This is a genomic window from Rathayibacter sp. AY1B8 (assembly GCF_002932775.1).
Classification (GTDB): Bacteria; Actinomycetota; Actinomycetes; order Actinomycetales; family Microbacteriaceae; genus Rathayibacter.
This window is the reverse complement of sequence record NZ_PSWJ01000029.1, coordinates 1-40657: the sequence shown is the minus strand read 5'-3', so window position 1 is coordinate 40657 and position 40657 is coordinate 1. Positions and strand designations below refer to the sequence as shown.

The window sequence follows — 40657 nt, the reverse complement described above, 5'->3', positions numbered from 1 at the left end:
CGGCGAGCTTCCGCGAGGCGGTCGCCGACGTCCTGCTCACGAAGGCGCTCGCCGCCTGCCGCGACCGGGGCGTGCCGCGCCTCCTGCTCGGGGGCGGCGGCGTACCCCTCGGCGCCCGCCTACTCCTCCGCGCCCGGCCACCCCGCCGCCTACGCGGCCGCACCGGCGCCCGTCGTCCCGCGCACGCTGAGCCTCGTCGGGATGATCCTCGGCATCGTCGGCCTGGTCATCACGCTCTTCGCCGCCGGCTTCGGCTTCCTGCTGTCGGCTCCGGCCGTCGTGCTCGGATTCCTCGGACGCCGGCGCGAGCCGGCCGCACGCGGCTTCGCGCTGACCGCGATCATCACCGGGTTCGCCGGCATCGCCGTCTCGCTGATCTACCTGGCGGTCTTCCTCGTCTTCGTCGTGGTCGCCCTCGCCGCCGGCACCTCCGGCTACTGAGCCGGCGCGGGCCGCTCGACGCGCTCCGCGAGCAGCGCGCGGTGGCGCCCGGCGATCCGCGTCAGGATCAGCACCGCGCTGCCGGTGCCGGAGAGGCCCAGCCGCTTGCGGAAGCGGGCGGGGTCGACGTCCACCCCGCGCTTCTTGATCTCGAGCACGCCGATGCCGCGGGTGCGCAGCTCCTTCGCCAGCGTGCGCTCGTCCAGCGGCAGCTCGGCGAGGACCCGGAAGCTGCGGAGGAAGGGCGAGGCAGCCGCATCGTCGCCCGTCAGATAGGCGATGCCGGGCGAGAGCATCCGCGAGCCGCTGGAGCGCGCGAGCTCGCCCAGGAGGCGCGCGCGGATCGCGGAGCCGTCCGGCTCGTGCACGAACGCGCCGAGGGGGCCGACCTCCTCGTCCTCGCTGTCGCCCGCCGCGGTGAGCTCGGAGGAGCCGGTCGCGCCGAGCAGCAGAGCGGAGCGGCGCACGCCCGTGCGCGCCAGAGAACCGAACCAGAGCCCGGTCTCGACCAGCTCCCCGTCGACCGAGACCCACTGCGCCTCGGCGTCCCGCGGCAGGCGCTCGCGGTCGAAGCCGGGACCCACCTTCACGCCCACGGGACGATGCTCGGCCAGGCCGAACGCGAAGTCGAGCGAGGGGGAGTAGTCGTCCGGATCGTCGAGCCGGCGGGTCTCGCGGTGGCCCGCCGTGCGGCGTGCCGGGTCCAGGTAGACGGCGTCGAAGCCGTCGAGGTCGAAGGCCTCGGCCGTCGAGTGCACGGCGCTCGCCGCGGGGAACGGGGCGAGGTTGAAGCTGGCCAGGGTCGCGGTGACCTCGTCGGCCTCGACGGCGGTGACCGCCAGGTCGATCGCGGCCATCGCGAGGGCGTCGCCGCCGATCCCGCTGCCGAGGTCGGCGACGCGCGCCGCTCCCGCCGCGGCGAACCGGCCGGCGTGCAGGGCGGCGACGCGCAGCCGCGTCGCCTGCTCGAGTCCCGCGTCCGTGAAGAGCATCGAGCGGGCGAACTCTCCGAACTTCGCCTCCGCCTTCTGCCGGAGCCTCGCCTGGGTGAGCACCGCGGCGACGAGGACGGGGGAGTGGCCGGCGGCCCGGAGGCGTGCCACGGCCCGCACCAGGTCGTCGGACCGGTAGCCGTCGAGGGAGTCGAGGAGCCGGAGGCCCTCGGGGGAGAGGAGCTCGACCAGCTCGTCGCGTCGCATCCGGCCATGGTAGGCCACGGCTTCCCGGCGGGTCCGCCGCCCCGCTTGGCACTCTGATTGCACGAGTGCCAGCGGAGCCCCTACGATGGATCTAGCACTCTCGGAGCGTGTGTGCCAGAACCGCGTTCCGCCCACATCGTCGTCAAGAAAGAGGTCAACCGTGTCGGTGTCCATCAAGCCGCTCGAAGATCGCATCGTCATCAAGCAGGTCGAGGCGGAGCAGGTGACCGCTTCCGGTCTCGTCATCCCCGATACCGCCAAGGAGAAGCCGCAGGAGGGCGAGGTCGTCGCCGTCGGACCCGGTCGCATCGACGACAACGGCAACCGCGTGCCGCTCGACGTCGCCGTCGGCGACAAGGTGATCTACTCCAAGTACGGCGGAACCGAGGTCAAGTTCGGTGGCGAGGACCTGCTGGTCCTCTCCGCTCGCGACGTCCTCGCGGTCGTCGTCCGCTAGGCAGCATCCCTCGGAAGGGCCCGTCGACCTCGGTCGGCGGGCCCTTCCGTCGTTCCCGGTCCTCCTCGCGGCCAGTGGCCTGATCCGCCCGCTACGGGGCCGTCTCCCCACCCCGCGGCTGCGTAGCATCGGGGGAGTGACCAGCTCCCGCACCCCTGCCGAGTCCGTCTCGCCGTCCCCTTCGGACGTGCCCGTCGGCGAAGGAGTGGAGGCGCTCGGAGCGGCGGGACGCCCGGGCGGGATGTCCGGCACGGGGCTGCTGTTCGCGTTCTCGGCCTACCTGCTCTGGGGTGCGATGCCCCTCTACTTCATCGCGATGGCGCCGGCCTCGCCGTTCGAGATCGTCGCGTTCCGAGTGCTCTTCTCGCTCGTCTTCTGCGTGATCCTGCTCACGGTCCTCCGCGGCTGGCGCTCCTTCGGCGCGCTGCTGCGCCGCCCCCGCCTGCTCGGCGTGATGGCGATCGCGGGCGTGCTCATCTACGTCAACTGGCAGGTCTACGTGATCGCCACGACCACGGGCCACGTCATCGAGGCGGCCCTGGGCTACTTCATGAACCCGCTGGTCACGGTGCTGCTGGGCGTCCTGGTGCTGCGCGAGCGCCTCCGGCCACTGCAGTGGGCCGCGATGGGCGTCAGCGCGGTCGCGGTGCTGGTCATCGCGGTGGGCTACGGATCCTTCCCGTGGATCTCGCTCGCCCTCGCCTTCTCGTTCGGCCTCTACGGCCTGGTGAAGAGCCGCGTCGGCGGCACGGTGGACGCGGTCGGCGGACTGACGCTCGAGACGCTCTGGCTGACGCCGCTCGCCGTCGTGCAGCTGGCGGTCGTCGGCTCCACGGTGGGGCTGACCCTGACGACGGAGGGGACGGGGCACGCCCTCATCCTCGCCTCGGCCGGCATCGTCACGGCCGTCCCGCTGCTCCTGTTCGCGGGCGCCGCGCGCCGGCTCCCGCTGTCGATCGTCGGCTTCGTGCAGTACCTGACGCCGTTCCTGCAGTTCCTCGTCGGGGCCTTCGTCCTGCACGAGGAGATGCCGCTCGAGCGCTGGATCGGCTTCGCGCTGGTGTGGGCCGCCCTGGCGATCTTCTCAGGCGACCTCGTCGCCGCGGAGCGCAGACGGCGCCGATCCTCCGTCTGATCTGCGGAACGCGTCGTCCTGGCGCGGCGCGACAGCGGAATGGTAACGATCCGGTCGCGAAACGTATTGGTAACACCCCTGTATTGTTCACGGCTGCTTCGGAGGTTAGGTTGGCCGAGCGGTTGCCACCGGCGCCGCTCCCACTGACACACACCTCTCAAGGAGCAACATGGGCGTTTACGCGAAGGCCGGCTCGGCCCGCGCGCGGTCCCTCCGGGCAACCCTCGGCGGCGTCGCCATTCTGGGCGCCAGCGCTCTCGTCCTCGCCGGCTGCGCCGGCGGCGGCGACAGCGGATCGAGCGGCGACAGCGGCTCGGGCGACCTGTCCCTCAAGATCGGCACGATCCTCCCGCAGACCGGCACCCTCGCCGTCCTCGGCCCGCCCGAGATCGCGGGCGTCGACCAGGCGGTCGTCGACATCAACGACGCCAAGGCCGGCATCACGATCGACGTGGAGCAGAAGGACTCGGGCGACACCACGACCGACATCGCGACGCAGTCGGCCACGTCCCTCATCGCCGACAACGTCTCCGCCATCATCGGCGCGGCGTCCTCGGGCGTCTCGAAGACCTTCATCGACCAGGTGACCCAGGCGGGCGTCGTCCAGATCTCGCCGGCCAACACCTCGCCGGACTTCACGACCTACGACGACGACGGCTACTACTGGCGCACCGCTCCCTCGGACGTGCTCCAGGGCCGCATCCTCGGCAACAAGATCCTCGGCGACGGCAAGACCAACGTCTCGATCCTGTACATGAACGACGCGTACGGCACCGGCCTCGAGAAGAACATCAAGGAGACCCTCGAGGCGGGCGGAGCATCCGTCGCGGCCGAGGAGATCTTCGAGCCGGCCTCGACCGACTTCAACTCGGCGCTGACCTCGGTCCTCGCCCCGAACCCCGACGCGCTGGTCGTCATCTCGTTCGACGAGATCAAGACCATCGCGGAGCAGCTCTCGGCCAAGGGCTTCGACTTCTCGAAGCTCTACGGCACGGACGGCAACTACGGCGTCATCGGCGAGTCCGACACCAACGTCGACATCGCCGGCGCGCAGTTCACCAACCCGGGCGTCCAGGCGTCCGAGGACTTCCAGGGCAAGCTGCAGTCGCTCGTCGAGTCGCAGGGCAACGACGCGCTGACCGTGTTCAGCTATGCGCCGGAGTCGTACGACGCCACGGTCCTGACCGCTCTCGCCGCGCTCCAGGGCAAGGCGACGGACGGTGCGACCATCCGCGACAACCTCATGTCGGTCTCGGAGGGCGGCACCAAGTGCACGACCTTCGCCGACTGCGCGAAGCTCATCGCCGACGGCGAGGACGTCGACTACGACGGCCTCTCCGGCCCGATCTCGTTCGACGAGAACGGCGACACCAGCGAGGCCTCGGTCTCGATCTACAAGTACGGCACGGGCAACACCACCTCCTTCGAGGAGACCGTCGAGGGTTCGCTGAACTGACGACGCGGTGACGCGGCTCCTGCCGCATCCCTGAGGGGCTCGGTCTTCGGACCGGGCCCCTTCGCCGTTCCCGGAGGGCAGAGGCGGAGACGCGCCGGTCGCGCGGACGCAGCGAGGCGCGGCGGTCGTCCGCGCGGGCGTCCGCTGTCGGGTGCGGGCGGACGGCTGCGCGGCGTCCAGGGCCTGGCGTCGCGTCGAGGAGACACCCGGGAGGAGGAGCGGCTCGGACGGCCTGTGAACGCCTCCGAGCGCCTCTCCCGGCCTCGAGGGGCGCCCTGCCGGACCGCGGGCGGGAGCGACGACGTCGAGCGGGAACGCAGAAGCGCGCGCCCTCCCGAGGGAGGACGCGCGCTCGTGGAGTGCGGAGGACCTAGGAGGCGCGGAGCAGCTCCGCCTCCTGCGCCAGGCGGTACGTGACGAAGGAACGGCTGTAGTTGCGGCGCTTGCCGCCGGTGGTCTCGGCGATGACGACCTGGGCGTAGACGCCGACGACGCGCCAGCGCTCGTAGTCGCCGATCGCACCGGTGCCGAAGCCGGCTCCGAGTTCCACAGGGGCGGGGGTGTAGCTCTTCATGGTCGGCTCCTTCGAGGCGGACGACGCGGCGCTCGAGGCGCTGCGGGGAGGGGAGGAGATCGGCGACCGATCGCGGTCCCTACCGGGGGAGAGGGGAGCGGGACGTCCCCCTGCAGGGCTGTCCCGTGTCCCCAAAACTACGGCAGGCAGGGCGATATCCTGTCCCCCTCGTGGGGGTCGCTGGTGCGGAGAGACTCTCGCTGTCCTGCCCTCGTCCCGCGGACAGGAGACCGAGTGTCCAGACCGTCGTTCCGCCGACTTGCCGGGGGTTCGGCGGGCATCGCGGAGAGACCGGTGAAGGCCTGTCCGCGCCGGGAGAGCGGCCCCCCCCGCCTCCCTTCTGCGGCACCCCGTGCCGGCGCGTCTCCGGGCACCGAGCCGCCTGCCTTCCCGACCTGCTCCGAGTGGTCTCCGAGCGGCACGGCGCCCTGGGCGAGCGGCCCCGCCTCCGCCCCGGAGCCGCACCGGCCCCTCGGCCCGCTCGCGCCCGCTCCGCGCCCCGGCAACGACGAAGGGCCCGCCGTCCGGAGACGACGGGCCCTTCGCAGCGGGGGTCAGCCGCCGACGGTCGGGGTGCTCGTGGTGACCTCGTTGGTCGTGGCGAGCGTGCCCAGGTAGAGCTCGATGACCTTCGGATCGTTCATCAGCTCCCGGCCCGCGCCCTCGTAGGCGTCGCGGCCCTGGTCGAGGACGTAGCCGCGGTCGCAGATCTGCAGCGCCCGCCGCGCGTTCTGCTCGACGATCATGATCGAGACGCCCGCGCGGTTGATCCGCTGCACGTTGACGAACGTCTCGTCCTGCCGCATCGGGGACAGGCCGGCGCTGGGCTCGTCGAGCAGCAGCATCGACGGGTCCATCATCAGAGCCCGCGACATCGCCACCATCTGGCGCTCACCGCCCGAGAGCGACCCCGAGCGCTGCTTGAGCCGCTTGCTGAGCTCCGGGAAGAGCTCGGTGACGAACTCGAGCCGCTCCTTGTACAGCTTCGGCTTCTGGTACATGCCCATCTCGAGGTTCTCCTCGATGGTGAGCGACGGGAAGACGTTGTTGTTCTGCGGCACGAAGCCCACGCCCTTGGACACCAGCTTGTCGGCCTTGAGGCCGGTGATGTCCTCGCCGTTCAGCAGGACGGTCCCCTGGCGGATGTTGACCAGGCCGAACATCGCCTTCAGCAGCGTCGACTTGCCTGCACCGTTCGGGCCGATGATCCCGACGAGCTCGCCGCGCTTCACGTAGACGTTCGAGCCGTTGAGGATGTTGACCCCCGGCACGTAGCCCGCGTGCAGATCGTGCGTCTCGAGGGTGTTCGGAGTCGTCGTGTCGGCGGTCATCTCTCGTCCTTCTCGAATTCGACGGCCGGGGCGTCGGTCGTCGGGGCGACGCTCGTCGGCGCGGAGGCCGACGGGGACGCCGTTCCGGCCGCCGGAGCGTCGTGGCCGGGCGTCGGGATGCCGGCCTTATCCGCCTGCCGCTCCACGTCCTCGCGGACGAGGTCGGAGTCCATCTCCTCGGCGATCTCGAGCTGGCCCTCGATCGTGCCCAGGTCGGTGTCGTGGTGCGCGCCGAGGTACGCGTCGATGACGGCCGGGTCGTTCATCACGGTCGAGGGCGGGCCCTCGGCGACGACCTTGCCCTCGGCCATCACGATCACCCAGTCGGCGATCGTGTTGACCATGTGCATGTCGTGCTCGACGAAGAGCACGGTCATGCCCTCGTCCTTCAGGTTCACGATGTGACCGAGGAGCGACTGCGTCAGCGCCGGGTTCACGCCGGCCATCGGCTCGTCGAGCATGACGAGCTCGGGCTCCGACATCAGCGCCCGCGCCATCTCGAGCAGCTTCTTCTGGCCGCCCGACAGGCTCGACGCGTAGTCGTCCCGCTTGGTGTCCAGCTTGAACTTCTCGAGCAGGCGGATCGCGCGCTGCTCGATCGAGTCCTCCTCCTTCGACCACAGCGGGCGGATGAGCGAGGTGAAGATGTTCTCGCCCTTCTGCCCCTTCGCGCCGAGCAGCATGTTCTCGAGCACTGTCATGCCGCCGAGCGCCTTGGTGAGCTGGAACGTGCGCACCATGCCCATCCGCGACACCCGGTAGGCCGGGACGTTGGCGAGGTTCTTGCCCTTGAAGTTCCACTTGCCGGTGTTGGGCTTGTCGAAGCCCGTCAGCAGGTTGAAGAACGTGGTCTTGCCGGCCCCGTTCGGGCCGATCAGGGCGGTGATGGATCCGCGGGGGATCTCGAGGTGCTCGACGTCGACCGCGGTCAGGCCGCCGAAGCGGCGGCTGACGTTGTCGGCGACGACGATGGGGTCCTTCTTCCTGACCCCGGGGACGATTGCTTCCTCGGTGATGTCCGAGACCGGCGTCTTAGGCAAAGTGCAGATCCTTCTTCTTGCCGAAGATCCCCTGGGGTCTGAAGATCACCAGGAGCATGAGGGCTACCCCCACCACGATGAACCGGATGGGTCCGGTCTGCACGGTGGTGAGGCGGATGAGGTCGTTGTTGAGGACCCCGGTGTCGATCCCGAGCGTGAGCAGTCCGTCGGTCAGACCGAGGACGACCCAGAAGATGATCGAGCCGACGACGGGTCCGAAGACCGTCGCGGCGCCGCCCAGCAGCATGATCGTGTAGAGGAAGAACGTGAGCTGGGTGCCGTAGTTGTCGGGCTGGAGCGAGCGGGGGAGGATGAACAGCGCTCCTGCGAGGCCTCCGAGCACGCCGCCCAGGATGAGCGCCTGGATCTTGTACGAGAAGACGTTCTTGCCGAGCGAGCGCACGGCGTCCTCGTCCTCGCGGATGCCCTTGATGACGCGGCCCCAGGGGCTGCGCATCAGGAGGAACACCAGGAGGCAGGCCAGGAGCACGAGGCCCCAGCCGACGATCCGCACCCACCACTGGTCCTGGCTGTAGGTGAGCACGCCGATGCCCCAGCGGCCCTCGGGCAGCGGGTTGAGGTCGTTGAACGCCTTCGCCGCGCCGTTGATGCCCTCCGAGCCGCCGGTGATCGCCGAGAACTCGGGGGTCTTGACCGAGAGCCGGATGATCTCCGCCGCCGCGATCGTGACGATCGAGAGGTAGTCGGCCCGCAGCCGCAGCGTCGGGATGCCCAGGATGAGCGCGAAGACGGTCGCCGCGACGATCGTCGCGAGGAAGGAGCCCCAGACGGGCCATTCGAACTTGACCGAGGTGATGGCGAAGGCGTAGCCGCCCACTGCCATGAAGCCGGCCTGTCCGAAGTTGAGCAGCCCCGTGAATCCGAAGTGGATGACCAGGCCGATGGTCGCCAGCGCGTACGCGGCGACAGTGGGATCGACGATCTGCCCGATCGCCAGCCAGATGAAGTTGAGGTTCATGGTGTCCTAGCCGATCCGTTCCTTGCGGCCCAGGATTCCCTGCGGCCTGACCAGGAGGATGATGATCATGAGAACGAGCGGAGCCACGTACTTGAGGTTCTCCGGGATCCAGATCGTCGAGATGTTCATCATCAGTCCGATGATGAGCGAGCCGACCAGCGCGCCGTAGGCGGAGCCGAGTCCGCCGAGCGTGATCGCCGCGAAGATCAGCAGCAGGATCGACGCTCCCGTGTCCCAGCGCAGCGACTGGTAGTAGCCGATGTAGACGCCCGCCAGCGCGGCGAGAGCGCCCGACATCACCCAGACGACGCGGATGACGCGCTCGACGTTGATGCCCGAGGCGGAGGCGAGGGCCCGGTTGTCCGAGACCGCCCGCATCGCCTTGCCGATCTTCGTCTTCGTGAGGACGTAGGCCACGGCGACGATGCAGACGACGCCGACGACGGCGCCGACGATGTCGGTGAACTTCAGGCTGATCCCGAGCTCCGGCACCGTGAAGAACGGAGCGGTGCTGTTGGGGAGCGAGAGCCGGTCGGCTCCGAAGAAGAAGACGAACACGTAGCGCAGGGCCAGCGAGAGGCCGATCGTCACGATCATCAGCGGGATGAGCTGGATGCCCTTCTTCCGCAGCGGCTTCCAGAGCAGTCCGTCCTGGACGAAGCCGAAGGCCCCGCCGAGGATCACCGCGATCGGGATGGCCAGCAGCGCCGGGAGTCCGAAGACCCCGGAGAAGAGGTACGCCATCAGCGCGCCGAAGGTGACCAGCTCGCCGTGGGCGAAGTTGTTCAGGCCGGTCACGCCGTAGATCAGCGAGGCGCCGATCGCCGCGAGGGCGATCAGGAGCCCGAAGATCAGGCCGGTGACGACCTTCGGCCAGAAGATGATCCAGAACGTGTCGGCCGACACCGGCTGGTTCACCGCATTGGACGTGCCGTCGGGGTTCGTCGCGTCGTTGCCGGTCGTGCCCTCGGTCGCGGGGCTCGTCGGAGCCGCGGAGTCCGTCGGGACCGGGACGGTCGCTCCGGAGCCCTTCGGGTTGGCCGTCGAGACGATGAAGTTCACGATCTGGTTCTGCGAGGCGACGATCTTCACCTGCTTCGGGTTCTGACCCGCGGCGGGGTAGCCCTTGTCGGCGGGCAGGGACTCCTCGTCGACGGTCACCGTGTAGGTGCCCGCGGCGTCGAGGGGGAACGTGGCCCGGCCGTCCTCGCCGGTGGTCACGGTCGCGGAGGCGTCGCCGCCGATCTCGACGGTCACCCCCGTCAGGTTCTCGTTCGTCCCCTGCACGCGGACCCAGGCGATGATCGACTGGTCGGCGGTGGTGGCGGCGAGTGCGGCAGGGGCCGCCGCGGCGATCCCGGTGAGGGTCGCGGCGAGCAGACCCAGGGCCAGGAGCCGGTCTCGGAGCCTCGGGCGTCTCCTATCCACGGGGCGCCTCCCGGTCCGTCGGATGCAGGGTCGTCGAGCGCTGGCGGCGCATCGAACGGCTGGCTGTGAGCAAGACGTCTACCTCTCGTCAGGGTGCACAGACGGATGGGGTCTCCGGGCACGCCCGAATCGCCGTCGTCAAACAACGTTGGTTGACCATACGTTCCGCATGTGTCGGCGGTGTTTCACCGTCCGCACTTACGCGTGACGACATTATGAGGGAGAGGAGAGCGCTCCAGCGCCCATCCGCGGCCCGGCGGCCGCGCCGTCGAGGAATACCGCGGGCCCTGCGGCGCTTAAGATCGAACAACCGTGGCGCTCGTGAGCGGACTCCTCCCGTCCTCTCCGGGCTCCCGCACTCGACCTGCTAAGGGGCATTGATGGACCAGCCGGATCCCTTCGGATTCCTCGGACTCACCTACGACGACGTCATGCTCCTTCCGGGGCACACCGACGTCATCCCGAGCGAGGCCGACACGGCCTCCCGTCTCACCAAGCGCATCAGCGTGGCGACCCCGCTGCTCTCCGCGGCGATGGACACCGTCACCGAGGCGCGCATGGCGATCGCGATGGCCCGCCAGGGCGGCTTCGGCGTCCTGCACCGCAACCTCTCCATCGCCGACCAGGCCGACCAGGTCGACCGGGTGAAGCGGAGCGAGTCGGGCATGGTCTCGAACCCCGTCACCACCACCCCGGACGCCACCGTCGCCCAGGTGGACGACCTCTGCGGCCAGTACCGGATCAGCGGCCTCCCCGTCGTCGACTCCACCGGCGTGCTCGTGGGCATCATCACCAACCGCGACATGCGCTTCGTCTCGCCGTTCGAGAAGGCGACCACGCTCGTCCGCGACGTGATGACCAGCACCGGCCTGATCACGGGCCGCGTCGGCATCCCCGACAGCGAGGTCATCGCCCTCTTCGCGCAGCACAAGATCGAGAAGCTGCCGCTCGTCGACGCGCAGGGCAAGCTCGCCGGCCTCATCACGGTCAAGGACTTCGACAAGTCGGAGCAGTACCCCAACGCCACGAAGGACGACGAGGGCCGCCTCCGGGTCGGCGCCGCGATCGGCTTCTTCGGCGACGCCTGGCAGCGCGCCACCGCCCTGCTCGACGCGGGAGTCGACGTGATCGTCGTCGACACCGCCAACGGCGACTCCGCCGGCGTGCTCGACATCATCCGCCGCCTGAAGTCCGACTCCGCGTTCGCCGGCGTCGACGTCATCGGCGGCAACGTCGCGACCCGCTCCGGGGCGCAGGCCCTCGTCGACGCGGGCGCCGACGCCATCAAGGTCGGCGTCGGCCCCGGCTCGATCTGCACCACCCGCGTCGTCGCCGGCGTCGGAGTCCCGCAGGTCACCGCGGTCTACGAGGCGTCCCTCGCCGCGCGCGAGTCCGGCGTGCCGGTGATCGCCGACGGCGGCCTCCAGTACTCCGGCGACATCGCCAAGGCGCTCGTCGCCGGCGCCGACACCGTGATGCTCGGCTCGCTCCTCGCGGGCTGCGAGGAGAGCCCCGGCGACCTCGTGTTCCAGAACGGCAAGCAGTTCAAGACCTACCGCGGCATGGGCTCCCTCGGCGCCCTGCAGACCCGCGGCGAGCGGACCTCCTACTCGAAGGACCGCTACTTCCAGTCCGACGTGCCCACCGACGACAAGCTGATCGCCGAGGGCATCGAGGGCCAGGTGCCCTACCGCGGCCCGCTCGCGAACGTGGCGTACCAGCTCGCCGGCGGGCTCCGCCAGTCGATGTTCTACGTCGGAGCGCGCACCATCCCCGAGCTGAAGGAGCGCGGGAAGTTCGTGCGCATCACGGCGGCCGGGCTGAAGGAGTCGCACCCGCACGATGTGCAGATGGTGGTGGAGGCGCCGAACTACCGGCGCTGAGGGGTCTGGTGGGGGCCGGCGGCGGATCGGGATCGCGGCCCCTCTGCCCGATGGGCCTGCGGCCCATACGCCCACCACGCCGGAGGGGCCGGGATCCCGATCCGCCGCCTCCATCCGGGAGACGAGCACCGATTCTCGGCTGAGGGGCGGGGGACGCAGCGCGAGCGGCGCGGGGCGCCGCCGCGACTGCGGGGGGAGGGCCTCCGCCTTTCCGCATGCGGGGGAGTGGTCGTGCCTCACCGCGTGAGCGCGACGGAGTGGGGACTGGCGTCCCGTGTCCCAGCAAGTCGTCGTCGCGGCCGCGCAGGCTTCACCTGCTGGTGGTGTGCGCCCGCTCGCGTCGATCGCGGCCTGGTGTGGAGCCCGGTGGGAGCGGAAGCAAGCGATCCGCTTTCCAGCGGATCGGCGTAGCGCGGACGCGTGACGCTCTGCGGAACGCGACCGCCCGCTCGGGCCGACCGCGGGCGAGCGGCGAGCGGAGCGAGGAGCGAGCCACGGCTGATACCGCTCAGCGGTGACCGGCGATCCGCGTGCGAGCGGATCGTCGTAGCGCGGACGCGGGACGCTCTTGGGAACGCGACCGCCCGCTCGGGCCGACCGCGGGCGAGCGACGAGCGGAGCGAGGAGCGAGCCACAGTAAACTCTGCGTCATGGAGATCGAGATCGGGCGCGCCAAGCGCGCCCGCCGCGCGTACGCCTTCGACGACATCGCCGTCGTCCCGAGCCGCCGGACGCGCGACCCCGAGGTCGTGTCGGTGAAGTGGTCGATCGACGCGTACCAGTTCGCGACGCCGATCCTCGCCGCGCCGATGGACTCGGTGGTGTCGCCGGCGACGGCGATCCGGCTCGGGCATCTGGGGGCGCTGGGCGTCCTCGACCTCGAGGGTCTGTGGACGCGGTACGAGGACCCGGAGCCGCTGCTCGAGGAGATCCGTCGGCTTCCGGCCGAGACCGCGACGCAGCGGATGCAGGAGATCTACTCCGCTCCGATCCGCCCCGAGCTGGTGACCGCGCGCCTGGCCGAGATCCGCGCCGCGGGCGTGACCGTCGCCGGGGCCCTGTCGCCCCAGCGGATCGCGGAGCTGTACCAGACCGTCGTCGACGCCGGGGTCGACGTGTTCGTCATCCGCGGCACGACCGTCTCGGCCGAGCACGTCTCGCGCGACACCGAGCCGCTGAACCTCAAGAAGTTCATCTACGAGCTCGACGTGCCCGTCATCGTCGGCGGCGCCTCCACCTACACCGCGGCCCTGCACCTCATGCGCACGGGCGCCGCGGGCGTCCTCGTCGGGTTCGGCGGCGGTGCCGCCTCCACCACCCGCACGACGCTCGGCATCCAGGCTCCGATGGCGACCGCGGTCGCCGATGTCGCCGGCGCTCGCCGCGACTACCTCGACGAGTCGGGCGGACGCTACGTGCACGTCATCGCGGACGGCGGCCTCGGCACCTCCGGCGACATCGTGAAGGCCGTCGCGGTGGGCGCGGACGCCGTGATGCTCGGCTCGGCGCTGGCCCGCGCGACCGACGCTCCCGGCGGGGGCTGGCACTGGGGCGCGGAGGCGCACCACCCGCAGCTGCCGCGCGGCCGCCGCGTCGAGGTCGGCACCGTCGGCACCCTCGAGCAGGTCCTCTACGGCCCGGCAACCGGCGCCGACGGCACGGCGAATCTCATCGGCGCCCTGCGCCGCTCGATGGCGACGACCGGCTACTCCGACCTCAAGGAGTTCCAGCGGGTCGAGGTCGTCGTCGCGCCGTACCAGCCCAGCTGACGCTCACCGACCGAGGCGATCCTGACCGTCGAGGCCGCCGCGAACAGCGGGCTCCCTCGACGGCCCGGGGGTCCCTGGACGCGGCGGACGCCGGCGCGGGTCGGCCGGACGGGCTGGCGTCGTAGGCCTCGCGCCAGCCCGGCGGACGACGCTGCGGACCCGCGCGCGCGGATCCGGTCTTCCCGGCGCTTCTCGGCGAGAAGCACGAGCTCGGGCGAGCGGCCCCCGAGGAACGCCGGGTCGGTTCGGATCGACGGTGGTCTGCGCGAGATCCGAGACGGCGAGTCCGTCGATCAGTGCGGGTGAGGGCGGACGCGCGCTCCGCGACGCCGTTCCACGTCCGGCTGCCCGGGTCCGTCGCCCCTCGACATGCACGGTCTCCGCAAGAGGCTCGACCAAGGGGCGTCCCGGACCGCCGCCGCCGCCGCCGACTCGCGGAGGACGAAGGGCGCGCTCCAGGTCGCGGCCACGGCGTCGATCCGCGCCCGCTGCCGCTCGTCCGCGGAGGCCCCCGCCCACTCGCCGGTCCGCGCGTACCGCGGCGCAGCCGCACGGACTCGTCCGACCGGCCTCACGCCCCGCCTCGATAGATCCCCACTGCACGCTTCCGCCCCCCTTTCCCTCCCTCCGCTCCTCCTGTGGAGACTCCCCCCACCCCCTGTGGACAGCGAGGGACGCAGGACCGCCGAGGCCGCCGGGAAACTGCGGGATCCCTCGACGGGTCGGGGTTCCCTCGGCAGGAGGGCTCCGCACGCGCCTAAGCTGGAAGTCCCGAGTGGGAGCGCCGCACGGCGCGGAGGGAGCACGCATGGTCGAGGTCCGCAGGGTCAAACTGCCCGGTGTCGGCGTTCTGCACACGTTCCTGACGGCCGACGGCGGCAAGGTCGGGGTCATCGCCCACCGCTCCGGCCACAGCGACCTGATCACGTTCGCCGAGGGCGACCAGGACGGCGCCAAGGTGTCGCTCCGCCTGAGCGACGACGAGGCGCACACCCTCGCCGAGCTGCTCGGCGGCACGCAGATCACGGAGTCGCTGACCGCGCTCGACCAGATCCCGGGCCTCTCGATCGACTGGTTCACCGTGGACTACGACGACCACATCGCCGGACAGCAGCTCGGCAAGCCCGCCGACCGCGGGATCGTCGGGCTGACCGTCGTCGCCGTGGTCCGGGGCGACGCCGCCAATCCGGCGCCGGCCCCCGACTTCCGCGTCTTCCCCGGCGACACCCTCGTGGTCGCCGGCAGCCCCGAGAAGGTCGCCAAGGCGTTCGCGTTCTTCCGCACCGGCAGCTTCGCCAAGACGGTCGACGCCCCGCCCGGAGCCTGAGGATGCACCACGGCGAAGACCTCATCGTCCTCGGCGTCCTGTTCGTCGTCGCCTACGTCCTCGGCCGGCTGGGGAGGACGATCGGGCTCCCGGCCATCCCGATCTACATGGTCGTCGGGCTCCTCGCGAGCCCGAACTTCCACCTCTTCCCGCTCGACTTCGAGTCGAGCTACATCGAGCTGACCGCGGTCTTCGGGCTGATACTCCTGCTGTTCAACCTCGGCCTGGAGTTCGACCAGGACGAGTTCTTCGGGAACGCCGGCCGCCTGATCCTCTCCGGCGGCTCCTACATCGCGGTCAACATGGCCGTCGGCCTCGGCTTCGGCTTCGCGCTGGGCTGGGGGAGCCGCGAGGCGCTGATCATCGCCGGCATCACGGCGACGAGCTCGAGCGCGATCGTCACCAAGCTGCTGATCGAGCTCAAGCGCCTGGCGAACCCCGAGACGCCGATGATCCTGGGCGTCACGGTCGTCGAGGACATCTTCATCGCGGTCTACCTGGCGATCGTGTCCGTCGTGCTCTCGGGCGAGACGGAGCCGTGGCCGGTGGTGCTCAAGCTCGTCATCGCGTTCGCGTTCCTCGTGGTGATGTTCGCGATCGCCCGCTGGGGCGGGAAGGTCGTCTCCCGCTTCTTCCGCACTCGCGACGACGAGCTGTTCACGATCCTGTTCTTCGGTCTCGCCATCCTGTTCGGCGGCATCGGCGAGGTCCTCGGAGTGACGGACGCCATCGGCGCGTTCCTGATCGGACTGGTCATCGGAGCGACGCGGTTCCGGTCGAGGGTCGAGCACATCGCGATCCCGCTGCGCGACGTGTTCGGCGCGTTCTTCTTCGTCAACTTCGGTCTCGGGCTGGATCCCGGCGCGTTCCCGAGCGTCGTGGTCCCGGTGCTGATCGCCGCGGTGATGACCATCGTCCTCAACCTCGGCGCGGGGCAGTTCGTCGCGTGGCTCAACAAGCTCGGACCGCGCGCGGGCCTGAACGCGGCGTTCATCCTGCACAACCGCGGCGAGTTCGCGCTCATCCTGGCGACGCTCTCGCTCTCGGCGGGGCTCGACGAGCGGATCCAGCCCTTCGCCGGCCTCTACGTGCTGATCATGGCGATCGTCGGGCCGATCCTCGCCTCGCGCTCCGAGAGCATCGGCGCGTTCCTCTCGCGGCGGCGGCACCGCCCGGCACCCGCAGCGGCCACGGCCATGGACGAGGAGGACTTCGCGCTCGTGGAGGCGGCGATGGCCGCGCCCGCCGTCTCCGCGGAGGAGGCCCCCGCTCCTCCGAGGCGCCCCGCGGAGCCGGACGAGCTCGACGACGAGTTCCCCGATCCGATGCGCCAGGCGCTCATCGACCAGGCGATGCAGCAGTCCGACGGCGCCGACGACGCCCGGCCCCGCCGCCCGAGGGAGCCCGACTACTGATCCCACGGAGCTCCCACACTCACGGGTTAGGCTCGATCCGGCCCGCGGGACACCGCACGGATCGAGGGCGGACGAGGGACGAATGACGCAGAGCACGGTCGGGCAGGTGGCCCGGCGCCCGCGCTGGATCGCCGCGCTGGCGCTCGCACTCCTGATCGCCGGGCTCTTCGCCGCGCTCGGGCAGTGGCAGGTCGGCCGCGCGGTCGAAGCCGCCGCGCCCGACTCCGGAGTGTCGGAGACGACGCTCCCGCTCGCCGAGGTCGCGACCCCCTCCCGCTCGATCACGGCGACCGCCGACGGACAGCGCGTGGAGGGCTCGTCCGTCTTCGTGCCGGGCGGTGCCGAGATCCTCGGCGGCCGCCTGAACGGCGAGCAGCCGGGCTGGTGGGTCATCGCCCGTACCCGCACCGCCGACGCCGATCTGGTGCTCGCCTACGGCTGGACGCAGGACGAAGCGCAGGCGCAGTCCGTCGCGGACGCGCTCAACAGCGGGAGCGAGCAGGCGCCCTCCTCCTTCATCGGCCGCCTCGTGGCCAACGAGGCCGCGGAGGCGCCGGCGGAGGGCCTGGACCCCGCCACCCTCACCGCGCTCTCCGTCCCCGCGCTGATCAACCGCTGGCCGGACCCGCCGCAGGACGTCTACCAGGGCTACGTCGTCGTCGACGAGCCGGTCGCCGGCCTCGAGGCCATCGACTCCCCGGCGCGCGTGAGCGACGTCTCGCTGAACTGGCTCAACGTCTTCTACGCGATCGAGTGGGTCGTCTTCGCCGGCTTCGCCCTCTACCTCTGGTTCCGCCTCGTCAAGGACGCGTGGGAGCGCGAGGCCGAGGAGGCGCTCGACGCCGAGGAGCGCGCCCGCGCCGACCTGGGCGACCGGGCCGAGGCCCCCGCCCCCGCACCGTAAACTGGTCGTCATGCCCCTCGAGCCCAAGCCCGCGCAGTTCCCTGCGATCCGGAGCGCGCTGCGCTTCTACCGGGTGACCTCGATCATCACCGGCGTGATGCTGCTCCTGCTCTGCGCGGAGATGCTGCTCAAGTACGTCTTCCACCTCGAGCTGTTCGCCTTCGGCCAGCAGGGCGTCCTGCACTTCGCCCCGATGTACGAGGTGCCCGGAGGCGAGTTCACGTCGAGCGGCACCGGCGCGAACCTGTCCACCGGCATCCTGATCGCGCACGGCTGGTTCTACGTCGTCTACCTCTTCGCCGACTTCCGCCTGTGGAGCCTCATGCGCTGGCCGTTCACGCGATTCGTGCTCATCGCGCTCGGCGGCGTGGTGCCCACCCTCTCCTTCTTCGTCGAGACCCGCATCGCCCGCGAGGTCGAGCAGTACCTCGAGCGCCGGACCGCCGGCACCGACCCGAAGACCCCGACCGACTCCGTGGAGGCCCCCCATTAGCGAGCAGCCCACCGCTCCCCAGCCGCACCTGGCCGCGCAGCCCGTCCTCGTCGTCGACTTCGGCGCGCAGTACGCGCAGCTGATCGCCCGCCGGGTCCGCGAGGCGAACGTCTACTCCGAGATCGTGCCCTCCAACGCCACGGCCGCCGAGATCGCCGCGAAGTCGCCCGTCGGCATCATCCTCTCGGGCGGCCCCTCCAGCGTGTACGAGGAGGGTGCCCCGCAGCTCGACCCCGCGATCTTCGACCTCGGGGTCCCGGTCCTGGGCATCTGCTACGGCTTCCAGGTGATGGCGAAGACGCTCGGCGGCGAGGTCGCCAACACGGGGCTGCGCGAGTACGGAGCGACGGACGCCGCCCTCTCGACCGACGGTGGCGTGCTCCTCGGCGAGCAGCCCGCCGACCAGACGGTGTGGATGAGCCACGGCGACTCGGTCGCACAGGCGCCCGAGGGCTTCGAGGTCCTCGCCTCCACGAGCTCCACCCCGGTCGCCGCCTTCGGCAACGACGAGCGCCGTCTCTACGGCGTGCAGTGGCACCCCGAGGTCAAGCACTCCGCCTACGGCCAGGCCGTCATCGAGAACTTCCTCCACCGCGCCGCGGGCATCCCGGCCGACTGGAACTCCTCCAACGTGATCGACGACCAGGTCGCCGTGATCCGCGAGCAGGTCGGCACCGGACGCGTCATCTGCGGCCTGTCCGGCGGAGTCGACTCCGCCGTCGCCGCTGCGATCGTGCACCGTGCCATCGGCGACCAGCTCACCTGCGTCTTCGTCGACCACGGACTCCTCCGCAAGGACGAGCGCCGCCAGGTCGAGGAGGACTACGTCGCCGCGACCGGCGTCCGCCTGGTCACCGTCGACGCGCGCGAGCAGTTCCTCGACGCGCTCGCCGGCGTCAGCGACCCGGAGCAGAAGCGCAAGATCATCGGCCGCGAGTTCATCCGCACCTTCGAGGCCGCCGCCGAAGCGCTCGTGCTCGAAGCGCAGGGCGAGGGCGAGACGATCGACTTCCTCGTCCAGGGCACGCTCTACCCCGACGTCGTCGAATCCGGCGGCGGGACCGGCACCGCCAACATCAAGTCCCACCACAACGTCGGCGGACTCCCCGAGGACCTGCAGTTCGCCCTCGTCGAGCCGCTCCGCACCCTCTTCAAGGACGAGGTCCGCGCGATCGGCCGCGAGCTCGGCCTCCCCGAGGTCATCGTCGGCCGCCAGCCCTTCCCCGGACCCGGCCTCGGCATCCGCATCGTCGGCGAGGTCACCCAGGAGCGGCTCGACCTCCTCCAGGACGCCGACGCCATCGTCCGCGCCGAGCTCACCGCCGCCGGCCTCGACACCGAGATCTGGCAGTGCCCCGTCGTCCTCCTCGCCGACGTCCGCTCCGTCGGAGTCCAGGGCGACGGCCGCACCTACGGCCACCCCATCGTCCTGCGCCCCGTCTCCTCGGAAGACGCGATGACCGCCGACTGGACCCGCCTGCCCTACGACCTCCTCGCCAGAATCTCCAACCGCATCACCAACGAGGTGAGCGGCGTGAACCGGGTGGTGCTGGATGTGACGTCCAAGCCCCCCGGCACCATCGAGTGGGAGTGATTCCGCGGGTCTCCGCACGGTCATCTGCGGCGTTGTCGGCGGTTGCGATACCTCCGGTATCGCGCCCTTCTCCGCCTTGCAGCTGACCGCGCGGAGACCCGCGGAACGTCAGGAACGGCTCCCTTCGAAGGGGGCCGTTTCTTGTTGAGGGGAGCGGGTGGGGGAACGAGCCCCTGCGGGGCCGTTCCCGGGTGCAGGTAGAGGGGAACGAGCCCCTGCGGGGCCGTTCCCGGGATGCAGGTCGGGGAACGAGCTCAGGTGGCTGTTCAGGGAACGGGTGGCCGCGGTTCGGCCGGGGGATCGGTCGGGGTTGACCGGTGCCTGGCGAGGCGTTCCGAGTGGCGGTCAGCGGGACGAGGCCCTGCGGGGACGTTCCTGGGGTGCCGGCGGAGAAGCGAGCTCCTGCCGAGCGGTCGGGGAACGCGGGTCGGCGCTGGTCCGGGGGCCGAGGTGCAGGCGGCAGGCTCGCGAGCGCGGGTCAGGCGGGGGTGTCGAGCACGCCGATGAAGCGGGTGCCGATGCCGTCGTACTCGTCGCGGCGGTGGCCCTCGGGGTGGTGCGGCCAGGAGGCGGGGGAGTGGTCCTCGCAGACGAGGAACGTGAACTCGGGCCACCACTTCTTCGGGCGGGCGGCCTCGGAGCGGCCGCAGACGGCGCAGTCGAGGGTCACCCACACGGGACGCCTGCCGGTGCGGTTCGCGCGCGACTGGACGAGCCAGGCGGGCGGATCCTGCTCGAGGGCGGCGAGCTCCTCCTCCGACAGACGGGTGGGGATGCCGTGCCGCGTCGCCATCTCGAGGGGGATGTCGAGGCGCTGAGCGGCCTCGCGACGCGTGATCATCCGGCCACCCTAACCCAGCGCCGCGCGCGGACCCCGAGGCCGCAGCGACGCGCGCGCGAGCAGCCACTCCAGCGGGCCCTGCCCCACGAGCCGCCTCCAGAGGAGAGCGGCGACGATCGAGCCGACCACGAAGACGCCGAGCAGCGTCCAGCTGCGCCACGCCTCGAAGTCGAACGGCTCGTACGGGACCAGGTACACCGCCAGCGCCACGAGCTGCAGCGAGTAGATCGTCAGCGGCATCGCACCGACGGCCGCGATCGGAGTCGCCGCCCGTGCCAGGAGCGGCAGCCGCTGCAGCAGAGCCGTCAGCGCGCCGAGGACCACGCAGGCGACCCCGCCCGCCCCGAGGAGCTCGGCGGTGGTGCTGGCGTGCGCCTCCACCGCCTCCGGACCCCCGAGCAGCAGCCCGCCGCCGTAGCCGAGCACGGCCGAGACGGCGCCGCCGACGACGACCCAGCGCTGGGTGGTCGCGGACCGGACGTCGCAGCGCGCGATCAGGAGGCCGAGTACCACGTACGCCAGCCACGACGGCACCGGGTAGTACTGGGTGAGCCAGATGAGGGGCTGCGCGGCCAGGAGCGCCTCGTCGGGCGACAGGGTCGAGAGCCAGGAGCCGCCGGCGCTCGTCAGCGCGTCGACCGCGAGGGGCCCGGCGATCGCCGCGACCGCGACCAGCAGGGCGAGGACCGCCCGCGGCAGGAAGAGCAGCAGCGCCGCGACGAGGAACATCACCCCGTAGTGCGGCAGGATCACCGCGATCGGCGTCCCGAGCAGGGTGAGGGCGACGCCGATGACGAGCAGGTACAGCCCGCGGAGCAGGATCGATCCCGTGTCCTGCCAGGGCCGCGAGGAGCGCTGTGCGCCGCCCGTCATCAGCCCGATCGACACTCCCGCCAGCACGGCGAAGAGGACGGAGCTGCGGCCGTTCCAGAGCATCTCGCTCTCGACGGGGGCGAGGTGGGCGGCGAACATGCCGAGGACGGCCAGGCCGCGTGCGACGTCGAGGCCGACGATCCGGAAGTCTGCGGCGCTCATCCCTCCATCGTGCCAGGCGCTCCCGGCAGTGCACCGGGAACGACGCTGAGGCCGGGAACGACGACGGGCGCCCGACCCGGAGGTCGAGCGCCCGTCGGACGTGGTGCGCCGTGCTACTCGCGGAAGATCGCGACGAGGCGCAGGATCTCCAGGTACATCCAGACGACGGTGACCAGGATGCCGTAGGCGCCGGTCCAGCCGTAGATGCGGGGGAGGCGGTTGCGCACGCCCTGCTGGATGAACTCGAAGTCCATCACGAGCGAGTACGTGGCGAGCGCGACGGCGATGAGGCCGATCACGATGCCGATGAAGCCGGTGCGGAGACCGAAGCCGCCGCCGACGCCGAAGAGGCCGAGGCCCAGGTTCACCAGCGAGAACACCGCGTAGCTGATCATGCCGATGAAGAAGATCTTGTTGAGCTTCGGCGAGGTGCGGATCTTGCCGTTCATGAACAGCGCCAGGGTGACGCCGATCACGATGACGGTCGCCATGAGGGCCTGGACGACCGCTCCGGCGTACGCGCTCTCGAAGAACTTCGAGATCGCGCCGACAGCGATGCCCTGGGTCGCGGCGTAGCCGAGGATCAGGGCGGGCGACGGCTGCTTCTTGAAGGCGTTGACGATGCCCAGCACCAGCGCGACGAGCACGGCGGGGAGCATCAGGCCCGGGACGAACCAGCCGACGGCCGCACCCGCGAGGAGCACGACGAAGGCGAGGGCGGTCTTGGCGAGGGTGTCCTCGACGGTCATCCGGTCGGTCTCGACGGAGCCGGCGGCCGGACGGGAGTACATCTGGTCGAGCGTGCCGGGGGAGACGTCCGGGAGGTCCTGCACGCGGCCGGCGTAGCCGCGGTTGCTGAACTCCGGGCGTCCGAAGGCCGGATTGTTGCTTGCCATGGTTCCTCTTCTCTCAGGTGCGCTGGTCTCCGAGGGAACTCGCGGATCTGAGTCGCTGTGTGTGCGGGGTGCGCCGCGGATCCGAGAGGACTGCGACGATGGATACCACCTTATCTGAGAGCACCTCTCAGAGTCTGGCTGTTCTCTTCGAGCGGACCTCGACTCCGCTGCGAGCCGTGCAGAGCCGCCCGTAGGATCGCGGCATGCCCGCGCGCCAGTCACCGCTCGTCATCGGCCACCGCGGAGCGAGCGGCTACCGACCGGAGCACACCCGCTCCGCCTACGAGCTGGCGATCGCGCTGGGCGCCGATGCGCTCGAGCCCGATCTGGTGGCGACCCGCGACGGCGTGCTCGTCCTCCGCCACGAGAACGAGATCTCCGGCACGACGGACGTCGAGAAGCGCCCGGAGTTCGCTGCGCGCCGCACCACCAAGCGGATCGACGGCCGCGAGATCACCGGCTGGTTCACCGAGGACTTCACCTGGGACGAGCTGTCGGAGCTGCGGGCCCGCGAGCGGCTGCCGGCGGTGCGCGGCTCCAGCGCCACGTTCGACGGGCAGTTCCCGCTGCTGCGCTTCAGCGAGCTGCTGGCGCTGCTGGACCGGGCGGCGGAGGACGATCCGCTCGCTCCGCCGGGGCTCGTCGCCGAGATCAAGCACGCGACGTACTTCGCCGGGATCGGGCTGCCGCTGGACGTGCTGCTGTGCGAGGAGCTCGCCGCCGCGGGCTGGGGTCCGCGCGACCCGCGGCTCACGATCGAGAGCTTCGAGAAGACCGTTCTGGAGCGACTCGCGGTGAGCGGAGTCGGCACCCGCCGGATCTACCTGCTCGAGTCGCGCGGCGCCCCGCCCGACCTCGTGGCCGCCCACGGCGCCGACGCGGCCCCCTACTCCGCCTTCACCACGCCGGCGGGACTGCGGAACCTCGCCGGAGCCGTCGACGGGATCAGCGTCGACAAGAGCATGCTCTTCTCGCGGGACGCGGCCGGCCGGGCGACGGGGACCGGTCCGCTCGTCGAGGACGCTCACGCGGCCGGGCTCGAGGTCTACTGCTGGACGCTGCGCGCCGAGAACCGGTTCCTCGAGAAGGTGCACCGCCGCGGGAAAGACCCGGCGGAGTACGGCGGCTGGCAGGAGGAGTTCGCGATGATCCTCCGCTCGGGAGTGGACGGCGTCTTCGCCGACCAGCCCGATCTGGCGATCGAGGCGCGGGCGGCCGAGCAGGAGCGCCTGCTCCGCGGCTGATCGGTCCGCCGATCGGGTTCTCGTCCGGCGCGTGCCGAGCGGACGCGGAGGCTGCGCTGGCATCATCGGCTCACCACCGCCCGCCCGACCCTCGAGAGGAGGCCCCGTGTCCACCCGAGAGCGCATCACCCGCCGCTGGATCACCACCGCCGTCCTCGCCGTGATCGGCGTCGCCGTCGTCTACTGGCTCGCCGTGCTCACCCCTCAGGGCCAGGGCGTCGAGAACTCGGGGCTCCGGGGCGCCGACCTCGTCTTCGGCCGCGCCACCGGCGCCGCCGCGGGGGCGCTCGCGGACGTCACCCCGCTCTCCATGGTCGTCGGCGCCCTGCTCGTCGCGGCGATCGCGCTGATCCGGAGGCGCCCGGCGCTGGCCGTCGCCTCCGTCGGCTCGATCGTCGTCACGGCCGGGCTCACCCAGCTGCTCAAGAACGTGGTCCTCGAGCGGCCCGAGCTGGTCGACACCGACTCCTGGTACACCGGCGGCAGCTTCCCGAGCGGGCACACCGCGGCGGCCGTCTCGGTGGTCTTCGCCCTGGCGATGGTCGTCCCCGGGCGCGCGCGGACCGTCGTGCTCGCGCTGGGCGGCGCGGTCGTGGTGCTGGTCGGCAACCTGACGATGGCCGCCTCCTGGCACCGGGCGAGCGACGTCCTCGGGGCCGACCTCGTCGCGCTCGCCTCCGCCTCCGCCGCCTGCGCGTGGCTGACCACCAGGGCCCAGGTGGGCCGAGCGCCGAAGAGGCCCGCGCGGCGCGGGGTGAACCGGCTGCTCCTGGTGTGCTCGGTGATCGTGGTGGTGCTGCTCGCGGCGCTCGCCGTCCAGGGCATCCAGTACTACCCCGACGACACGAAGGACCTCACCGCCTTCGCGCTCCTGCAGCTCCTGGCGGTGTCGACGTCGGCGCTCGCCGTGCTCGGCTTCTCCCTCGCGTGGCGCGGACTGGACGTCGGCGGGGCGCTCACCTCGCCCGCGCCGCGTCAGCGGACCGCCTGACCGCTCCCGGTGTCGGAGGGGCGATCTACACTCGGAGGGACATGAGCTTCCTCTTCGATCCGAGCGACTCCCGCGCCACCCCGGTCATCGTCGGTCCCCCCGGCGGCCCCGGGGACGCGCCCCGCACCGACCCGGCGCACGAGCAGCTCGTCGCGGGGCTGAACCCACAGCAGCGCGAGGCGGTCGAGTACCGCGGAGACGCGCTGCTCATCGTCGCGGGTGCGGGCTCGGGCAAGACCAGCGTCCTCACCCGGCGCATCGCGAGCCTCCTGGGCAACGGCGAGGCCTGGCCGAGCCAGATCCTCGCGATCACGTTCACCAACAAGGCCGCGGCCGAGATGCGCGAGCGCGTCGAGAAGCTGGTGGGGCAGAGCGCCGAGGGGATGTGGATCTCGACGTTCCACTCCGCGTGCGTGCGGATCCTGCGCCGCGAGGCCGAGAACTTCGGCATGACCAAGTCGTTCACGATCTACGACTCGGGCGATCAGCGCGCCCTGCTCAAGCGCATCGTGAAGGACCTCGAGGCCGACTCGCTCGGGATCACCGTCGCGAGCGCCTCCGCGAAGATCTCCAAGCTCAAGAACGAGCTCGCCGACGTCGACTCCTACGCCCGCACCGCGAACCTCAGCGACCCGAACGAGGAGATGTTCCTCCAGGTCTTCCGGGCCTACTCGCGGGCGCTCGAGGGGGCGAACGCGTTCGACTTCGACGACCTGATCGCGCAGACCGTCTACCTCTTCCGCGCCTTCCCGCACGTCGCCGCGAAGTACCAGCGGCGCTTCCGCCACGTGCTGGTCGACGAGTACCAGGACACGAACCACGCCCAGTACTCGCTGATCCACGAGCTGACCCGGCCCGTGCCGCCGGCGACGATGGCGGCGGCGCAGTTCGACCGCCCCTACCGCGGACCGGTCACGGCCGACGGCTCCATCCCGGGGGCCTCGCTCACCGTCGTCGGCGATTCGGACCAGTCCATCTACGCGTTCCGCGGCGCCGACATCCGCAACATCGTCGAGTTCGAGCGCGACTTCCCGGGCTGCCGCGTGATCCTGCTCGAGCAGAACTACCGCTCGACGCAGAACATCCTCTCGGCGGCCAACGCCGTCATCTCGAACAACTTCGACCGTCGCGCGAAGAACCTCTGGTCCTCCAGCGGCGACGGGGAGAAGATCGTCGGCTACACCGGTTACTCGGGTCACGACGAGGCGCAGTTCGTGGTCGACGAGATCGCCCGCCTGCACGCGGCGGGCACCGGCTACGACGAGATCGCGGTCTTCTACCGCACCAACGCGCAGACCCGCGCGCTGGAGGAGATCTTCATCCGCTCCGCGCTGCCCTACCGGATCCTGGGCGGCACGAAGTTCTACGAGCGCGCCGAGATCAAGGACGCCCTGGCGTACCTGATCACGGTGGCGAATCCGGCCGACGTGCTGGCGCTGCGGCGCATCATGAACACTCCGAAGCGGGGCATCGGCCCCGCGACCGAGGCGCAGCTGCAGTCGTTCGCCGACACCAACGCGGTGACCCTGCGGGAGGCGATGCGCAACGCCGGCTCGCTCGGGATGGGCCCGAAGGTGACGAAGGCGATCGTCGACCTCGCGACCCTCCTCGACGAGTGCGCGCTGATGCTCGACCCCGCACGGGAGGGCGGCGAGGCGAAGGTGCACGAGGTGCTGACGGCGCTCCTCACCCGCAGCGGCTACCTCGACATGCTCCGCGCCAGCCGCGACCCGCAGGACGAGGCCCGCGCCGAGAACGTCGACGAGCTCATCGCCGTCACCAAGGAGTTCGCGCGCAACAACCCGGACGGCGGGCTCGTGGACTTCCTCACCGAGGTCTCGCTGGTCGCCGCGGCCGACGACCTCGACGACGACTCCGGCACCGTCTCGCTGATGACGCTGCACACGGCGAAGGGCCTCGAGTACGACGCCGTGTTCCTCACCGGCATCGAGGAGGACCTGCTCCCGCACCGCATCTCGGCGAACGAGCCCGGCGGCCCGGCCGAGGAGCGGCGGCTGTTCTACGTGGGGATCACCCGGGCCCGCAAGCGCCTCTACCTCTCGCTCGCGATGACCCGCGCGCAGTACGGCGAGACGTCGGTCGCGATGCCGAGCCGGTTCCTGCAGGAGATCCCGGGAGAGCTGATCCAGTGGCGCCAGTCGCCCGGCGCGGCGACCTCGCGCGGCGGCACGCAGCCCCGGGCCCTGAACGCTCAGCGGCCCGGCTTCGGCAAGTCGCGATCGAACACCGAGTTCCGGGAGGCGCTCGCCGCGGCGCCGAAGGCCAAGGGCGAGTTCCCGAACCGGATCACCGGCATGGTGCGCGACAACGGCGACCTCGAGCTGATCGCAGGCGACCGCATCCGGCACACCGACTTCGGTGAGGGGCGCGTGAACGCGGTGACGGGCGAGGGCTCGAAGCGCGTCGCGCACGTGCTCTTCGACCAGGTGGGCGCGAAGAAGCTGCTGATCAAGGTCGCGCCGATCGAGAAGATCTAGTCCGGTGGCGGCCGGATCGGCGGCCGCGCGGCTCGCGACGGAGGTGTTCTCCCCGGCGGTCCTCGCGGTGCTCGTGCCGGTCGTGGTCGGCGCGCGCGTCGCGGATCCGCCCCTGCTCGGCGTCGCCTGGGGAGCGCTCGCGGCGCTCTTCGTCGGCGTGGTGCCCTACCTCGTCATCCGCCTGCTGATGCGCACCGGCCGGATCCACGGCGACCATCACGTGCCCGACCGGCGCGAGCGGGCGCTGCCGATCGCGCTGGCGCTTGGGTCGATCGCGGCCGGCCTGGTACTGCTCGCCGTGCTCGGCGCTCCTGCCGCGGTGACCACGTTCGGCGTGGTGACGGTGGCCGTGGTGCTCGCCGTCGGCGTGGTCAACCTGGTCTGGAAGCTGTCCGGGCACGCGGCGGTGGTCGCCACCTGCGCCGTCGTCGTGCTGATCGCCTACGGACCGCTCTCCCTGCTGATCAGCGTGCCCATCGTCCTCTGGGTGCTCTGGTCGAGGGTGCGCCTCGGTGCGCACACCCCCGCTCAGGTCCTCGCGGGCGCCGCGGTCGGCACCGTCCTCGCCGGGACCGTCTGGTCCCTGCTCGGCTGACGTCCGTCCCTTCCCGTGTGCCCTCTGGTCGCCGTCCGCGAGATGCCGCTCCGGTGCGCGGTACGCCGTGGTGGGCTCACCCGAGCGGCATCTCGCGGAAGTGGTCAGCCGGCGTAGCGCGCGACGAGCTCCCGCTTGAGGATCTTGCCGCTGGGCCCGAGCGGAAGGGCGTCGACGAACTCGACGCGGCGGGGGAACTTGAAGGCGGCGAGATGCTCGTTCGCGTAGGCGATCAGCTCCTCCGCGGTGGCGGTCGCCGACGGGGCGAGGATCACCGCGGCCATCACCTCCTGGCCGTGGCGCTCGTCCGGAATCCCGAAGACCGCCGCGTTCTGTACGGCCGGGTGCCCGATCAGCACCTCCTCGACCTCGCGCGGGTACACGTTGTAGCCGTTGCGGATGATCATGTCCTTCGTGCGGTCGAGGATGCGGATGTAGTCCTCCTCGTCCTTCGTGCCCAGGTCGCCGGTGCGGAACCAGCCGTCGATCACCGCCTCCGCGGTCGCCGCCGGGTTGCCGAGGTACCCCTTCATCAGGTTGTGCCCGCGCACCACGATCTCGCCGAGCTCGCCCCGGGGGAGCAGCTCGACGCGGTCGGTCACGTCGGGGCGGGCGACCTCGACCTCGACGCCCCAGATCGGCGTGCCGACCGTGCCCGGCCGCGGCGGGACTCCGACGTGGTTGAAGGTGGCGACCGGGGAGGTCTCGGTGAGCCCGTAGCCCTCGTAGATCTCGACGCCGAACACCTCGCGGAAGCGCTCGATCACGGCGACGGGCAGGGCGGCGCCTCCCGAGACCGCGTAGCGCAGCGGCGGCCGGTCCTCGCGCCGGGTCGCGGCGTCGAGCAGGGCGACGTACATCGTGGGCACGCCCTCGAAGACCGTGCAGCCGTGGGCGATCATCGCCTCGAGCGCGGCGTCGCCGTCGAACTTCGGCACCAGGACGACCGTCGCGGCGGTGCGGAAGGCCGTGTTCATCGCGCAGACCTGCCCGAAGGTGTGGAAGAGCGGCAGCGCCCCGAGCACCACGTCGCCGCGGTGCAGGTCGAACGTGTTCATCAGCAGCACGTCCGACTGCGAGACGATCGCGAAGTGCGTCCCCTCCGCCCCCTTCGGGCGGCCGGTGGTGCCGCTGGTGTAGAGGATCGTCGCCGTGTCGGAGGGGGAGCGGGGCACGTAGCCGTCGATCGGGGTCGCCTCCGCGGCGAGGTCCTCCAGGCGCGGGAGGGGCGAGGCGGTGCCGTCGGGCACCATCACGCTCAGCACGGGAACGTCGGCGAGGTCCGCTCCGGCGGCCCCCTCGGCGAGCAGCGGAGCGGCGCACACGAGCGCGACGGCTCCGGAGTCGCGCAGGACGTAGGCGATCTCGTCGTGCTTGAGCAGGGCGTGCACGGGGACCACCACGGCGCCGAGCGCGAGGACGGCGAAGTAGCCGCGGGGGAAGTCGGGGACGTTCGGGACGAGCAGGGCCACGCGGTCGCCCGGTCCGATCCCCTGGGCGCGCAGGGCTCCGGCGTAGGCACGGGTCTGCCGCCAGAGGGTCGCGTAGTCGACGGCCTGCTCGCCGACGCGGATGGCGATCGTGTCAGGGGTGCGCCGCGCCGCCTCCGCCAGGATGGCCGCGACGGAGAGGGTGCCGAAGCCGGCGGCGGGCGGGGGAGCGGCGGGGGCCTCGGCCGTGCGGGGTTCGGTGATGCTCATCAAGGCTCCAGTCGTCGTTGACCGCCGCGGCGGATGCCGGGTGCTTCACCGTAGATCCGCCGGGCGGCCGCGTCGAGCGATCCGCACCGGATGTTCAGCACGGACGGGCGGGGAGTGCGCATCCCGGCGCCGAGCGGAAGGGGGTGCGGGAGGCGCGGGCGGCTGCCTACAGTCGGACTGCTGCGGCCCGGTTCCGCGGGTCGGACGACGGGAGGCGCGATGCGCGGCGAGGCGACGCTCTACACGGATGCGGTGGTGACGGCTCCGTTCGCCCTCGCGGTGATCGCAGAGGCGACCGGCTCGCGAGTGGTCGGCGCGCGGACCGCGGACGCGCACGTCCCGCTCTACAGCGGTCCGACGAGCGCGCGGGTCGAGATCGCGGGGTTCGGCGACAGCGTGCCGGTCACCGTCGACGTGCGCGACGAGCGCGGGATCGACGAGGCGCGTGCGGCCGCGCAGGCGCTCGGGCTGGAGCTCGCCGCCTACGCGGGCTGGGAGGTCGTGGCCGGCTTCTGAGCGTCGCGTCGGACCCGGGCGAGGTAGTAGCGGCTGGGCGCCGTCCTCACGATCGCGGGAAGCAGGCGGTAGACGGCGAAGGTGCGCGAGAGCGCCCGCTCGAACCGCGCCTCCTGCCGTGCGGTCCAGTGGAAGCCGAAGGGCTCGCGGAGCGCCGCCGGGAGCAGACCGGCGGTGATCAGGCGGAGGTAGGGGCCGAGCGGGCGCAGGTACCAGGCGGCGATGCTCGGGCCCAGCAGGTCGTGGGCGACCCGGCGGGCCGCGGGCGTGACCTCGAGGCGCTCCAGCTCCCGCTCCCAGTAGGCGTCGAACGCGGTGCGGGAGTCGGGCCAGAGGTCCGCGGGCATCTGCAGCGCCGCGCCGACGACGACGGAGCGGCGCACGATGTCGTCCGCCTCCTCCTCGCTCAGCGCACCGAAGGCGCCCTCGTAGAGCTGCAGCATCGACTGGGTGAGCGTCGCCGCGACCCAGCGCTGCAGCTCCGGGTCGAAGGCCGTGTAGCCGGGGCCGCGCACGGGCACGTGCGCCCTGTTCACGCGGCGGCGGACGGCGCGCACGTCCTCGGGAGTGCCGTAGTGCAGGACGTAGAGGTAGGAGAGCGTCCCGTGCAGGCGGTTCACGGCCCGGTGCACGAAGTCGGAGTGGTCGGCGACGCCCTGCCCGACCGCCGGGTGCGCGATCTGGAGGAGGATCGCGCGCGCGCCCGCCAGTAGGAACACGCCCTCGCGGAAGACGTCCGGGGTGCGGGAGGCCGACGACATGGCTCCACGCTACGCGGGAGCGGCGGGCGGAGGAGGAGCCGGCGCCCCCGGCGGGCGTCCGGCGGGCGCGGAGCGACCGCACGGGAAGCCCCCGGCGGGTGCGGAGTAGACTCGGCGCGGCCCAGGGACAGTGCCGAGACTCCGGCGTCGTCCGGGCCACCTCGAACTCGAAACGCAAGCGCGCTCGGCGCGGAATGGGAATGCAGCGTGGATCTCTTCGAATACCAGGCCCGTGATCTGTTCGAGAAGTACGGCGTCCCCGTGCTCCCGGGCATCGTCGCCGACACGCCGGAGGAGGTGCGCGCCGCGGCGGAGAAGCTGGGCGGCGTCACCGTCGTCAAGGCGCAGGTCAAGATCGGCGGCCGCGGCAAGGCGGGCGGCGTGAAGGTCGCGAAGACCCCCGAGGACGCGTTCGCCGCGGCGCGGTCGATCCTCGGCCTCGACATCAAGGGCCACGTCGTCAAGCGCGTCATGGTCGCCGGCGGTGCGCGCATCGACCGCGAGTTCTACTTCTCGGTGCTGCTGGACCGGGCCAACCGCTCCTACCTCTCGCTCACCTCCTACGAGGGCGGCATGGAGATCGAGCAGCTCGCCGTCGAGCGCCCCGACGCCCTCGCGCGCGTCGAGGTCGTCCCCGGCCAGGGCATCGACCAGGCCAAGGCCGAGGAGATCGCCCGCGCGGCGAAGTTCCCGGAGGAGCTGATCGCCAAGGTCGCGCCCGTCCTGGTGAAGCTCTACGACGTCTACACCGGCGAGGACGCCACGCTCGTCGAGGTGAACCCGCTCGTGCTCACCGAGGAGGGCGACATCGTCGCGCTCGACGGCAAGGTCTCGCTCGACGAGAACGCCGGCTTCCGCCACGCGGACCACGCCGCGCTCGAGGACAAGGACGCCGCCGACCCGCTCGAGGCGAAGGCCAAGGAGAACGACCTCAACTACGTGAAGCTCGACGGCGAGGTCGGCATCATCGGCAACGGCGCGGGCCTGGTCATGTCGACCCTCGACGTCGTCGCCTACGCCGGAGAGAGGCACAACGGCGTGAAGCCGGCCAACTTCCTCGACATCGGCGGCGGAGCCTCCGCCCAGGTGATGGCGAACGGCCTCGACGTGATCCTCGGCGACGAGCAGGTCAAGAGCGTCTTCGTCAACGTCTTCGGCGGCATCACCGCGTGCGACGCGGTCGCCAACGGCATCCTCCAGGCGCTCGAGATCCTCGGCGACTCGGCCACGAAGCCGCTCGTCGTCCGCCTCGACGGCAACAAGGTCGAGGAGGGCCGCGCGATCCTCCAGGCCGCCGCCAACCCGCTCATCACGCTCGCCGCGACCATGGACGAGGGCGCCGACAAGGCCGCCGAACTCGCCGCCGCGTAACGGACCCGACGACTCAAGGAATCAGAGAACAAGCATGTCGATCTTCCTCACCAAGGACTCCAAGGTCATCGTCCAGGGCATCACCGGCGGCGAGGGCACCAAGCACACCGCGCTGATGCTCAAGGCCGGCACGAACGTCGTCGGCGGCGTCAACGCCCGCAAGGCCGGCACGACCGTCACCCACGGCGACGTCGAGCTCCCCGTCTTCGGCACCGTGAAGGAGGCGATGGAGGCCACCGGCGCCGACGTCTCCATCGCGTTCGTGCCGCCCGCCTTCTCGAAGGACGCCGTCATCGAGGCGATCGACGCCGAGATCGGCCTCCTCGTCGTCATCACCGAGGGCATCCCGGTGCAGGACTCCGCGGAGTTCTGGGCGTACGCGCAGGAGAAGGGGAACAAGACCCGGATCATCGGCCCGAACTGCCCCGGCATCATCACGCCGGGCGAGTCGCTCGTGGGCATCACCCCCGCGACGATCACCGGCAAGGGCCCGATCGGCCTCGTCTCGAAGTCGGGCACCCTGACCTACCAGATGATGTATGAGCTGCGCGACCTCGGCTTCTCGACCGCCATCGGCATCGGCGGCGACCCGATCATCGGCACGACGCACATCGACGCGCTCGCCGCGTTCGAGGCCGACCCCGAGACGAAGGCGATCGTGATGATCGGCGAGATCGGCGGCGACGCCGAGGAGCGCGCCGCGGACTTCATCAAGGCGAACGTCACGAAGCCCGTCGTCGGCTACGTCGCGGGCTTCACCGCCCCCGAGGGCAAGACGATGGGCCACGCCGGCGCCATCGTCTCCGGCTCGGCCGGCACCGCGCAGGCCAAGAAGGAGGCCCTCGAGGCCGCGGGCGTGAAGGTCGGCAAGACGCCGTCCGAGACGGCCGCCCTGCTCCGCGAGGTCTACGCGGCGCTCTAGCGCCCGTCCTCCCCGCACCACCGTCGGAACGGACGGTGCCCCTGCTCCGGCGGGCGGCGCCGTCCGTTCCGTCGTCGGGGCGGGTCCGGCCGGAGTAGCGTCGCAGCGTGACCCGCCGCCTCGGACTCGACCTGCTGACCTTCGTGCCGTACCCGGAGGGCCCCGAGCAGCCCGGCGACGCCGCGCGGAGCCTCGAGGACGGGCTGGCACTGCTCGAGCTCGCCGAGGAGCTCGGCTACGGCACCGGCTGGGTCCGCGTGCGGCACTTCGAGCGCTACCTCGCGTCTCCGATGACCTTCTTCGCGGCCGCCTCCCAGCGGACCCGCCGCCTCCGCCTCGGGACCGCGGTCATCGGCGCCCGCTACGAGTCGCCCGTGCGCCTCGCCGAGGACGCCGCGACCGTGGACCTGCTCTCGGGCGGACGACTAGATCTCGGCGTCAGCAGCGGCTTCGCGCATCTCGCCTCCGTCTTCGACGGGGTGTTCGGGCAGGCCGAGCGCGACTTCCGCGAGGAGGCGCAGGAGCGCATCGCGCGACTCCGCGAGGCGCTCTCGGGCGCCGTGCTCGGCGTCGCGGAGTCGGCCCTGATGTCGGTCCCGGTCGGCGCTCCGCTCGTCCAGCAGCCGCACGCGCCCGGCCTCGCCGACCGGCTCTGGTACGGGGCGGGAACGGTGGCCTCCGCGGTCCGGGCGGGCGAGCAGGGCATGCACCTGCAGGTGTCCACGCTCAACACGGAGGAGACGGGCCTGCCGTTCGCCGAGCAGCAGGCGGTGCAGATCCGCGCCTACCGCGAGGCCTTCTCCGCCGCGCACCCGGGGCGCACGTCGAGGGTGACGGCGGGCCGCATCGTGCTGCCGCTGCTCGACGCCGCCGACGAGGAGGCGCACCGCCCCTTCATCGAGGGCTACCTCGCGCGGATGGACGACGAGGGCCGCCCCCGCACGGCCGACCGGTCGATCATCGCCGCCCCGATGCGCTTCAGCCCCCTCCACGTCGGGAGCCCGGAGCGGATCGTCGCGTCGCTCGCCGCGGATCCGGCGCTCGCGGAGGCGGACGCGCTCACGGTGACGCTCCCGGCGGTCGGCGGGGTGGAGTCGCACCGGCGCATCCTGCGCGCCGTCGCCGAGCGCATCGCCCCGCAGCTGGGCTGGACGCCCGGCGCCTGAGGATCAGCGCCGCGCGAGCAGTGCCCGGACGGGCCGCTGCAGCAGGAGCAGGAGCAGCCACCAGAGCCCGACCGACGGGATCAGCAGCGCCAGCGCCAGTGCGACGAGGAGCAGCGCGAGAGGCAGCAGGGCGGGCGCGAGCGGCAGGGGCCCTGCGCCGGGCCGCCTGAGCTCCGGGTGCCAGGAGAGGCGCAGCTCGATCAGGACCAGCGCCCCGCTCATCGCGGCCATCGTGCCGATGTAGAGCCCGATCGTCGCCCGGGAGTCCGGGAACAGCGCCAGCGCGCTCGTCGAGAACGGGAAGAACGCCAGCGCGGCCAGCCAGAGCAGGTCCAGCCACACCAGGGCGCCGTCGTAGTCCCCGGCGATCTCGAAGACGCGGTGGTGGGGGATCCAGAAGACGGCGATGACCGCGAAGGAGAGCGCGAAGGCGAGGACCGAGTCCAGGTGCTCCGCGAGCAGCGCCGGGACTCCGCCGCCCTCCCGGGCGACCTCGGGAGCCAGCTGCACGAGCGGCAGGACGAGGACGGTGATGGCGATGGCGGCGGTCGCGTCCGAGAAGTTGACGAGCCGGTCGAGCCCGCGCTCCGTCCGGCGGTGGGCCGCGCGTCCCCCGGGGCGCCCGCGGTGCACCAGGCGCTCGATCGGACCCGAGAGCAGGAGCAGCAGGAGCGCGAACATGTTGACGGCCGGCACCGCGACGGCGAGCACGAGGGCCGCGAGGAGGACGCTGATCACGATCAGCGACCTCGAGAGGGAGCGCCGCGGCTCCGCCCCCGGGGCCAGGAGATCCGGATCGCGGCGCACGATGAGCTGCATCGCGAGGGTCGCCGCGCTCGCCGCGATCATCGTGCCGATGTAGAGCGCGATGACGCTGCCGTCGGTGTCGAGCACGTTCGAGATCAGGTTCGCCGCGAAGGGGAGCAGCACGACCGCGGCCAGCCAGACGAAGTTCGCGACGACGAGCGCGGGCGAGTACCGGGCCACGCCCTCGAAGACGGAGTGGTGGACCGCCCACAGCCGCCCGATCACGGCGAACGTGATGAAGAAGGCGGAGAGGGTGCCGTAGTGCCCGGTGAGGAGGGACCCCAGATCGGCCGCGCGGCCCTCCTCGACCACGTCGACCAGGGGGAGGACGAGGAACGTGATGGCGATGGCGACGACGGCGTCGGAGAAGTTCACGAGGCGGTCCAGGCCGCGCTCCGTCCGTGCGTCCGAGGTCCCCGTCATGGCTCCGACACTAGAGGGCCGGGCGGCGCGCCCCTGACCCGCCTCCGAGCGCGCCGCCGCTAGGCTCGTCAGGCCCATGAACCGGATCACCGTCGCCCTCCTCGCCGCCTTCGACGCCGCGCTGTCGGCGCTGATCGGGATCGCGATCCCGCTCGTCCCGCTGACCGTCCTCTGGGCCGTGCAGTACGACACGACGGTCGACTTCGGCGTGTTCTGGCGGGTCGCCGCCGACGCCTGGCTGCTCGGCCACGGGGCCGACCTGCAGGCGGCGCTGGCCCCCGACTCCGCCCTCGCCGTGGCGCTGCCCGGAGGCGCGGACGCCTTCCCGGTGACGATCGCTCCGCTGGCGTTCGCACTCCTCACCGTGCTGCTCGGCGCGCGCACCGGCCGCCGCGCCCAGGAGTCGCCGTTCCGGGCCATCGGCGTCCTCGTCGCGATCGCGACCTACCTGGCGATCGCGCTCCTGGTCTCGCTCGGATCCGCGGACCCGGCCGCCACCGTCGATCCCCTGCAGGGGACGCTGCTGCCGCCGCTCGTCTTCGCGCTGGGGGTGCTCGTCGGAGCAGCGCTCCACTCCGCCCGCAGCGACGAGGCCGACCCCCTCGGCGAGCTGGCCGCCTCCGCGCTCGACCGCGTCCCCGCGCCGGGGCCCGGGCTCGTCCTCGCGTCGCTGCGCGGGGGAGCGCTCGCCGCGGCCGGCGTGGTCGGAGTCGCGGCGGTGCTCGTCGCCGTGCTGCTGGTCGTGCACTACACCTCGGTCGTCGCGCTCTACGAGAGCCTCGGCGCCGAGGCGCTCGGCGGCCTGGCCCTCACTCTCGGACAGCTGGCGTTCCTCCCGAACCTGGTGATCTGGGCGGCGAGCTGGCTGATCGGCCCGGGCTTCGCCCTTGGCACCGGCTCCTCCGTGAGCGCGGCCGGGACGCTGCTCGGACCGATCCCGTCGATCCCGGTCCTCGCCGCACTGCCCGCAGGGGACTCGGCCTTCGGCTTCCTCGGGCTGCTCGTGCCGCTGCTCGCCGGGTTCGCCGCGGGATGGCGGCTGCGGCGCGGCGTGATCGAGGCGCTCGACGGACGCTCGCTGCTGCGCTGGGGCGCCGCCGCGGCCGGCGGGATCGGCGTGGTCGGCGGCCTGCTGCTCGGGCTCCTCGCCTGGTTCTCGGCGGGCGCCGCCGGGCCCGGGCGGCTCGCCCAGGTGGGCCCGGACCCGCTCGTCGTCGGGGCGGTCGCCGCCCTCGAGCTCGCGCTGGCCGCGGGCCTGGGCCTCGCCGCGGGCCGCAGCCGACGCGGCTGACGCCGGCGGAGGCGTCCCCCTAGACTTGCGCAGTGCTGAAGTTGGTCGTGCTCCTCTCCGGCGGCGGATCGAACCTCCGCGCCCTGCTGGACGCCACCGGCGACGTGGGCTTCCCCGCCCGCATCGTCGCGGTCGGCAGCGACACCGACGCCGAGGGCTTCCGCCACGCCGAGGAGCGCGGAGTCCCCGCCTTCACGGTCGCGCCGCGCGACTTCTCCTCCCGCGACGAGTGGGGCGCCGCCCTGCTCGGGCGCATCCGGGAGTGGGAGCCCGACCTCGTCGTCTGCGCGGGCTTCATGCGCATCCTGCCGCCCGTGGTGGTGGACGCGCTCAGCCCGCGGATGATCAACACGCATCCCGCCCTGCTGCCCCTCTTCCCCGGCGCCCACGCCGTCCGCGACGCCCTCGCCGCCGGCGCGACCGAGACCGGCGTCACCGTGCACGTGATCGACACCGGCGTCGACACGGGACCCGTCATCGCCCAGGAGAGCCTCGCCGTGCTCCCCGGCGAGAGCGAGGACGCGCTGCACGAGCGCATCAAGACCATCGAGCGTCGCCTGCTGGTGCAGACGGTGCTCGACATCGCCCACGGAACCGTCGACCTCGAGGAGCTCGCCCGCGCATGAGCATCACCGCCCACGACCCCAGCAGCTACGACGACCGCGACCGGGTCCCCGTCCGCCGGGCGCTGATCTCGGTCAGCGACAAGACCGGCCTGCTCGAGCTCGGAGCGGCGCTCGCCGCGGCCGACGTCGAGCTCGTCTCCACCGGCTCGACCGCAGCGACCCTCCGCGGCGCCGGCCACGAGGTCACCGACGTCTCGGCCGTCACCGGGTTCCCGGAGTCGCTCGACGGCCGCGTGAAGACGCTGCACCCGGCCGTGCACGCGGGCATCCTCGCCGACCTGAGGCTCGCCTCGCACCGCGAGCAGCTGGAGCAGCTCGACATCGCCGCGTTCGAGCTGGTCGTGGTGAACCTGTACCCGTTCCGCGAGACCGTCGCCGGCGGCGCCGACGCGGCGACCGTGGTCGAGAACATCGACATCGGGGGCCCGGCCCTCGTCCGCGCCTCCGCGAAGAACCACGCGAACGTCGCGATCGTCGTCGATCCGGCCGACTACTCCGGGATCGCGACCGCCCTCGCCGACGGCGGCACGACGCTCGCCGCGCGCCGCACCCTGGCGGCCCGCGCCTTCGCGCACACCGCCTCCTACGACTCCGCCGTCGCCGCCTGGTTCGCCGGGCAGGAGGCGGCCGAGGGCGTCGAGGGCTCGGTCGAGATCCGCGGGACCCTGCAGCAGGTCCTCCGCTACGGCGAGAACTCGCACCAGAAGGCGGCCCTCTACGTCTCTCCCGACGGCACCGGCATCGCGCAGGCGACACAGCTGCACGGGAAGGAGATGTCCTACAACAACTACGTCGACGCCGACGCGGCCGTCCGCGCGGCGTACGACTTCGTACTGCCCGCCGTCGCGATCATCAAGCACGCGAACCCGTGCGGCATCGCGATCGCGAGCTCGAAGGCGATCGACCCCATCGCCTCCGCCCACCGCCGCGCCCACGAGTGCGACCCGGTGTCGGCCTTCGGCGGCGTCATCGCCGCGAACCGGCCCGTCACCCTCGCCATGGCCGAGACGGTGAAGGAGATCTTCACCGAGGTGCTCGTCGCCCCCGGCTTCGAGCCCGAGGCGCTCGAGGTGCTGAAGACCAAGAAGAACCTGCGCCTGCTGCAGCTCCCCGACTTCTACGCCCCCGTCGAGCGCGAGTTCAAGCAGATCTCCGGCGGCCTGCTGCTGCAGGAGCCGGACCGCTTCATCGGCGGCCCCGGCGAGGTCAGCTCCGGCTGGCAGCTCGTCGCCGGCGAGCCCGCCGACGCCGACACGATGCTCGACCTCGAGTTCGCGTGGAAGGCCTGCCGCGCCGTCAAGTCGAACGCGATCCTCCTCGCCAAGGGCGGCGCCTCCGTCGGCGTCGGCATGGGCCAGGTCAACCGCGTCGACTCCTGCCACCTCGCCGTCACCCGCGCCGGCGACCGCGCCCCCGGCTCCGTCGCCGCCTCCGACGCGTTCTTCCCCTTCGCTGACGGCCTCGAGGTGCTCCTCACCGCCGGCGTGAAGGCCGTCGTCCAGCCCGGCGGCTCCGTCCGCGACGCCGAGGTCATCGACGCGGCCGCCCGCGCCGGCGTCACGATGTACACGACGGGGGAGCGGCACTTCTTCCACTGAGTGACGGGCGCTCCGCGCCCGTCACTCGGTGGAAGAAGTGGTGTTCGATCTCCCCGCCGCTCCCTGCGCGGCGGGGCGCGGTCGGCTTCGCGACGGGGTGCGTTCCGTAGAGCGGGGTGCGTCGCCGGTCGCGGGAATCGCTTGGCACGCGATTCCCGCTGAACCGGCTCTGCCTTGCGGTGCTCGTCTTCCCCGCCGCTCCCTGCGCGGCGGGGCGCGGTCGGCTTCGCGACACGGAGCGTTCCGCGGAGCGGGTAGCGTCGCCGACCGCGTGAATCGCTTGGCACGCGATTCCCGCTGAGTCGGCTCTGCCTTGCGGTGGGCGGTTTCCCGGCCGCTCCTCGCGCGGCGGGGCGTGGTCGGCGTCACGACGTGAGGCTTTCCATGGAGTGGGGGCGTCGCCGGTCACGGGAATCGCTTGGCACGCGATTCCCGCTGAAACCGCTCTGCCGTGCGGTGGGCGGCTCTTAGGGGGCTGCTAGGGGATCGACAGGCGAGGCGCGGGCGGGGGCGCGTAGGGTCACCGGGTGCCTTCCGACTCGACGCCCGCGTCCACTCCCGACACCCCGACCGCCGCGACCACGATCGCCCCGAACCGGGGCCGCGCGCCCGGGACGGGCCGCCGGATCCTCGTCGCGCTGCTCGCCGCCGCGGCGACCGCGCTCGTGGCGCACCTCGCCAACCTGCTGGCCTTCTTCATCGGCAACCAGCTGCAGCCCGGCTCCATCCCGCAGGTCAACGCCTACTTCCTGCTCTCGAGCGTGCTCGGCTTCGTGGTCGTCCTCGTCCTCGCCGTCGCGGGGATGCTCGGACGCACCTGGAGCGCCGCGCTCGCGGGACTCGTCGCGGGTGTGGTCGGAGCCGTGTTCGGCACGCTCGTCCAGGCCAGCGCCACCGGCGAGGCCGTCACGGGCGCCGTCTGGGCCTCCATCTTCCAGACCTTCGCCGGACTCAACCTCGTCTTCCTGCTCGCGTTCACCGTCTCGGCGGCGAGCGTCGGCCGCGCGCTCTGGAACCGCCTCCGCACCACGGGCGCTCCGGCCGCCGTCGTCACCGACCGCCGCATCGCGATCGTCCGGGCCCCGGCCGCCGACCTCTCGGCGGGCGAGCTCACCCACCTCGAGCGCGTCCCCGTCGACCAGCAGCGCGCCCAGCAGCAGTGGGAGGCGTACGTCGACCTGCTCGAGCGGGCCGGCTGGGAGACGGTCGAGGCCGCACCGGCGCCCGGACTCGCCGACTCCGTCTTCCTCGAGGACGCGGTCGTCGTCTTCGGCGACCACGCCGTGATCGCCCGGTCCGGAGCGGAGTCCCGCCGCGGAGAGACGGCGGGCGCCGAGGAGGCCGTCCGCGCCCTCGGCCTGACGGTCGACCGCATCGAGGAGCCGGGCACGCTCGACGGCGGCGACGTCCTCAAGGTGGGATCGACGGTCTACGTCGGCCGCGGAGGCCGGACCGACGCGGCGGGGGTAGCCCAGCTGCGCGCGATCCTCCGCCCCCGCGGGTACGACGTCGTCGCGGTCCCGCTGACCAAGGTGCTGCACCTCAAGAGCGCCGTGACCGCGCTGCCCGACGGCACGGTCATCGGCTGGGAGCCGGTCGTCGACGAGCCGCGCCTGTTCCCCTCCTTCCTGCCGATGCCCGAGGAGCCGGGCGCCCACGTGGTCGTCCTCGACGACGACACCCTCCTGATGGCCGCCTCCGCTCCCCGGAGCGCCGAGCTGCTGCGGAGCCTGGGCTACCGCGTCCTCACCGTGGACGTCTCGGAGTTCGAGAAGCTCGAGGGCTGCGTCACCTGCCTCTCGGTCCGCGTCCGCTGACGGCGGAGGCGGGGGGAACCGCCGGATCGCGGCGGCCGCTGGACGGAGCACATAGCCCGGGTATAGCCTTCAAGGCTGCCCGGAGCTCTTCGGCCCGGTGGCACCTCCCGCCTCCGCCGTCAGCGGACGCGGAC

At 71.9% G+C, this 40657-nt stretch carries 35 protein-coding genes; 23 read left to right on the top strand and 12 right to left on the bottom strand.

All coding sequences use genetic code 11. The features are described from left to right. The coding region (locus C5C63_RS17300; protein ID WP_219815307.1) for a DUF4190 domain-containing protein at positions 1–441 on the top strand (441 nt) is incomplete at its 5' end. Here C5C63_RS17300 and C5C63_RS14565 read toward each other — a convergent pair. Then, positions 435–1640 carry an SAM-dependent methyltransferase gene (locus C5C63_RS14565; RefSeq protein WP_104292894.1) on the bottom strand — a complete coding sequence of 402 codons (1206 nt, stop codon included), beginning with the start codon at positions 1638–1640 and terminating at the stop codon, positions 435–437. The two genes, C5C63_RS17300 and C5C63_RS14565, sit on opposite strands and share 7 nt — an antisense overlap. 160 nt (positions 1641–1800) lie before the next feature. Between C5C63_RS14565 and groES the strand changes: the two genes are divergently transcribed. From groES to C5C63_RS14550, 3 genes are all read left to right on the top strand, one after another. Further along, the gene (gene groES / locus C5C63_RS14560; protein ID WP_097167691.1) at positions 1801–2097 is read left to right on the top strand and encodes a co-chaperone GroES; all 297 of its coding nucleotides are present in this window, start codon (positions 1801–1803) and stop codon (positions 2095–2097) included. A 241-nt stretch (positions 2098–2338) separates the two neighbouring features. Continuing rightward, entirely contained in the window at positions 2339–3232 is an 894-nt protein-coding gene (gene rarD, locus C5C63_RS14555) for an EamA family transporter RarD (RefSeq protein ID WP_104224726.1), read from the top strand. A 169-nt stretch (positions 3233–3401) separates the two neighbouring features. Continuing rightward, entirely contained in the window at positions 3402–4688 is a 1287-nt protein-coding gene (locus C5C63_RS14550) for an ABC transporter substrate-binding protein (protein WP_104234163.1), read from the top strand. 370 nt (positions 4689–5058) lie between these two features. Here C5C63_RS14550 and C5C63_RS14545 read toward each other — a convergent pair whose 3' ends face one another. From C5C63_RS14545 to C5C63_RS14525, 5 genes are all read right to left on the bottom strand, one after another. Then, positions 5059–5262: a hypothetical protein gene (locus C5C63_RS14545; RefSeq protein WP_104234164.1), complete on the bottom strand. Its 204-nt coding sequence runs from the start codon at positions 5260–5262 to the stop codon at positions 5059–5061. A 554-nt stretch (positions 5263–5816) separates the two neighbouring features. After that, entirely contained in the window at positions 5817–6593 is a 777-nt protein-coding gene (locus tag C5C63_RS14540) for an ABC transporter ATP-binding protein (protein ID WP_104224729.1), read from the bottom strand. Continuing rightward, positions 6590–7633, bottom strand: a complete 1044-nt coding sequence (locus tag C5C63_RS14535; RefSeq protein ID WP_104234165.1) for an ABC transporter ATP-binding protein — start codon at positions 7631–7633, stop codon at positions 6590–6592. The genes C5C63_RS14540 and C5C63_RS14535 overlap by 4 nt, the downstream gene beginning before the upstream one ends. Beyond that, entirely contained in the window at positions 7626–8612 is a 987-nt protein-coding gene (locus C5C63_RS14530; protein ID WP_104224731.1) for a branched-chain amino acid ABC transporter permease, read from the bottom strand. The genes C5C63_RS14535 and C5C63_RS14530 overlap by 8 nt, the downstream gene beginning before the upstream one ends. A 6-nt stretch (positions 8613–8618) precedes the next feature. Then, positions 8619–10040, bottom strand: a complete 1422-nt coding sequence (locus C5C63_RS14525) for a branched-chain amino acid ABC transporter permease (RefSeq protein WP_104224732.1) — start codon at positions 10038–10040, stop codon at positions 8619–8621. Positions 10041–10420: 380 nt separating this feature from the next. On the opposite strand from C5C63_RS14525, the gene guaB reads away from it, so the two are divergent. The 7 genes from guaB to guaA all read left to right on the top strand — a co-directional run bounded on the left by guaB (position 10421) and on the right by guaA (position 19425). Beyond that, positions 10421–11923, top strand: a complete 1503-nt coding sequence (gene guaB, locus C5C63_RS14520; protein WP_104256107.1) for an IMP dehydrogenase — start codon at positions 10421–10423, stop codon at positions 11921–11923. 650 nt (positions 11924–12573) lie between these two features. After that, complete coding sequence (locus C5C63_RS14515) at positions 12574–13692, top strand: GuaB3 family IMP dehydrogenase-related protein (RefSeq protein WP_104326316.1); 1119 nt, start codon at positions 12574–12576, stop codon at positions 13690–13692. 808 nt (positions 13693–14500) lie between these two features. Next, positions 14501–15019 (top strand): cation:proton antiporter regulatory subunit, encoded by a 519-nt coding sequence (locus tag C5C63_RS14510; protein ID WP_068256939.1) that lies wholly within the window; start codon positions 14501–14503, stop codon positions 15017–15019. A 2-nt stretch (positions 15020–15021) separates the two neighbouring features. Then, entirely contained in the window at positions 15022–16434 is a 1413-nt protein-coding gene (locus C5C63_RS14505; RefSeq protein ID WP_104234167.1) for a cation:proton antiporter, read from the top strand. Positions 16435–16516: 82 nt separating this feature from the next. Continuing rightward, complete coding sequence (locus C5C63_RS14500) at positions 16517–17338, top strand: SURF1 family cytochrome oxidase biogenesis protein (protein WP_104292891.1); 822 nt, start codon at positions 16517–16519, stop codon at positions 17336–17338. Positions 17339–17348: 10 nt separating this feature from the next. After that, the gene (locus tag C5C63_RS14495) at positions 17349–17831 is read left to right on the top strand and encodes a DUF3817 domain-containing protein (RefSeq protein WP_104234169.1); all 483 of its coding nucleotides are present in this window, start codon (positions 17349–17351) and stop codon (positions 17829–17831) included. 28 nt (positions 17832–17859) lie between these two features. Continuing rightward, complete coding sequence (guaA, locus tag C5C63_RS14490) at positions 17860–19425, top strand: glutamine-hydrolyzing GMP synthase (protein ID WP_104227304.1); 1566 nt, start codon at positions 17860–17862, stop codon at positions 19423–19425. Between the two features lie 478 nt (positions 19426–19903). Here the strand turns inward: guaA and C5C63_RS14485 are convergent, their stop codons facing one another. The 3 genes from C5C63_RS14485 to C5C63_RS14475 form a co-directional block, all read right to left on the bottom strand. Beyond that, complete coding sequence (locus C5C63_RS14485; RefSeq protein ID WP_104224739.1) at positions 19904–20266, bottom strand: DUF5997 family protein; 363 nt, start codon at positions 20264–20266, stop codon at positions 19904–19906. 9 nt (positions 20267–20275) lie between these two features. Further along, positions 20276–21301: a DUF418 domain-containing protein gene (locus tag C5C63_RS14480; protein ID WP_104292890.1), complete on the bottom strand. Its 1026-nt coding sequence runs from the start codon at positions 21299–21301 to the stop codon at positions 20276–20278. A 113-nt stretch (positions 21302–21414) separates the two neighbouring features. Next, positions 21415–22197, bottom strand: coding sequence for a Bax inhibitor-1/YccA family protein (locus C5C63_RS14475; protein WP_104224741.1), 783 nt, complete (start codon positions 22195–22197; stop codon positions 21415–21417). Positions 22198–22400: 203 nt separating this feature from the next. On the opposite strand from C5C63_RS14475, the gene C5C63_RS14470 reads away from it, so the two are divergent. The 4 genes from C5C63_RS14470 (at position 22401) to C5C63_RS14455 (ending at position 27525) form a co-directional block, all read left to right on the top strand. Continuing rightward, complete coding sequence (locus tag C5C63_RS14470; protein ID WP_104292889.1) at positions 22401–23441, top strand: glycerophosphodiester phosphodiesterase family protein; 1041 nt, start codon at positions 22401–22403, stop codon at positions 23439–23441. Positions 23442–23547: 106 nt separating this feature from the next. Beyond that, the gene (locus C5C63_RS14465) at positions 23548–24432 is read left to right on the top strand and encodes a phosphatase PAP2 family protein (RefSeq protein ID WP_104224743.1); all 885 of its coding nucleotides are present in this window, start codon (positions 23548–23550) and stop codon (positions 24430–24432) included. A gap of 41 nt (positions 24433–24473) precedes the next feature. Beyond that, on the top strand, positions 24474–26930 hold the full coding sequence (locus C5C63_RS14460; RefSeq protein ID WP_104261607.1) for an ATP-dependent helicase: 2457 nt from the start codon (positions 24474–24476) through the stop codon (positions 26928–26930). 4 nt (positions 26931–26934) lie between these two features. After that, the gene (locus tag C5C63_RS14455) at positions 26935–27525 is read left to right on the top strand and encodes a phosphatase PAP2 family protein (protein ID WP_104292887.1); all 591 of its coding nucleotides are present in this window, start codon (positions 26935–26937) and stop codon (positions 27523–27525) included. 104 nt (positions 27526–27629) lie between these two features. Here the strand turns inward: C5C63_RS14455 and C5C63_RS14450 are convergent, their stop codons facing one another. Continuing rightward, complete coding sequence (locus C5C63_RS14450; RefSeq protein ID WP_104234174.1) at positions 27630–29225, bottom strand: long-chain fatty acid--CoA ligase; 1596 nt, start codon at positions 29223–29225, stop codon at positions 27630–27632. Between the two features lie 219 nt (positions 29226–29444). Between C5C63_RS14450 and C5C63_RS14445 the strand changes: the two genes are divergently transcribed. Then, on the top strand, positions 29445–29741 hold the full coding sequence (locus C5C63_RS14445; RefSeq protein WP_104224926.1) for a hypothetical protein: 297 nt from the start codon (positions 29445–29447) through the stop codon (positions 29739–29741). On the opposite strand, the gene C5C63_RS14440 is transcribed toward C5C63_RS14445, so the two are convergent. Then, on the bottom strand, positions 29708–30502 hold the full coding sequence (locus tag C5C63_RS14440) for an oxygenase MpaB family protein (RefSeq protein ID WP_104292886.1): 795 nt from the start codon (positions 30500–30502) through the stop codon (positions 29708–29710). The genes C5C63_RS14445 and C5C63_RS14440 overlap by 34 nt on opposite strands. A 207-nt stretch (positions 30503–30709) precedes the next feature. Here C5C63_RS14440 and sucC point away from each other — a divergent pair, with 207 nt between their 5' ends. The 3 genes from sucC (at position 30710) to C5C63_RS14425 (ending at position 33961) form a co-directional block, all read left to right on the top strand. Beyond that, positions 30710–31873 (top strand): ADP-forming succinate--CoA ligase subunit beta, encoded by a 1164-nt coding sequence (gene sucC, locus C5C63_RS14435; RefSeq protein WP_104292885.1) that lies wholly within the window; start codon positions 30710–30712, stop codon positions 31871–31873. 34 nt (positions 31874–31907) lie between these two features. Beyond that, positions 31908–32795 carry a succinate--CoA ligase subunit alpha gene (sucD, locus tag C5C63_RS14430; RefSeq protein ID WP_104224929.1) on the top strand — a complete coding sequence of 296 codons (888 nt, stop codon included), beginning with the start codon at positions 31908–31910 and terminating at the stop codon, positions 32793–32795. A 107-nt stretch (positions 32796–32902) separates the two neighbouring features. Further along, positions 32903–33961 carry an LLM class flavin-dependent oxidoreductase gene (locus C5C63_RS14425; protein ID WP_104292884.1) on the top strand — a complete coding sequence of 353 codons (1059 nt, stop codon included), beginning with the start codon at positions 32903–32905 and terminating at the stop codon, positions 33959–33961. Positions 33962–33964: 3 nt separating this feature from the next. Here C5C63_RS14425 and C5C63_RS14420 read toward each other — a convergent pair whose 3' ends face one another. Continuing rightward, a complete protein-coding gene (locus C5C63_RS14420) occupies positions 33965–35191 on the bottom strand; it encodes a TMEM175 family protein (protein WP_181068417.1) in 1227 nt (408 codons plus the stop codon). A 76-nt stretch (positions 35192–35267) separates the two neighbouring features. Here C5C63_RS14420 and C5C63_RS14415 point away from each other — a divergent pair, with 76 nt between their 5' ends. The 4 genes from C5C63_RS14415 to ddaH all read left to right on the top strand — a co-directional run bounded on the left by C5C63_RS14415 (position 35268) and on the right by ddaH (position 40523). Beyond that, positions 35268–36482, top strand: a complete 1215-nt coding sequence (locus tag C5C63_RS14415) for a DUF6350 family protein (RefSeq protein WP_104227293.1) — start codon at positions 35268–35270, stop codon at positions 36480–36482. A gap of 32 nt (positions 36483–36514) precedes the next feature. Continuing rightward, positions 36515–37108, top strand: a complete 594-nt coding sequence (gene purN, locus C5C63_RS14410) for a phosphoribosylglycinamide formyltransferase (protein WP_104326315.1) — start codon at positions 36515–36517, stop codon at positions 37106–37108. Then, the gene (gene purH / locus C5C63_RS14405; RefSeq protein ID WP_104326314.1) at positions 37105–38706 is read left to right on the top strand and encodes a bifunctional phosphoribosylaminoimidazolecarboxamide formyltransferase/IMP cyclohydrolase; all 1602 of its coding nucleotides are present in this window, start codon (positions 37105–37107) and stop codon (positions 38704–38706) included. The genes purN and purH overlap by 4 nt, the downstream gene beginning before the upstream one ends. A 527-nt stretch (positions 38707–39233) precedes the next feature. Next, on the top strand, positions 39234–40523 hold the full coding sequence (gene ddaH, locus C5C63_RS17540; RefSeq protein WP_308471258.1) for a dimethylargininase: 1290 nt from the start codon (positions 39234–39236) through the stop codon (positions 40521–40523). Positions 40524–40657 lie beyond the last annotated feature (134 nt).

Excerpts from the sequence above, each read along its gene's own strand:
- C5C63_RS14510 (WP_068256939.1), top strand. The coding sequence starts at position 14,501 with ATGGTCGAGGTCCGCAGGGTCAAACTGCCCGGTGTCGGCGTTCTGCAC.
- C5C63_RS14545 (WP_104234164.1), bottom strand. The coding sequence starts at position 5,262 with ATGAAGAGCTACACCCCCGCCCCTGTGGAACTCGGAGCCGGCTTCGGC.
- C5C63_RS14505 (WP_104234167.1), top strand. The coding sequence starts at position 15,022 with ATGCACCACGGCGAAGACCTCATCGTCCTCGGCGTCCTGTTCGTCGTC.
- C5C63_RS14565 (WP_104292894.1), bottom strand. The coding sequence starts at position 1,640 with ATGCGACGCGACGAGCTGGTCGAGCTCCTCTCCCCCGAGGGCCTCCGG.
- rarD (WP_104224726.1), top strand. The coding sequence starts at position 2,339 with ATGTCCGGCACGGGGCTGCTGTTCGCGTTCTCGGCCTACCTGCTCTGG.
- guaB (WP_104256107.1), top strand. The coding sequence starts at position 10,421 with ATGGACCAGCCGGATCCCTTCGGATTCCTCGGACTCACCTACGACGAC.
- C5C63_RS14475 (WP_104224741.1), bottom strand. The coding sequence starts at position 22,197 with ATGGCAAGCAACAATCCGGCCTTCGGACGCCCGGAGTTCAGCAACCGC.
- purH (WP_104326314.1), top strand. The coding sequence starts at position 37,105 with ATGAGCATCACCGCCCACGACCCCAGCAGCTACGACGACCGCGACCGG.
- C5C63_RS14450 (WP_104234174.1), bottom strand. The coding sequence starts at position 29,225 with ATGAGCATCACCGAACCCCGCACGGCCGAGGCCCCCGCCGCTCCCCCG.
- C5C63_RS14530 (WP_104224731.1), bottom strand. The coding sequence starts at position 8,612 with ATGAACCTCAACTTCATCTGGCTGGCGATCGGGCAGATCGTCGATCCC.
- sucD (WP_104224929.1), top strand. The coding sequence starts at position 31,908 with ATGTCGATCTTCCTCACCAAGGACTCCAAGGTCATCGTCCAGGGCATC.
- C5C63_RS14495 (WP_104234169.1), top strand. The coding sequence starts at position 17,349 with ATGCCCCTCGAGCCCAAGCCCGCGCAGTTCCCTGCGATCCGGAGCGCG.
- C5C63_RS14550 (WP_104234163.1), top strand. The coding sequence starts at position 3,402 with ATGGGCGTTTACGCGAAGGCCGGCTCGGCCCGCGCGCGGTCCCTCCGG.
- C5C63_RS14440 (WP_104292886.1), bottom strand. The coding sequence starts at position 30,502 with ATGTCGTCGGCCTCCCGCACCCCGGACGTCTTCCGCGAGGGCGTGTTC.
- C5C63_RS14470 (WP_104292889.1), top strand. The coding sequence starts at position 22,401 with ATGCCCGCGCGCCAGTCACCGCTCGTCATCGGCCACCGCGGAGCGAGC.
- C5C63_RS14540 (WP_104224729.1), bottom strand. The coding sequence starts at position 6,593 with ATGACCGCCGACACGACGACTCCGAACACCCTCGAGACGCACGATCTG.
- C5C63_RS14415 (WP_104227293.1), top strand. The coding sequence starts at position 35,268 with ATGAACCGGATCACCGTCGCCCTCCTCGCCGCCTTCGACGCCGCGCTG.
- C5C63_RS14445 (WP_104224926.1), top strand. The coding sequence starts at position 29,445 with ATGCGCGGCGAGGCGACGCTCTACACGGATGCGGTGGTGACGGCTCCG.
- C5C63_RS14485 (WP_104224739.1), bottom strand. The coding sequence starts at position 20,266 with ATGATCACGCGTCGCGAGGCCGCTCAGCGCCTCGACATCCCCCTCGAG.
- C5C63_RS14480 (WP_104292890.1), bottom strand. The coding sequence starts at position 21,301 with ATGAGCGCCGCAGACTTCCGGATCGTCGGCCTCGACGTCGCACGCGGC.
- C5C63_RS14500 (WP_104292891.1), top strand. The coding sequence starts at position 16,517 with ATGACGCAGAGCACGGTCGGGCAGGTGGCCCGGCGCCCGCGCTGGATC.
- C5C63_RS14420 (WP_181068417.1), bottom strand. The coding sequence starts at position 35,191 with ATGACGGGGACCTCGGACGCACGGACGGAGCGCGGCCTGGACCGCCTC.
- C5C63_RS14460 (WP_104261607.1), top strand. The coding sequence starts at position 24,474 with ATGAGCTTCCTCTTCGATCCGAGCGACTCCCGCGCCACCCCGGTCATC.
- C5C63_RS14515 (WP_104326316.1), top strand. The coding sequence starts at position 12,574 with ATGGAGATCGAGATCGGGCGCGCCAAGCGCGCCCGCCGCGCGTACGCC.